We start from the raw sequence: 57,671 nt of genomic DNA, 5'->3' as shown, positions 1-57,671 counted from the left end.
CGGCGTGCTTTTTCTCGACGAGTTCCCCGAGTTTCCACGTACAGCGCTGGAGGTGCTTAGACAGCCGTTGGAGGAACGCAGCGTAACGATTGGCCGCGCCCGCGCCGTATTCCGCTTCCCAGCCCATGTGATGCTGGCTGCTTCGATGAATCCTTGTCCTTGCGGTTTTGCCGGTTCCATAACGGGTACCTGCCGCTGCTCCCCTAGACGCTTAGAGCAATACCGCGGCAAGATCTCGGGACCGCTGCTCGATCGCATCGACCTTCAGGTCGACGTCCCCCGTGCTCCGCTAGCAGAATGGACGGGCAATTCTCTCAGTTCAGCGGACATGCATGATCACGTGATGCGTGCGCATGAGAAGCAGGCAGAACGCTATGCCGGACTAGCGATTCGTTTCAACAGCGAGCTATCCGGTTCTTATTTGAAGCGCTATTGTTCGATTACTGCCGAAGCCGCATCGACGCTGCAGCAAGCCTATGACAAGCTTGGCTTAAGCATTCGTGCCCATGACCGGCTGCTTAAGCTGGCACGCACGATCGCAGATGTGGAGAACAGCGGAGCGATTGAGCTGGCCCACATTGCCGAGGCCATACGCTATCGCACGCTGGATCGAAGATGGGATACGGAAGCATTATAGCTAGGTATGAATAGAAGCCCCTTGGTTTAACTCGCTCCCACGAGTGACAAAGCAAGGGGCTTCTTTGCAGCGCTCAGTTGTACGCGCTTTCATAAAGCGGTCAATCAAAATGCCGCCTCATATATGACAATCTCCGGTTCGGGGTCATCATCTTCGCGGAACGTAACCGCCACCGCGTCAAATCGTACCAGGACGTCCGACTTCGCGTGCTGATGCAAATAAACTTGCGCCGTAGCGCGAACTTGCTGCTGCTTGCGTCTGTCGAACGCTTCTGCAGCCGTTCCAAAGCGGCGGCTCTGTCGGCTCCGCACCTCAACAAACACCCAATACGCTCCATGGCGGGCGACAATGTCGATTTCTCCCGTTCTACAGCGCCAGTTCGTGTGGATGATACGGTACCCCAATTCTTTAAGCCGTTCTTGAGCAAAGCGCTCTGCCTTCGCTCCCCTCGCCCGCCGATTGCTTCCAGTGTGTGAGCGAGGAGTGCCTGCGGATGGAGCGGCAGACTTACAAGGTGGCAGCGATGCTTTGCTTACACTTGGCTTGTTCGCTTCAGCTTCATTCATGCTTCATCCATCCCTTCTCGGCACGTTGATCTGTTCGGTACATGAATGTCAGTACTTCTGCCACCAAGTGATATAGCTCCGAAGGGATTTGCTGGTCGATGTCCAGCTTGGACAATACTTCAACCAATGAGGCGTCCTCTTGCACTGGAACCCCGCTTTCACGCGCCTTATCGAGGATGCGTTCCGCGAGTTGTCCTTGACCTTTCGCAACGAGGATCGGCGCATCGCTTTGCTGAGGATCATAGGACAGCGCGACCGCCTTTTTCCGCTGATACGGCCCTGTCTGTTGAGTCGATTCCCCAGGGTCTCTCATATCCGCATATCTACTCCTTTATATGGCTTTGCTGCATAATCGTCTATATCGACGAGCTCCTTTACGGAATTCGTATCCAACGTCTCGCGCTCCGGCAGTGAAAGCGTGCGGAAGGCCGACAATTGGAAGCCGATTCCTTCTATTGCTGCCTCGAGCTCGGCGCGGAAGCCGCCTATCCATTCGCCCAGCCGTTCATCGGCATGATGGATATTGAGCGCGACCGCATTATCCACGACTTGGACATCGACGAGGGTCCGTCCGATGACTCGCATGTTCAAGTCGAACCAGAGGCGGCAGTTGTCGGCATCCAACTCACCGCGGCGGCTCTGCCGCGATTGGATGTGGACGGCAGCCGTCTGCTTGCCGTCCGGTGTGAACAACGGCACGAACAAGGTGATGTGCGAGAACGGCGCCTGCCGGTCTGAAGCGAGGAGCAGCTGCTGGCCCGTGACATGCTGCACGAGCTGCTGCGCCGCCTCGCGTACGGCAGGCGGCAGGTTGTCGCTCTGGAGAAGCTGAAGCAGCGTGCTCTTCAGCGACTCCGCTGGCGCCGCCGGTTGGGCAGCGTCCGGATGCGGGGGCATGGCCGCAGCGGGCTCGTGTCCCGCATGCGCGCCAACTGCCCGGCTAGTGACGGCTTGGCTCTCTTGGGACAGGCGCTGCGCCTGCGGCTGATTCGCGTTCAGCGCTTCTTGCGCCTGCTGACCGCGAGCACCTGTGCCTGCCGCGTCATCAGTCACGGAGAATGGCGGCGAAGAAGATGCACCGCCAGCCAACGGCACCGTACTAGCGCTCACACTGCCGGCAGCCGTTGAAGTCGCAGCCGCTTGGCCTGCAGCTACGGATGCCCCACTGCCCGCTGTTGTTGGTGCCTGGTTCGACGCGACGTTCGCCCCCGCTTGTCCATGGCTCACCGTCGCTGTGCCTGCCGAATTGGACCCGCTATTGGCCTGATTCGTAGCGGCTGCTTGCGGTTCCTTGCCGCTCTGCGTCAAGTCCAAGATGGCGGCGCGGTGCAGCTGTTGCTCATGCGATACGCCGAGCAGGCTAAGCATGCGGCCAATCCACGCACCGCCTGCAAGCGATGCAGGCGCTGCTTGGGCTGAGCCGCTTGCGCCTTGCTCTGCCGCGCCAGCCATTGCGGACGCTGCATTGCCTGCGGCCGCCGCTTGGCTGCCATTCAGGCTGGCGCCCGCACCAGCGGCGGCGCTTGCGTTCACGCTGCCGCCCATGGCCGCCTGGGCGTGGCTGCCGCTTGCGCCCGAAGCGGCCCCCGCTGGGGCTCCCCCAGTGTCAGGGAGCCCCTCCGCGCGCGGCAGCTCCGCCAGAAGCGCGCGCACAAGCGCTTGCGCTTCCCGCAGCGGTGCCGCCCATCCGGCGCCGCGCACAGCTTCGGCCGCATAGCGGCCAACAGATGAGGCGGTGCCAGTTCCCAGCGCCTCATCCCCTGCTCGCTCAAATAACGCGAGCAGGTCGGTTAGCGGCTTGCCGAACAGCGCCTGCTGCAAGCCGCGCACCGAATCGGCAGTCAGCGGCAGTTGGCGCCGAATCGCCACCCCTGTCGCCTGCATCCACTCTTCCGCCGTGACATTCGGCGGCTTTAGCGACAATGCTTGTGCCAGCTTGGTGGTCAGCTCCTTCGTCATCGGAATGCCTGCCTTCTGCAAATCATGCAGCAAACGGCGTGCCCATGTTTCATTCGGCAGCCCCGCTTCCTTGAGCGCTTCCTCGATGGAGGGAAGCGCGGACATCGTCGGTCCGTCTGCCGGCTTCATTATCACCATGCCGTCGGCTTGCTGTCCCTGCACCTGCATCCACGTCGTCTGTCCCGGCTGCATCGGAGTTTCCAATACGGCACGTACCGGTACGCCGTTAATATTTACGACCGCATCACGTCCATTCTCGGACACACTTGCGATCGTTCCCCGTACGACTTGTCCTGATTTCAATTCCAGAGTGCGCTTATCGCCGGGTCTCGCCTCCCCGACCAACCCGCGCACCATTTGTGAAATATTCAATGATCCACCCTCCGTTCATTCCGACAGCTATATTACTATATCGGCACACGTCGAATAGAATTTGAGGCGCCGATTAAGGATACACCTCGTTAGAACAGCGTCAATTGTTCCTCCTCAGGAAACAAAGAGCTCAGGAACGATTGGCGGTGCATCGGCGTCGGCCCAAGAGTGAGAAGCTGTTCACGGTGCAGCTTAGTACCGTAACCTTTATGTACGGCCATGCCGTAACCTGGATACAGCGCATCCCACTCATTAATGCAGAGCCGATCCCGCGTCACCTTCGCAACGATAGACGCTGCCGCAATCGACTGACTGTTCGCATCTCCCTTAATGATGGATTCTTGCCGGATGGGACAATCCACCTTCTCCGCGTCGATAAGGAGTACTTCCGGTTGAACATGGAGCTGTTCCACTGCCAGTTTCATCGCTAGCCGCGCGGCCTGCTTAATATTTATTCGATCGATCGTATTCGCGTCGACGCGGGCGACTGACCACGCGACAGCCTGATTAATAATCGCATCATATAACTCGTCACGTTTCTTCTCCGATAGCTTTTTAGAATCATTAATGCCTTCAATAATCAGCGCCTCCGGTAAAATGACGGCTGACGCGACGACATCACCGAATAGACATCCGCGTCCAACCTCGTCAATGCCCGCAATATGGCAAATCCCTTCTCCCCAATACCGGCGCTCCCATGCCGTCAAATCGACAGACTCCGCCGACTTGTCTTCAACCTTTTTCTTCCCCATGGCAAAATCCCCTCTCCGGTATACCTTGCGCCATCCCGTCCTTACTCTTATTCATACCACACATCCAACCCTTAGGAACAACAAAAAAATAGCGCCGCACGCCATAATGGCGTACGGCGCTACCCGATTCCCTAGAACATTATTCCACCATGAAAGAATACGGCTCTTCCAGCGTAATACGGCCCATCTTCCCAGCTCTCAGTTCGCGTAAAATAATGCCCGAAGCCTTCTCCAGGTCAATTCTTCCGCCACCCATCAAGCATCCGCGTTTGCGACCGATATCCTCCATGATGTTCAGGATCTCATCCGGATTGTCCATATCGACAGGAGGCTGCTCTAAGCTATAGCGCTCCGCCAGCCGATCCCAGTACTGAGATGCCAAATATTTAAGCGCGTAGAACGCGATATCTTCCACATTCAATATTTCTTCCCGAATTGCTCCCGTAGCTGCAAGGCGATAACCGACCTCTTGATCCTCGAACTTCGGCCACAAAATTCCCGGTGTATCCAGAAGTTCCATCTCCGTGCCGACTCGAATCCACTGCTGTCCTTTCGTGACGCCGGGACGATCTCCCGTTGCAGCGACACTACGTCCTGCAAGCTTGTTAATCAACGTCGACTTGCCCACATTCGGGATGCCGACAATAAGCGCCCGTACCGGTCTCGGCTTCATGCCTTTGGCAATTTGGCGTTGAATCTTCTCTTCCAGCAGCTTGCGCGCTTCCACCGGAATTTGGGATACGTTACTGCCTGTCGACGCATCGACGGCAATCGCAGCATGCCCTTCGCAACGGAATAACTTCAACCATCGCGCATTCATATCCGGATCAGCGAGATCAGACTTATTCATCACAATAAGCCGCGGCTTATTGTGTAAAATATCGTTAATCATTGGATTGCGGCTTGACATCGGCAGACGCGCATCCAATAGTTCGATGGCTACATCTATCAGCTTTAACTTTTCCTGGATTTGTCGACGAGCTTTCGTCATATGACCGGGAAACCATTGGATTGACATCGCTATCCACCTCCTATTTCAGCCTGAGCTCGATTAATGATGTTGAATCAGCTTTACATGTGAGATCGGCCAGAATATAACATCCGCACGACCAATGACGTCGGATAACGGAATAAATCCGAGCATACGACTATCCGTACTGTTACTACGGTGGTCACCCATAACAAAAATTTGACCTTCCGGCACTTTATTTTGCTGTATCAAATCATTCGGAAAATTACGGTCATTGTACAATTCATCGTTCTTATGAGCTTGATCCAACGCCTCTTGTATGTAAGGCTCCTCCACCTTTTGTCCGTTGACGAACAGATCATCCCCGCGATACTCTATCGTATCTCCGGCAACGCCAATAACCCGTTTAATTAAATCCCGGTTTTCTTGCGGCACATGAAAGACGACGACTTCACCGCGTTTAGGTTCTCTAAATTCATACAATATCTTGTTAACAATAAGACGCTCACCTGTCCAGAAGTTCGGCTCCATGGAAGGACCGTCAACGATAAACGGAGCAAACAGCAGCCATCGCACGATAACAACGAGGATAACGGCTATTGCAATCGCTTTGATCCATTCCAACAGTTCACTCTTCGAGCGTACCATCTTCTCTTTTGGCTCTTCCGGCGCATTCGGTTGCATCATTTGATCGTTTTGATCCATCGACTGTGCCCCGCTTTCTCCTAGGATGCGTATCCGAAGTTCGCGTCATGCGAATTCCGCATAATCGAACAGGGTACAAATAGCAAAAGGGGGCTTGCAGGTTAAGCAAGCCCCCGGTTGTTCCTTAACGGATTTCTTTAATTCTCGCTGCTTTACCGCGAAGACTGCGAAGATAATAAAGCTTCGCACGACGCACTTTACCACGGCGAGCCACTTCGATTTTATCGATTTTCGGAGTATGAATCGGGAACGTACGCTCAACACCTACACCGTAGGATATTTTACGAACCGTAAACGTTTCACTGATTCCGCCACCACGACGCTTAATAACAACACCTTCGAACAACTGGATACGCTCGCGAGATCCCTCGATAACTTTTACAAATACTTTCAAAGTATCGCCGGGACGAAAGCTTGGAATATCCTTGCGAAGCTGTTCTTGCGTAATCGCTTGTACGATATTCATCTAGGACTCCCTCCTTCCACACAGGTGTTCATACATCTCAGGACGCGAATGCGCGTCAGCCTCATCGTATGTAGAGGACCACCGTATTCCAAACAACAAAGGTTATTTTAGCATATGCCCTAACGGATTACAAGCGGATATCGGAGGAAAGACCACTTTCTTTTCAATCTTGTGATCTTATCCTTCTTCTCCTACCTCATCGAATTCCAGCTAATCACTGCTACTGACACTCCCAGCGAACAGAATGACTTTTTTCACATGCTCATCCCAATCATATAATTCATCATAAAATTCAGTTGCATCAACTAACCCTCCAATACTGTATCTCTTCATAAAAACACCTCATGATTTTGATTATGTACGTCCTTCCCATCAATCATTATATTTCATATGAAAAAGGACTTCACCATTCGTGGCAACTACATAAAACCACTCCCACAAACGATGAAGCCCACTAATTACTTTTATTATTGAATAGCATCACGCCAATAATCATATGCATGTACGGCGTTTCCTATATAGGAAGAATGGTCCTGCAGCAGTTCGGGCAGTTTTTCCAGTTGTCTTTGCATTTCCTCGGCCCCTAGCTCGTGGAACGAAATATGCTTACCCTCAAAGTTCTCCTTCATTTCCACTGTGACGACAAGCTGCTTGCCTAGACGGTCAGACATCTTCATCTCCTCCTTCACGACAGCGGCAATCCCGTTCGATCCCTCTGCTGTATTGCGGAATGCCATCAAAGACACATGATCCATCAGACCTATCATATACTCGCTAATCGTCATGTCCGGTCGATCCGGCACATACGTCCGGTCGAGCCATACGGCCAAATCGACGCTCGTCAACAAGTCTGAATTCCGCTTCGTTTCCCGTACGAACATGTCCATATTGGCCGTCCACTGCTTCAACACGTCATCCTTGCGGCTTTGCCAATCCGGCAGCACATACGGCTCCACATCCAGATGAATGCCGTGGAATCGCTCATCCGGCTCCACCGAGCGGTTATACTGCTTAACATAGTTCACCAGCCGCAGGATGCGCGGCTCATTCTCGCTAAGCGCCCATATAGGATGTCCGCCCATCGCGTGCATCTCAATACCTGCTTCATGGGCTTTCTTCACAAATGAACGGTAAGCATCGTACGACTGCTCCAAATCAAGGCGGACATAGAGCAGATTGATTCCTTGTTCTTTCGCAAAGGAGATAATCTCGTCCGGTTGCTCGATGGCAAGCTCCGCACGCCACACATAAGTGGCGACAACCGGCCCATTGCGCTCGATTGGTGGCGGGACAGGAACCCAATCAGGGTCCGGAACCGGATCTGGATTCGGATCAGGGTCTGGTTCAGGCGGTAAATCCGCATCCCACTCCTCCATGCTTTGCCAATACCGGTAATCATGAATCGACGTCCCTGCAAAGGAAGGGTGGGTTCCGAGCCTCTGCGTCACTTCTTGCAATGCCTTTTTCATTGCCGTCGTCCCTTTATCATAAAAAGTGGTATGCTTCTCCTCCATCGGCTTGGCGTTCACGCCGATGAGCAGCTTGGCTTGATGCCTATCACCCACCTCCATCTCGTGTTTGACCAGTTCCAAAATGCCATTATCACCTTCCAGTTCATGACGATAAGCCATTAACGTGATGTGGTCGAACCTTTTAATCATCCACTCTGCAAGCGAACCCTCGGGCATATCGGCGGCGACAATCGAATCGAACCAGACCGGCATATCTGCACTTATTTCAACGTTTACCTCTTCTTTTGCTGTCTGGAGAAAGTACTCCATATTTCCCATCCACGAAGTGACTAGAGCTTCCCGCTCCGTCTCCCACTCCGGCAAAACATACGGCTCGATATCTAAATGAATTCCTCGAATTCGTTCCTCCGGCGATGCGTTGCCGTTATACAACTTAACCCACTGGATTAGCTTCATCATTCTGTCCCGGCGCGATTCAAGCGCCCATGCGGGATGTCCAGCAAGCGCATGAACCTCGATGCCGGATGCAGCGGCTTCCCGTATAAATTCACGGTAAGATGATTGTGGGATGTCCATATCAACATGCAAATATAACAAATTCACCTCGTTCTGCTTCACAAAAGACAACAATTGATTCGACTCGTTCTCGATTCGATCAGCTTGCCAAATCCAGATTGCTTTCCTGGGCTCTTCTGGCTTAGAAAAACCAACCATGAATACGGCGGCGAGCGTCAGCAACAGAAGGCCGGCACGCGTAGCAAGTCTGTCCATCCTATCCCTCCGTTCTTTTCTGACAATCATGCAGTTTGAGCAATGGACCGAATAATAAAACGACTTATTTTCTTGGCAGCAACAAGAAAATCACCTGCACCCTTCGACAACATTTCGACAGGAATGAACAAGTGACTTCATTATAATTGCGGCAGATACGTAAATATATGTGAAAATGGACCTGTTTTATTTTCTTTCACTATTCACACGCATACAAGCATGATAATAGCAGTCATTGGCTACAAATCGTCATCTATATCTTTTTCGCAATATAAGGTTATTGATTTATGCTCCCGATGAACATATAGTCCCAAAACACGCGAACACAATTTGCATGCCCACTCTTAGTTCATAAAATTTGATTGTATCTATTGACTTTTACTTCACACATCGGATACTCCGAGACTGTTTTGGTCTAAAATTATCTCTTATACATGAGTAAATTGTCATTAATTCACCTCTCTCTAGGCTACATTCCTATCCTTAACAAGCCCTTTGCATCACCCTCCCCACAACTCAGAACGAGATGCTTGTTCTAACGATATTATGTAAGAAACGCACTGCATAAGAAAACCACACTTTAAAGGGAAGAAATCCTTGAAATAAGAACTTATGTTCTGTATAATCGAAGTATAGAACGTTTGTTCTCTATCCAATGAAAAATTGAACTACAAGTAGAGTTTAAAGGAGGACTTATAATGACGGCTTGGCAATCGATCGATACTTTGGAGGATTTGAAGCGTAAATTTCATACGGAATCCTCATGTGTTTCCTTCGTATTTCATATGAAATGGCCGCATGGCTTCGTCTGCCCACGCTGTCAACACACCAATGCCTACGTCATTCAAACGCGTCGGCTTCCTCTATACGAGTGCCGTGCCTGCCGCCATCAGACCTCACTGACCGCTGGTACGGTCATGGAAGGCAGCCGCACAGCCCTGTGGAAATGGCTTACGGCATTCTGGCTTGTCTCCCGCTCTGACAGGGGCATCAATGCTGTCTACCTCAGCTCGATCATCGGGGTCACTTACAAGACCGCCTGGTTGATGCTGCACAAAATCCGAGCTGCGATCAGCATGTCCGACGTTGACCGGCCGCTCGCAGGCAAAGTTCAAGGCATTGTCGCCTTTCATGGCACCTCATATCATTCAATGCTTGAGCTTCATCCTCGGGAATCCCCCCTTGTTATTGCCACATCCGTAACGCCGGACGATCAGTTGGATGAGCTTAAGATGAAGCTTGTGAAGAAGGCTCACCTTTCCGACAAATATCTGCTTCGTTCTGGCTGTGATCGTTTTGTCGCTCTTCATGTAACAGCGACTGCTTTCGAGCCGTCTATTATCCAACAGCCTTATCGTGCTCGCCGTGACAGTCGCTTATATCGAACATTCAAGCGAGCACGACGCTGGATGAACGACACGTTTCACGGGATCGGGGCAACTTATCTTCAAAGATACTTGGATGAATTTTGCTTTCGTTACAATGCAACTGCTCAACGCGCATCGGCATGGGAGCGTCTTGTGTGCATCTGCATGTCTTTTTGTCCTGCCTCATCATCTCCGTCGTATGCCCTATATAACTCTATTCATTGCGCTGCCTCACCAACCGCAGCATGACCGAAAGGCTTGCAGCGATGCCACCTGCCTTATACACACTCATTTAGTTCTTTAGCTGTAGTTTATATAGCGCCTTATTTCTCATGCGCCGTGCTTCATAATGTAGCTTATGTTCTGCTTACGTTATGCTTCAAGATGTCCTTATGTTCTACGAGCTTTCTATTCATGGCGTACCTTTTACGTTCAGACCTTTTGATCTATTTGCGTTGTGCTTACTGTTGTGCTTGTGTTCTTATTTATGTTGTATCTTTTGTTCGGGCACTTTCCATTGCGTATTATTTCAGTTACTCCACTTTAAAACTCCTTGATCTTAGTCGTAGTTGTACCCGGAACCTGCGACTGTAGCTATGTCTGAGTCAAGGGGAGAGTGCCCTTAAGGACTTGAATACATAGAACCTCTCTCCTCCCCCTCTGGAAGCGCGGCCATGTTGATGCGGCTTTTAATCAAGCCTTTCACGGCAATTCTTCTCGTAACATAAAAAAAGCTTCCCGACGGGAAGCTTACGGTTGCTGTATGCCGTGACCTAGTCTGAACTCCTCAATTCGCTCGTACATGGGGGTCTTACCCATTTGCGTGCGGTACAGCACGAAGTGGTCTGCCATCCAATCATACTCAGGCAGCGGCGCATGACCAGCGTTCAGCGACATGGGAGTCATCCCGCGGTATTTGCGGGCCAATGTAATGTGCGGCCAATATGGCCGGTCCTCGGGCACGAATCCAAGCGGCGCAGTCGCAGCTACGACAAGCTCATACAGGCGCTTGAGCTGGCCGATCTCTCCGCCGACTCCTGCCCATAGAACACGAGGTGCTTCGTGCGCCCCGAACGTCCCCACTTCTTGCAATTCGAGCCGAAACGTCTCCGACGATTGCGCTACACTCTGAAGTCCCTGCACGAGACGCTCCTTCACATCAGGGGATACCGCTCCCAGAAACTGTACCGTAATATGCAAATCGAGCGGATGGACCCATTTGTGAAACGCCCACTGTCTTTTCGCCCCTTCGGACCATTGTACGACGGTGTCCGCAGCAGACGCCGGCAGTGGTATCGCAACGAACAAACGCTGCTTGTCATCCGTCTGACTTTCATGATGACGAGATGGATGGGATTGCATCCTATGTTCCCCCTCACTTCATTTCATTTTTATGTGTCGCTTTGAACGATGTCGGATTGAACCCGGTACTATTTTTGAACAAACGAGAAAAATAATATACATCCAGACCGACTGCCTCAGCAATTTCCGTCACACTTAAATGGCTCGTCAAGAGCAGCTTCTTCGCCCGCTCCACCTTCATCCGGTTCATATATTGTACTGGCGATTCCCCTATATGCTCACGGAAGAACGTGATGAAGTAATTCGGGTGCAAATGCAGCCGATCCGCGAGCTGCTGCACACTTAGCCGTTCGGTAAGATGGCCGTTCATATACTGCAGCACCAGGTTCAGCTTGTCCATCGCTTGGGAGGAAGGCAGAATGATGGACTCCGGTCCTGCTTCCCCCAAATATAGGCTGAGCAGCTCCATTAGTAGCGCCTGCTTGCGCAGCACGGCAGTCCAATCTCCGTCATAATGCTCTTTCTTCAAGCGTTGAAATCTTTCAACAGCCTCCTCGAAGACGGAAGGCGACATCGTGACGACATGAGGAATACGCATAAATTGAAATAAATGCCGCTCTCCAATGAGCGTCGTAAAGTGGCACCAATATTTCTCATACGTATGGGAGCTAATCGCAGCGTACGATTGGTTCACTCCCGCTGGCATAATGACCATTTGCCTTGGCCCCGGGTAATACGTGCTCCCTGCAATCTCAATGCGCCCTTCCCCATCACAGATGAGATACATGCGGTTAAAGGAGGGCACGAAATTGCTCTCGCACCAATCTTCCCTGCATTTCGTATAGTAAGCGTCCGTCACATGAACCTGCACGTTTGCCAAATATCGCTGCAGCAGCTCCATTTTCCCCATCGGCATGCGCTCCGTTCGACCTTAATTTTGTACAAAAAGCCGTTAATTCTCTCTATCTGCATTATACCCGCTTCCGTGTAAAATAGGAAAAAACTGCAGTTAAAGGAGAGATGAGGATGACGACGATGGATGAAAGACGCAAGCGGACGGAATGGTTTACGAATGACCGCTTCGGCATGTTCATACATTGGGGGCTTTATGCGATTCCCGCACGCGGTGAATGGGTGCGCAGCTTCGAACAGATATCGGTAGAGGGTTATGAACAGTACTTCAACACCTTTAATCCTGAAAATTACGACCCAAAAGCCTGGGCGAAAGCCGCCAAGCAAGCCGGGATGAAATATGCAGTCATGACGACGAAGCATCATGACGGGTTCTGCCTGTTCGACAGCGCTATGACGGATTACAAAGCGACTAATACCCCAGCCGGACGCGACCTGATTCGGGAATATGTCGACGCCTTCCGAGCCAAAGGGTTGAAGGTTGGCTTCTACTACTCTATCATCGACTGGCACCATCCGGATTACCCGGCCTATGGCGACCGCCAGCACCCGATGCGCAGTAACGAGGAGTTCAAGAACCGGGAAACAGATTTCAATCGCTACTTGGATTACATGCATGGACAGGTCAAAGAGCTGTTGACGAATTACGGGACGATCGACGTGCTCTGGTTCGATTTCTCTTATGACGATATGACCGGCGAGAAATGGCGCGCATCGGAGCTTGTGACGATGATTCGCGATTTGCAGCCAAACGTTATCATCGACAACCGCTTGGGCGGCAACATCAAAGCGAGTGAGCCTGAAATATATGCAGGTGATTTCGCCTCGCCCGAGCAAATCTTACCGCCACAAGGAATCGTGAACAAAAACGGCGATTCGATTCCTTGGGAAGCGTGCATTACGCTAAATCGCCATTGGGGTTATCATGCCTATGACCATGATTACAAATCACCACAGCAAGTTATACGCGGACTGGTCGAATGCGTCAGCAAGAACGGGAACTTGCTTCTGAACGTCGGACCGAATGCGAAAGGGGAATTCCCACGGGAATCCCTTGCCGTGCTATCGGAAGTCGGATCCTGGATGCATGGAAATCAAGACAGCATCTACGGCTCTGGCGCGAGTGAATTGCCGAAGCCGGAGTGGGGGCGTTACACGCAGCAAGGCAATAAGCTGTACGCCCACATTCTCGACCGCGGCGTCGGACCAATTGCGCTGAAAGGATTGAATGGACGCGTCAAACAGGCCAGATTGCTTGCAGACGGTTCAGAGGTAAATATACAGACACCGTAGAATGCGCATGACTATGCAGATTATTTGTTCATCAACTTTCCGACGGCCCAACTGCCAGATGAAAACGATACCGTGGTGGAATTAGAGCTGATTACAGACTAACCGCGATGAAGACAAAGAAGAGGGATGCCTTCCTGGCCGCCCTCCTTTTTTGCATTGGTTCATATTTTCTGGGAATCAACATGGACGATTTGATTTCCCCGAAGAACTCCAGCGTCTCAAAATAGTTATGGCTCTGAAAAACGCCAACATCCTAATAGATACGCAAATGGCTCCTACATTGTACTCATAGTACATTATGTAGGAGTGTATTCGTTCTTCTATACTACAGCTATTCACTCTTCAACCGCCGCAGCAGCTTCTGCTCCTCATCGCTCAACTCGATGCTGTCGAGCAGATCGGACCGTCGTTCCAGTGTCCGTTTTAACGCTTGCTCTCGGCGCCACACCTCGATGTTGGCATGATGGCCGCTTATGAGCACATCCGGCACCTTCCAGCCGCGAAATTCAGCAGGGCGCGTATAATGCGGATATTCAAGCAGTCCTGTGCTGAATGAATCCGTCACGGCCGACGACTCATTGCCGAGCACTCCAGGCAGCAGCCGAGCGACGGAATCGATAACGACCATGGCTGGCAGTTCGCCCCCCGTCAGCACATAGTCGCCAATTGACAGTTCATCCGTCACGAGATGCTCGCGAATACGCTCGTCATAGCCCTCGTAGTGGCCGCAAATAAAAATAAGGTGTGATTCCTCTGCCAACTCCTCGGCTTTCGTCTGCGTAAAGCGTTCACCTTGCGGACACATCAAAATAATGCGCGGCGGCTTCGCTGTAGACGAATCTCTTTCCGCGTGATCGATATTTTGCTCGCTTCTCACTAAGCCTTCCGTCTCCGCCTTGGCGATAACATCTTCGACTGCCGCAAAAATAGGATCAGGCTTCAGAACCATACCGCCCCCACCACCGTATGGATAATCATCTACGGTCGAATGCTTGTTGGTGGAATAGTCACGAAAATTGACCGTATTCAGCGTTACGAGTCCCTTCTCCCGGGCTTTACCCAGTATACTCGCGTTAAATACGCCTTCGCACATTTCCGGGAATAGCGTTAATACATCGATACGCATTTAAATAAGTCCCTCCATGAGGTGGACGGTAACAACTTTGCCTTCGATGTCGACGTTAAGCAGCACATCATCAATTACCGGAATAAGAATAGGCTTGCCTTTCGACGGCTTCACGACCCAGACATCATTCGCTCCCGGGGCCAAAATCTCGTCGATGACACCTAATTCTTCGCCTTCATCCGTCACGACGCGGCAACCGATGATTTCATGATAATAATATTCGTCCTCCGGCAGTTCTACGAGCTGCGCTTCCGACACTTTCAGCATCCAGCCTTTATATTTCTCTACATCGTTGATGTCGTCGAATTGTTTCAGTTTCACGATGTACATGTTCTTATGTAAACGCGACCGTTCCACCGTAACCGAAAGGGTGCTCTGCGTCTCTGGATGCTGCAAAATCAATTCGCTTCCCTGGGCAAAGCGCACATCCGGAAAGTCGGTCTGCGGAAATACTTTCACTTCTCCGCGAATGCCGTGCGTATTCACGACTTTGCCGACATTATATAACTTTTCAGCCATGTCGTATCGAATCCTCCTGCTATTTACGGGTATGCTTCCTAGTGTAACACAAACGGTTATTCACATACGAAAAAGGGCTAGGATTTCATCCTAACCCGTTTCGTCATGTTAAGAAATAATGTCCACGGCAACTCGTTTCGGAACCTTTACGGCTGCCGATGTGACGACCGTGCGAAGCGCCTTGGCTATACGACCTTGCTTTCCGATAACCTTCCCGACATCATCGGGATGGACGTAAAGCTCATATACTATGATGTGGTCTTTCTCCACGACGTCCACACGGACCTCCTCCGGATGATCGACCAAAGCGCGTGCAATAACTAACACCAACTCTTCCATTCGCGACCCTCCGAACGGTTAGATTACTTCTGATATTTCAGCTCATGGAACTTCTTCATGACGCCTGCTTGACTAAGCAAGTTGCGAACCGTGTCAGAAGCTTGAGCACCTGTTTGCAGCCATTTCAACGCTTTTTCTTCGTCGATATTAACTACTGCAGGTTGAGCTACCGGATTGTAGTAACCGATTTCTTCGATGAAACGACCATCACGCGGAGAGCGGGAATCGGATACAACGACACGATAGAACGGTGCTTTATGAGCACCCATTCGTTTCAAACGGATACGTACTGCCACGACATTCACCTCCTTAACGGAATTCGAGTAAAGCATTATGCATTAGCGGAAAGGAAATTTCATTCCCTTTCCGGCTTTGCCCTTCAAATTTTTCATCATTTTCGGACCTTTCGGTCCCATCATATCGGAGAACTGCTTCATCACCCGACGCATCTCGTCAAACTGCTTGATGAGGCGGTTCACGTCAGCGAGCGCTGTTCCGCTGCCGGCTGCAATCCGCTTGCGGCGGCTGTGATTGATGAGGTCGGGATCCTGGCGCTCAGCGTTCGTCATCGAACGGACAATCGCTTCGATGCGACCCATCTGACGCTCATCCACCTTCAGATTCGCGGTCTGCTTCATCTTGTTCATACCTGGAATCATATCCAAAATCTGATCAATTGGACCGAGTTTCTTGACCTGCTGCATCTGCTCCAGAAAATCATCGAACGTAAAGGCGGCGTTCCGCATCTTCAGTTCCATTTCCTTCGCTTTGTCCGAATCGATATTCGCCTGGGCCTTCTCGATAAGTGACAGCATGTCCCCCATCCCGAGAATACGGGAAGCCATCCGTTCCGGATGGAACGGTTCAAGCGCATCCAGCTTCTCGCCCAATGTCGCAAACTTGATTGGGCATCCGGTAACAGCTTTTACCGAGAGCGCCGCACCGCCGCGCGTATCGCCGTCGAGCTTCGTCAGCACGACCCCCGTCAACGCGAGCTGCTGATTGAAGCTTTCCGCTACGTTTACCGCATCTTGCCCTGTCATTGCATCGACGACGAGCAATACTTCATCCGGCTTAACGGTCTCGTGAATCTGCTTCAGCTCATCCATCAGCGCTTCATCGATATGTAGACGGCCGGCGGTATCGATGATCACATAATCGAGATTATTCTCCTTCGCATGATCCATCGCCTGGCGTGCAATCTCTACCGGGCTAACTTGATCACCCAAGGAAAATACGGGCACATTAATCTGGTTGCCGAGCACTTGCAGCTGCTGAATCGCAGCTGGACGGTAAATGTCGGCAGCCACGAGCAGCGGCTTATGGTTCTGCTTCTGCAGAAGCTTCGCCAGCTTACCCGACGTCGTCGTCTTACCGGCACCTTGCAAGCCTGCCATCATAATAACCGTTGGCGGCTTATTCGCTTTCGCCAGCTTCGCGGCAGTGCCCCCCATCAACTCCGTCAACTCTTTGTTAACGATGTCGATAATGACCATGCCTGGCGTAAAGCTCTTCATGACGTCTTGGCCGACAGACTTCTCTTTTACTTTGCTAATAAATTCTTTAACAACTTTGAAGTTGACGTCTGCCTCCAATAACGCAAGGCGCACCTCGCGCATCGCTTCGTTGACGTCTTCCTCCGCTACTTTGCCTTTGCCGCGCAGCTTGCTGAATACGTTCTGCAATCGGCTTGTCAATCCTTCAAATGCCATTGTTATTCACCCCGTTCCCTTAATCCAACGCCTGCAGTTCACGGACAATCATCTGCAGTTCCGCGCGCTGCGGGTCGGGTATGCCCTTCATATCGTTCAATGCGTCATGCAGCGATTCCATTAGCTTCGTACGTTGTTCAAACTTCGCGAGCAGCCCTAGCTTGCTCTCATACGCATCGAGCGTCTGCTCCGCCCGCTTAATATGTTCATACACCGCTTGTCGGCTTATTCCGAATTCGGCTGCAATCTCGCCTAAGGAAAAATCATCTTGAAAGTAACATTTCAGGAACGTCTGCTGTTTCTCTGTGAGCAACGGTTCGTAGAAGTCAAACAGCATATTGACGCGGTTCGTCTTCGCTAATACCTGTTCCTCGTTCATACGGGCCACTCCTTTCGTCAAGGAAAAACACTTTACAGCCCATCGACGTTCCTTATCATATCTAAATCTGAACACCATGTCAAGGGGGAAACCTTAACATCACCCAAAAAAAATTATGCAAGCAAGATGAGCTTATACACACAGCCGAAATGGAGCGCTGCTCCAGTTAGCACAGACACGTGCCATATGGCGTGATGATACGGAAGCCGCTCCCACACAAAAAACCAAACTAAGCAGCAGCCCGAGCCCATGCGTTATCGCGTTCATCCTTTCTTCCATTAATGCAAGCTGAGTCGTGCGTCCACTATCTGATGGTGCCATGCCATTTCCTCCTTGCCGCTTTGACTCCGCTCCGGGACATATGCCCACGGAACGGAGTACATTATATGCACACGGGCGCGGAGGTGCGATTGCTGCATGTTCGATAACAAAACACCAATAAAAAAGCCTCTTCTGCCGGGAGCCAGCCGTAGAAGAGGGCGAAAAAAAATATATTGATGCGAAGCAACGCACTGCCGCATCCAACAATTCTTTGTTGTAGAACAAAAGCGTACCGTAGTTCAGTATTGGCAATCCTCACATCCGGTTCTTTCTCAAGCAGTTCAACTCGATTGAGCACACACTGCTTCAGCTTCTATCTGTGTTGCCTACCGCAATGTCTTTTTCATTAAATCGTAGCCCTTCCATGGTTGAAATCCTAATTTCGCATAAAAATCAACGAGCTCCGTCCAATCAATGACCAGATTCTTCATTCCGCGCGCTCGCAGCTCTGATACCCCCGCTTCAACGAGAGCAAGGCCATATCCCTTTCCCCGATAGCGGCTGTCTACGCCAAGAGGTCCGATTCCACCAAGCGGCTCTTGGAAGAGCGGAGCCCAGTACGTATTTTGCGCGATCAAAGCCGACTGCTCATCGTTCACGCGGCAGAAGCCTATCATCTCCCGCTCTGCAAACAATCCGACAAATTCTCTGCCTGTTCCGCCCCGCTCCCAATAACAGAGTGCTTCATAGTACCACCGTCCAGGAAAGCATCTGCGGAAGAAACGCAGCATTTCCACTTGATCCTGCAGTTCAAGCCCTTTGATGTAAGCGCCTTCGGAAAACGACGGAGCAACAGGTGGACCTTCCTCTGCGGATGCCAGCAAATCATATACCTCATACAGAAACTCGTATCCTCTCCGCTCGAACCAAGGACGAGCCGATGAGAGCGTTTTCGGCACGCCAGGAAAATAATGCCACGGATCGCGGCCCATATATACGATCTCTACTCCGGCATCCTGCAGTGCCTCTTCAGCCAGGGTAAGCAATCGGCTGCCTATGCCTTCGCCCCTCCTGTCGGAACGCACGACAAGCGCTTGAATCCAACCTGCGCCTTCCCCCAACTGCATCTCTCGCTCTTGCTCTTGCCATTTCTTCGCAATGACAAAGCCAAGCAGTGTACCGTCATCATCCTGTGCCAGCCAAGAACCCGGGTAGTAAACGTTCGCATCTTGAAAGCTATTCTGCCGCAGCAGCGCCTCTCGCATTGGAAAGAGGCCGCCCAGTTCCCTGTTCCATAACTCGCACATCGGAACGATCCACTTGGCTTCCAATGGAATAACATTCACGATTAACTCCCCCTAATAAACTGAAAGTTTCATCCTTACATAACAAAGATGTATCATCAAGTTACTAAAATTTAATTACAGAATTATTATAGTTTTTATAAAATATTATTTCAATATCTTTTCCGCAAAATAATCGACTACATGCATGACCTGGATACGGTCGTTCGCTTTTTCCCGCTCTACGCCGACCTTCATCTGCAGCAGACAGCCCGGATTGCTCGTTAAAATAATCGAAGCCTTCGTGTCCCGCACCGCTTCCATTCTTGAATCTACAATATCGTTCGCCATTTGCGGCTGCACCAGGTTGTAGATACCCGCCGATCCGCAGCACACTTCGCCCCCTTCCAGCTCTACGAAGTTCGTGTCAGGGATGAGACGCAGCAATTGGCGCGGCCCCTCGCCAGCCCTCATCACGTTGCGCAGGTGGCACGAATCTTGGTATGTCACCGTTACGGTGTCGTCACGTGTTGTTTCCGGTTGTGCTGCTGTTTTCGATTGTACTGCTGCCTCCGGCAGTTGATTCCAGCGCTGCGAACGCAGCAGCAGTTCGCTGATGTCTTTCACTTGAACGGCAAACTCTCGGGCAGGCCCCACCCACTCCGCTTCATCCGCAAGCAAATGATCATACTCGACAAGCATGGCCCCGCAGCCTCCGGCGTTGGAAGCAATGTAGTCCACCTTCGCATCCCCGAACACCTTTACATTTTGCTTGGCAAACTCTCGGGCCGTGTCCCGGTCGCCGCTATGAGAGAACAGCGCGCCACAGCAGGACTGCTCCTTCGGGATGACGACATCATAACCAGATTCAGTCAACAGGCGGACGGTATTCACATTTGTTTCCGTAAAAAGAACGTCCATAATGCACCCGCGAAATAATCCTACCGTCCCGATTCGCTCACCTTTGGCTTCAAAACGATGGCCGCCGACCCGCTTTACGACACCGCGGCTGTCCGCATGCGGCATAATCCGCTCCATCGTCTGCATATGCGCCGGCAGCCAACGCAGCAGATTCCCTTTATTGGCAAGACGCTGCAGGCCGGAGCGTTGATAAGCATGCAGTATCGTGCTCATCAGCCGCAGACGGCGATGACGCTTAAATATCGGCTTCGCAAACTTATGAAGGCCGCGCAGCGGAATCGCCCCGGCAGGTTCAGCATGCTCGAATAGAGCATCCTTCGTCTGCTCCAGCAATTGGCCGTATTTCACATCGGAAGGGCATACCGGTTCGCATGCGCGGCACCCCAAGCATAGATCCATTTGCTGCTTGAACGCTTCGTCCGGCTCCATCAGTCCATCCGCCACCGCCTTCATCAGAGCGATACGACCGCGTGGAGAAGCCGCTTCGAGACCCGTCTGATGAAATGTCGGACAAGCCGGCTGGCAAAATCCGCAGCGCATGCAGTTCATCAACTGCTCATAATCAAGCGTATTAACCAGTTGCTGCTTCAAGGCTCCTTTTCGCTGATCGTCTTGCTCTCTGCTGTTCATCGGGTAATCACCAGCCTTTTGCGTGCTGATTTGGCGAATATTTTGCCTGGATTCATAATGCCGTTCGGATCGAATGCCTGCTTGATGCCTTTCATCAAGGCGATGCCAGCCTCACCGACCTTCCACTCCAAATAAGGCGCTTTAACCGTGCCGACGCCATGCTCTCCGGTTATCGTTCCTCCAAGCCTGATGGCTTCTTCGAAAATATCGGCGAACGCTTGCTCGACCCGATGAATTTCCTCGGTATTTCTCGCATCCGTTGTGCAGGTCGGGTGCAAATTCCCGTCCCCCGCGTGGCCGAACGTGCAAATGTTCAACTCATACTGCGCCGCAATCCGGTTAATGGCCAACACCATGTCCGCGATACGGGAACGAGGCACGGTCGCATCCTCCAAAATCGTCGTCGGTCGAATGCGTGCCAATGTCGACAGCGCGCTGCGTCTTGCCTTCATCAGCTGCTCCGCTTCGCGTTCATCCCGAGCCGTTTCAATACGGGCTGCCCCTTCCTCCCCGCAGATCGATACGATGGCGTCCATGTCCTTCTGAACGCTGGCGCTCTCCTGTCCGTCCTGCTCAATGAGCAGCACCGCTTGCATATCTATCGGGAGGCCGATATGATTGTACTCCTCCACGACGCGGATCGTCGGCTGATCCATAAATTCGAGCGTCGCCGGAATGATGCCCGCTCCCACAATGCGCGAGACGGAACGCGCAGCTGCATATATATCTTGAAAAGCAACCAGCATCGTCTGTCTCACCCGCGGCGCAGGAATGAGCTTCACCGTTGCTTCCGTAATAATGGCGAGCGTTCCTTCCGAGCCGACAAGCAGCTTCGTCAAATCATAGCCGGCAACGTCCTTATACAGCTTGCCGCCCGTTGTGATGACCTCACCGGAAGGCAGGACGGCCTCCAGTCCGATAACGTAATCCTTCGTCGTGCCGTATTTCAAACCGCGAAGCCCTCCCGCTCCTTCCATAATGTTGCCGCCCAATGTCGAAATGACCATACTGCTCGGGTCCGGCGGATAGAATAAGCCCCTCTTCTCCACTTCGCGATGGAATTGCTTCGTGTTCAGTCCAGGTTGGACGGTAGCTGTCAAATTATCCGTATCTAGCTCAAGCAGCTTGTTCATTCGGGTCATTGCCACGACAATTCCACCTGATACGGGTACAGTACCGCCGCATAAGTTGCTGGCTGCTCCCCGCGGGACAATCGGAATACGATGCTTATTCGCTAATCGAAGAATATGCTGAACTTCACTCGTCGAATCGGGATAAACTACCGCGTCCGGCAGCGACTGGAGCATCGGTGTCGCATCATACGAATGCGTGACGAGCGCCTCCTTATCATCGCGGTAACGCTCTGGCCCAAGTAGCTGCAGCAGATCTTGCCGCACTTCGTTCACTATCATCGAATTTCCCCTCCTGTTGTTTCTGTTCATAAATTTGTTGAACTGTTCAGGTGATCTGATGACTTTTGGCATATTATAACTTATGATAGAAGAGGATGTATACTACCATTTTAAAATTTTTTTTCATAATGTATAGATAAGTCCGATATTTCATATCAGGAGGCCGTCATTGATGAACGGAATTCAATATAAAAAGGGAGCGGAGCTCGTAACGGATCATCTGCTCGACCAATTAAAAAACGGAAGCTACTCGCCCGGAGATCGTCTTCCTTCCGTCGAAGCGCTCTCCAAGCAGTACCAAGTCGGGCGTTCAACGATACGCGAAGCGCTCAGCGCGCTGAAAGCGATGGGCTGGATCGACATTCGTCATGGCGGCGGCACGTTCGTGCGCGAACAGCCGCAAGCACCGTCCGACCTGCTTCAAGGCTGGCTATCTGAGATCAACTCATTGAAATCGCTGATCGAGGTGCGGAAAATGATCGAGGTCGGTTCTGCGGGACTAGCCGCTAAACGGCGGACGGACGGGGACTTGGCTGCGTTGGCAGATTGCCTTCAACAGATGGAGGCGCATCTGGAGGACGAAGCGGCGAGCCAGCAGGCCGATCTGATGTTCCACGTGCATTTAGCGCAAGCGAGTCATAATGAAATATTAATTCCGATGCTGCAGCTGTTTCACCAGCAGTGCGCCCGGCATATGGGCAACACCCGGCGGATGTGGCTCTTCGGCGAACGTTCCTCCACGCTGCAGCTGTTGCAAGAACACAGACTTATCTATGAAGCTATACTGCACCAGAATGAAGCGCTTGCTTCCCGGCGCATGCTGGAACATTTGACCAAAATAGAATTACTATTAGAAAAAAATGATTAGCACTCTACCTATTGCATGGTATAATGTGAAAATATTACTATGAGTGTGCGTTCAAAAAGGTCACTTTTTTGCTTTTTTAGCCACCTCTACGATGCAATGGGGTGTAGTGTTTGAATCGTTCATTCTACTCGTTATTGTCAAGCCGATCGTTTGCCAACCTTGCGGGGTCCTTGTATATGATGACATTGATTGCCGCTGTCTACCAACTTACAGGATCGGCCGCCTTTGCCGGAGCGGTCTCATTCGTTCGTTCCTTGGCCATTCTGTCCAGCAGCTTCACACTGCCGTTCTGGTATCGGAAGATGACGGTTGCCTATGTCACCCGTTTGTTCCTGTTTCTTCAGTGTGCGGCGTCTGCACTCATCGCCTTCTCGTTGACGCCGCTCTCTTCTGCTCTGCCGGCATCCGCATTTCTCGGTTATGCGTTCTGCGGTATCGTGCTGATCGGTTATGTGGAGGGCTGCGCATCCGCGTCGGCTAATGCGCTTTATCCCCGCTTGGTGGAAGAGGACAAGCGTGTGCAAGCGAACAGTCTCGTATCGACCAGCATGCAGATGCTGTCGCTGCTCGGCTGGACGATGGGAGGCATCCTCGTCGCGCAGCTCGGTCATTCGCTCGTGCTGCAGCTGTCCTCGGGACTCCTGCTTCTAGGCTGTCTCTTTATTGTTCGCCTGGCTCATGACCAACATGACACGCCAAAAGAGAAAGGCTCCCGCTCCATGCTGGCAGGCTGGACCTTTCTATTTACCCATCCCCGGCTGCGCATCATTACATGGATGGATATCATAGAAGGCATTGCAGGCGGCATCTGGATTGGAGGCGTCACGTTAGTGTTCGCCCAGGAAGTGCTGCTGAAGGATGAAGCTTGGTGGGGCTATATTAATGCCGCTTACTATGCAGGCACCATTATCGGCGGATTGATTACGCTCAAGCTGTCCGCTCTCATTCATCGCCATCTGGTTGGCACGATCATTGTCGGCTCATTTGGAGTGAGCCTGTTCGCCTACGGTTATGCGTTCAATACGCAAGCATTTATCGCCTTGGCCATTGTGCTGCTGATGGGCCCTTTTTATCAACTCCGTGATATCGCCCAGCGGACCTATGTCCAACAGTACACGCCACTAGCTGAGCAGCCGAACGTGTTTGCGGCGCAAAGCACGATATCATACGTTCTGTTCGGCGTGTCAGTGCTGTTTGCCGGAACCGTGTCAGATATGTGGGGACCGCAATCCGTTTATATTGTGGGAGGAACGATGTATTTACTCTCTGCTTTTACCGGATTCATTTTAAGGAAGAAGCACGCAGCGGCGCTGACTCAAGATACTGGTTCGTTCTCATCCTGAGGGAATCGCACGGAACCGGTATGGCGCGTTTTGCCCATCTTTTCCCCTGAACGTCCGTTTTGTGGTACACTAATCTATATTCCATTCTTCAATGAATAAGGGAGAACACCATGTATCCGGACATCCAACAGTTCAAAGCTGAATTTTTCAAAGCGTTGGCACACCCTTTGAGAATAAAAATATTGGAGGTTCTGTGCGACGGCGATAAAACCGTGAACGAAATCCAGTCGCTCCTCGGCATCGAGGGTTCGGCCGTCTCACAGCAATTGGCCGTCCTACGCGGCAAGAACGTCGTGTTCGGCGTCAAGGACGGAACTTCGGTCATTTATTCTCTGCGCGATCCGATGATCAAGGATCTTCTCCAGGTGGCGAAGCGCATTTTCGACAATCACCTTGTCAACGCCATCTCCATGTTGGAGAACATCAAGAAGCAGGAATCTTCATAAAAGAGAGGGATTCGGGTAACGGACTCGAGTTTCCTCTCTTTTCCCTTTATAAGCACCCTACACGACACGACAACCGCTTTGACAGAATGGTCAGATGAATATATGATTCTTTATATATTCAAATAATCAGATATTCAGAAATGGTGGGAAAAGTGCATGAAACCGTTGTTGCGCGGCCGTTATGCCGGGTATAACGCGCAAGCTTTGAAGAAAGATATCATATCCGGAAGTATCGTAGGTATCGTCGCCATTCCATTAGGGATGGCGTTTGCCATTGCATCGGGTGTCAAGCCGGAGTACGGGCTCTATACGACAATTGTCGCCGGCTTGCTCATTTCGCTGTTCGGCGGATCCCGATTCCAAATCGGAGGTCCGACCGGAGCATTCATACCCATATTGTTCGCTATCGTCCTACAGTACGGGTATGATAATCTGCTCATTGCCGGCTTCATGGCCGGAGTCATGCTCGTCCTCATGGGGCTGTTCCGATTGGGAGCCGTCATCCGCTTCATTCCCCGTCCGGTGACGATCGGGTTTACGGCCGGCATAGCGGTCATCATCTTTACGGGGCAGATTGCCGACTTTCTAGGCCTGCACGTGGAGAAGCAGGACGGCTTTATCTCCGACATGCGTGAGCTTGTAGTGCACTTGCCGGCATTGAATCTTTACAGCGTGCTGACAGCATTTCTTTGTCTTTCCGTTCTCCTGCTCACGCCTAAATGGCTGCCCAAAATTCCTGGCTCGTTAGTCGGCCTGCTCGTCTCCAGTCTGGCTGCAGCGTGGTTCTTCCCTGGCCAAGTGGCCACAATCGGCTCCACATTCGGTGCCATTCCGAGCGGACTGCCCGAATTCCGGCTGCCAGCAATCAGCTGGGACCGTATCGTCCAGCTGATTCAACCAGCCTTCGTCATTGCGATGCTCGGCGGCATTGAATCGCTGTTGTCCGCTGTCGTCGCCGACGGCATGACGGGAGACCGGCACCAGAGCAACCGGGAACTCGTAGGGCAAGGCATCGCCAACATGGTAACCCCGTTGTTCGGAGGAATTCCGGCTACCGGAGCCATCGCCAGAACCGCAACCAACATTCGGAACGGGGCGGTCTCTCCCGTCTCCGGTGTCGTTCACGCTATCGTGGTACTGCTTGTGCTGCTCTTTTTCGCGCCATATGCTTCCAATATTCCTTTAGCCGCCATGGCTCCCATACTGATGGTTGTCGCTTGGAACATGAGCGAACGCAAAACATTTCTGCACATTTTGAAGACACGGACCGCCGATTCTCTTATTCTGTCCGTTACTTTTTTGCTAACTGTGTTCGCCAATTTGACCGTGGCCGTTCAAGCAGGCCTCGTGTTGGCGGTTGTCCTATTTGTAAAACGGATGAGCGAAGGCGTCAAGGTAGCCAAGGTGCTGCCCGATCCGGCAGACCGGAAAGCGAAGGTGTCCTCCCGCATCGTAAAGGACGGGCGCCATTGCCCGCAAATCAGCATGTTTACTGTAGAGGGACCGCTGTTTTTCGGAGCCGCACATTCATTCGAACAGTCGCTGAAGGACCAATTCGGGGAGATGCCGCTCGTGTTGATTCTTCGCTTGGGACGCGTACCATATATGGATACGACGGCAGAGTCGAATTTGTCTGCTCTCGTAAGCCGAGTCCAGCGCCAAGGAGGAACGGTGCTCGTTACGGGCATCCATGAGCAGCCGCGGAATGTGATGAACAAGACGGGACTCGCAGCCCGTATCGAAGCAGAGCACTTCTTCGAACGGACGGGTGCCGCCATTGACTTCGCCTTGACCCGCATTAGCGCAGCCCGTTGCCAAGGCTGCAGGCACTTCGCGTTCCGGGAATGCGATGCGCTGTCCGCTGTGCGTGCGGTGCCCGAACCGAAGCTTGCTGCTCCGAAGACAGACACCGTCCAAGCTTGAATCGAATAAGTTACAGGTCTGTTTCGCCTATGCGGGTGGGCAGACCTTTTTTTGTACAATAAATGCAGGCCTGGTCTTCCGATTGGAAGCCAGGCCTGTATATGTGAAGCATGAGACACATTAAGGAGAACTCAGCAACATTTCACCATTTGAGCAGCTTAATTACTTATTCCCACAGCGGCTCAGTGGCTCAGTGGCTCAATTGTTCAACGCAGGTTCGCCTTCTCGTCCGACTTTGACGCCTGTTTTCTCTCGATAAGCTCGAATGTGGAGCTGCCACAGCTGGAGCAGCCCCGCCGTTTCAACTGTTCAATCGTGTCGAAATCCCCGTCCTGGCCGACCAACACAGCTTCCCCGCACTGCCTGCAGCGGTATATGCGCTGCGTGCGGTTCACTTCGCCGGTATAAAGCGCCCCTTCATAACGATCTGTATGCCCTGGAGTCGTATGCTCCGTCGTCTTCAGCACGATCATTTGCCCGCGGTTGCCAATCATTTGCGCCCCCTCATAATCATTAAAATGTGGGGTAATCTCTTTCATCATCATGCCCATACGCACAAGCTCCTGCTGCATGGCCAACGTAAATCCAGGCGATTTGTGAGCGAACGACAAAAACACTGGTAAGCCTTTTCTCCGCTTGAGCGCGCTAATGCCTCTGGACAAAAACAGGCTCATCCCCTGCATCGTATACGGCGGATCCGTGAAGAAGCAATCGAAGCGGCCTTGCAGTTCTTCCTGCAAAGGCTGCCGCAAATCAGCATGGTGGCATGAAATGGGCAGGTCTTCCCGCTCGGCAATGTCACGTATATATTGCAAAAACCGCTCATCTACATCAACGACGTGGATCGCCGTCTTCGGACTGCTTCTGCCCGGGAACAGCCGCTTCAACAGAAAGCCAAGCGCCACGCTGACCAGATCGTCATCGCCGACGCACAGCACCTGCTTGCCGATGAGCGAATGCTCCCGCAAACAGAGCACGGCCCGCTTCAGACTCGTCTCCAACGTGCACTTAGATTGGTCGATCTGGACATTTGCTTGCGGTCGTGCTTGGAACAGATCGTTCCATTCCATCAAAAGCTCGGCGAGTTCAGATTTCCATGCCATTCCGTCCGCCATCAACTTGTGGTACAGTTCTTTATCGAGACCGAAATATCCCCATTCCTGTTCCACATAATCATTTCCTGCAAATGTGCAATGCACGCCCCGATCCTGCTTGAGCGCCCCCGCCTTGATAAGCTCCTTCTTAATTGCGGTCGCCACTGGAACGGGAAGCATCGTCTTCCGCGCCATCTCCTTCGTCGAAATACCGGGTCGTAAATAGCACTCGATCAACAATTGTTCAATAACGCGCGGCCCTTCTTCCAGACGCACATTTGCGCTTGCCATTTCGATCACATTTTTCATTCGTATCACTCTTTCTTCATAATGTAGATTGCTCTGGGGCGTCCACTCTGAGGAACGCCTACTAAGTCAGCACAAAAAGGGCAGAAAATGAACATTAACGTCCATCTTCTGCCCTGTTAGGGGATCGACTGTTTACCGCTGTAAGCCGGAGCGGCAGGAAACAAATCTGCGCATATCCGGCACACGATAATCCCGAGCAAAAACGGTGCAGATATCCCTGTCTAGAAACGCATCGCATCATTTCTGCAAGATGAATAGAGCATGTATAAATACAGCACATATACTTGCTTATTCATAAAAAAAACCGTGCTTAAGAGCACGGCTGATCACAGTCGGTTGAATTCAAAAGGATGGCCATTGTTCTTAACAATTGGAGCAATTCCGTTCACGCATGACAAATAAACCACCTTAAAGGCGATAATTTTGCCATATTGAAGAAATACACTCTATCCAATTTGATTAGTTAAGAACAACTACCGACATCAAGAACTCCCCTATTGTTAAAGTTAATGCCATTATACATAGAACAAATCTGAACATCAAGCTTGATTGACAAGGCGTCGACTCTTCATAATGAACGAACGTTCCGATGGTGCAGTGGCACGTTCAGGCTGAAGCTGATTCGCTTTTTCCGCCCCTTTGCTTCATTCTCCCCTTCCATCAGAAAATCGATATCGAAGCCTTTGAAGCCTTCATCGGTGAGTGACCGCGTATAGAGGTAGATTTTATAGCCATAAGGAATGTTGGGTTTCATTTTAGCTTTAGCACTTTACAGAACTTAAACTTTCCATATTGGTCAGGAAAGCACGCCCAAGGACGACACAGAACGCTGTCAGGTTTTAACTGCCATCGTAAACCGGCACTTAGTAGCTTTGGTTCTATACGAAAAACGGAATGTAACTTTATCCTTAATAATATCCTTCCTGACTTTATGGGAGAATGGGCAAAGGGCCATTGAACAGAAGCCTTATATCCTGCTCTTTATCAAAGAAATAAATAACACTTCCGTTCATACTCCAATCCTACAAATGTTCCTCGTATGAGGGTAATGGATTGCGGCTGATCTGAATGAAGGGGAGAGTGAGTCAAAGGCCCGAACGGGCATACCATCTCAGAAAGAGGGGATCTACACGATGAAGGAAGATATTTTTATTTTACACCGCGAATTGTTACAAAATATAAAAAGGCGCCCCTCTAAGGGACGCCTCGTAAATGCCGGCTGCCTCGTCAACAGCTTATTCGGCATCCTTCTGCTCTTGTTCTTGAATGAGTCCAGCAAACAAAGCATGAACGAATTGCTCGGAATCGAATTCCTGTAAATCTTCCATCTTCTCTCCGAGACCGACGAACTTCACCGGCATATTCAACTCCTGACGAATCGCGATAACGATGCCGCCTTTTGCCGTGCCATCCAGCTTCGTCAGCACCAACCCAGTGACACCGCTCTTCTCGCCGAACAGCTTCGCTTGGCTGAGCGCGTTCTGACCTGTCGTTGCATCAAGCACCATCAGCACCTCATGCGGGGCATCTGGAACTTCACGCTGAATGACACGGAAGATCTTGTTCAGCTCTTCCATCAAATTCGACTTATTTTGCAAACGCCCGGCCGTATCACACAGCAGAACATCTACACCGCGCTGCTTCGCCGCCTGCACGGCATCAAACATAACAGCCGCTGGATCAGAACCAGCCTGCTGCTTAATGACATCTACACCGACGCGTTGTCCCCATACTTCCAACTGCTCAATGGCACCCGCACGGAACGTATCCCCCGCGGCAAGCAGGACAGATTTCCCCTGCTGCTTGAACCGATGGGCAAGCTTGCCGATCGTTGTTGTCTTACCGACGCCGTTGACACCGACGAACAATATGACTGTCATGCCGTCCGAATTCATGTTTAGCTTATTAGACTCGTCGCCACGCAGCAACCCCACCAGCTTCTCTGACAGGACCGGCTGCAGTTCAGCCGCTTCTTCAATCTTTCGCTTCTTCACTTCGTCTCGTAGCTCGTCGATCAAGTTCATCACGGTCGTTACGCCGACGTCAGCACCGATAAGTATTTCTTCCAATTCTTCGTAGAACGCTTCGTCAATCTTTTTGCGGCGGGTAATCAGCTCGGCTACCTTTTCCACAAAGCCTTTACGCGACTTCTCCAAGCCTTCTTTGAAAATATTCGTTACGGATTCGGTCTTTGCCGCAATGCTTTCCTTCAGCTTTTTAAAAAAACTCATGCGCTCCTCCGCTCCTTATGCAATAATTGCTTCATCATCTTCCAGTCTGACGGATACGAGTTTCGATACGCCGCCTTCCTCCATCGTAACGCCGTATAACACGTCCGCTTCCTCCATCGTGCCTTTGCGGTGCGTGACGACGATAAACTGCGTCTGCTCGGAAAATTCCCGCAAATATTGTGCGAAACGGGTCACATTCGCTTCATCCAGAGCCGCTTCTACCTCGTCCAACACACAGAACGGCACTGGCTTGACGTGCAGAATGGCGAACAAGAGCGCCATGGCTGTAAGGGCGCGTTCCCCTCCCGACAGCAACTGTAGATTCTGCAGCTTCTTGCCAGGCGGCTGCGCGACAATGTCGATGCCCGTCTCCAATATGTTCTCGGGTTCAATCAAGACGAGATCTGCCCGACCGCCGCCGAACAGCTTCGAAAATACGACGACGAATTGCTTGCGTATCTCGTCAAAGGTCGCTTTGAACCGCTTCGACATCTCTTCGTCCATTTCGCGAATGACCTCATATAGTGTCGTCTTCGCTTCGATCAGATCATCCTTCTGTTTGCTCAAATATTGATAGCGTTCGTTCACGCGTTCGAACTCTTCAATCGCGCCCAGGTTGACCTCGCCAAGAGCGGAAATTTGCCGTTTCAAGTCGCGGACCTCTTGCTGCGCCGCTTCAATGTTGTCCGGCACTGCATAGCGATGCTTCGCCAGTTCGAAGCTGATTTCATACTCATCGCTCAGCTTGCGCAACAGATTATCGAGTTCGACATCCAGACGGTTCGCTTGAATCTCCGTCTGGCGCATTGCCTCTTCCACTTGCTTTAATTCCGTACGCTGCTCTTTCGTATCGCTTTCCGCAAGTTCAAGCCGCTGGACGGATTGGGCACGATCAGCACGCTTGAATTCGATCTGCTTCCCAGTTTCCTGCTTTTTAACCCCGAAGTGGTTCAGATCCTCGGTCTGCTTCATCGTTTCGCGCTCGACCGTTTCCAGATCGATTTGAACTTGAATGAGCCCTTGCGTCAACTGCGTATATTCTTGCTCATACGCAGTCGCTTCCTGCTCTGCGCGCTTTAATTGCTCTTGTAAGGAGAACATTTCTTGGTCCAGCTTCCCTTGCCGGACCTTCATGTCCGTCAGCTGCGTCTGCAGCTCTTCCTTCACGGACTCATTCGCCTTGCGCGCTGATTCCGCAGATTCAATGGAGACGTGCAGACGATCCTCATCGATCTTCAGCTCAGCGAGGCGTATTTCCGCCGTCCGGCGTCCCGCATCCAACGTAGCCATCTCTTCCGTTGCGTGTGCAAGCTCTTGGCCTTCCATTTCAAGCGTCTCCGCCAGCTGACGCTCTTCCTTCTCCAGTTGAGCCAGATCGCTTGCCAGCTGCTGTTCGCTTAGACGTTTGCTCTCGCCCTGCTCCCGAAGGTCATCGAGACGTTTGACTCCGCTTGTCGTGCGCTGCTTCAATTCTGTAATGGACTCGGTCAGCTTGACGAGCTGCTTATCCGTCTCTGTAATCTCGGCATCCAGCTGTTCAATCTGGCGCTTCCTTCCGAGTAGATTGGCGCTCTTCTTGTTCAAGCTGCCGCCTGTCATCGAGCCGCCCGCATTCACCACGTCCCCTTCGCGGGTGACGACGCGGTAACGGTACTGCAGCTTCGCGGCGATGCGGTTCGCATCCTCAAGCGTCTCCGCAATGACGACGTTGCCCAGCAGGCTGCCTACAATGTTGGCATAGGCCTTGTCCGTCTTGACCAAGTCCGCCGCTACGCCAATCATGCCATCCAATCCGTCTACGATACGGCGATCCGTATCGTGAATCGAACGGCTGCGGATGACGTCAAGCGGCAGGAACGTAGCTCGCCCCAGTTGACGCTGCTTCAAAAATGTAATCGCAGTGCGGGACACCACTTCGTTCTCCATGACGATGTGCTGTAATGCCGCACCGAGCGCTGTCTCGATTGCCGTCTCCAGCTCTTCCGGAACGCGAATGAGCTCTGCCACAGCCCCATGAACGCCCTGCAGTCCATTCGGGCGGCGTGCCGCCTTCAGCACCTCGCGCACTCCGAGCATGAAGCCGTCAAAGTCATTCTGCAGTTCCTTCATCGTATCGCGACGGGAAACTAAGGCGTCGGCTTTCTGCTGCCACTTCCGCGCAGCCAGCTGCGTCTCGTCAAGCAGCACTTCATCCTTCTTCAACTGCTCGCTTTCCTGCAGATAACGATTGCGGATATATGCCAAATCATCCGCCAGCGTCTCACTTCGACGCTTCGTATCGTCCATACGCTTGCATAGATCCTTCTGTTCCTGCTCGCGCTTGTTCCGCCCCTGCTTCATCTTATCGAGACGTTTCTGCAGCGATTCCTTCTGCTGATCGTAATAACGAATATCGTTGCGCTGCTGCGCCATTTGATTCATGATTTCAAGCAGCTCGCCCTTTAAGCTTTCTTCCGCGTCTGAGCTCGTCCCGCCCACGACACCGACCAGCTTCGCTTCTTCCGCATGAATATGGCGCCGGATCTCGGCAAGCTCCGTCTCTACCGCGGTCAGCTTCTCCCGCACGGCATGCACTTCCAACTGCTTGGCACGCATCCGTTCGGACGTCGTCGAGAGCGTCGACTTCATCTGCTGCTCATTGGCCGTCAGATTGCGCTTGCGTTCACGCAGCACTTCCCCTTGACCTTCACATTTCTCGTACTCCTCACTATAGTGAAGCAAGGTTGTCTGCAAACGTTCGAGCTCTTCTTCCAGCTTACGCAGCTCCACGCGGTGCACTTCCAGCTTCGCGTCATGCTCGCTCACCACCGTCGAGAGCGCCAGCTCCCGTTCCTTCAGCACAGCCAGCTTGTCGTTCGCTTGCTGCCAAGACAGATGCAGCTGCTCGATTTGATGGACGTAGACGGCAATTTCTTTTGTCTTCAACCATTCCCGCAGCTGCTTATAATGACGCGCTTTCTCGGATTGCTCCTTCAACGGCCCGATCTGATCCTCAAGCTCAACGACCAGATCGTGAATACGAAGCAAATTTTGCTCCGTTTCATCCAGCTTCTTCTTCGCATCCCGTTTGCGGGATTTATATTTCACGATACCGGAAGCTTCTTCAAAAATGCCGCGGCGGTCCTCCGAGCGTGTGCTCAAAATTTCTTCTATCCGCCCCTGTCCGATAATGGAATACGCTTCTTTCCCTATCCCCGTATCCATGAACAGTTCCGTTATATCTTTCAATCGGCACGCCTGTTTGTTGATAAAATATTCACTATCTCCACTGCGATGAACACGTCGGGTAACCGTAACTTCATTAAAATCGAGCGGCAGTGCCTGATCGCTGTTATCCAGCGTCAATGACACTTCCCCTACGTTTACCGCTTTACGCGCATCGCTGCCCGCAAAGATGATGTCCTCCATCTTTCCGCCCCGGAGGGATTTGGCGCTCTGCTCGCCCAGCACCCAACGGATGGCGTCAGAGATGTTGCTCTTTCCGCTGCCGTTCGGACCAACGACACCGGTAATTCCCTGAACGAACTCCAATTCCGTCCGATCCGCGAACGATTTAAAGCCCGCCAGTTCTAACCGTTTTAAGAACATCGTTCTTCAATCACCTCAACGTTTATTGTACCATATCGCTATTCCGGTTCGACGCTCTCTTTTGCTATCGGTCTTGTTGCTTAACGTAACTTCGGACAAAGAAAGAGCAAAAACCAGCCTGTACACGGAATGCCTTCCGCTTCGTCCCGCGCGCTGTTCTTTGCTCTTTCTGCGAAACCGGCCGACGACGAAGCGCCGGCCTTTACAGTACGTTATAATTTCGGAATGATTAAGTGCTCAAGTGCCTGCGCCGCCGCCTGTTGTTCGGCTTCTTTCTTTGAACGGCCAATACCGCGACCCAGACATTCTTCTCCCATGACAACTTCGGATACGAACTCCCGCTCATGTGCCGGCCCACGTTCCTCCACGATACGATACTCAAGCGCGCCTAAATTGTGATGCTGCGTCAACTCCTGCAGCTGCGTCTTATAATCATTCGTCTGCAGCTTGCCGTCGAGCGTGATCTGAGGGAAGATATGGCGGCGCAAAAACTCTCGAGCCGCCTCTAACCCTTGATCCAAATATAGCGCACCGATAAACGACTCAAAGACATCGGCCAACAACGCAGGACGTGTTCGCCCACCAGTCAGTTCTTCTCCCTTGCCAAGCAGCACATACTTGCCAAAGTGCAATTGATTGGCAAATTTGACGAGAGAAGGCTCACACACGATGGAGGCCCGCATCTTTGTCAATTCTCCTTCGGGCCGTGTCGGACATTGATGAAACAAAAATTCTGACACCGTCAGCTCCAACACAGCATCGCCCAAAAATTCAAGGCGTTCATTGTCTTGGTGCTGACCGAAGCGATGTTCGTTTACATAGGAAGCATGGGTAAACGCCTGTTTTAACAGCTGCCTGTTACGAAAATGAATGTTCAGTTTCTGCTGTAACTGCTTCAATTCTACACTCAACAGTCTGACTCCTTATGCTTCGAATTTCTTCAAGAGAATCGTAGCGTTGTGTCCTCCGAATCCGAATGAGTTCGACATGGCTACCTGCACATCCGCTTGACGCGGCACATTCGGCACGTAATCCAGGTCGCATTCAGGATCTTGATTCTCCAAGTTAATCGTTGGCGGAATGATACCATGCGTCAGTGCCAAGCTGCAAATGACCGCTTCCACACCGCCGGCTGCGCCAAGCAAATGTCCTGTCATCGATTTCGTCGAACTTACCGCTACCTTATAAGCATGTTCCCCTAATGCGCTTTTAATCGCCGTCGTTTCCGATTTGTCTCCAACCGGCGTGGACGTGCCGTGCGCATTAATATAATCAATTTGTTCCGGCTTCATTTCCGCATCGCGAATGGCGCGTGTCATACACAGCGCTGCCCCTGTCGGATCCGGCTCAGTCATATGATGTGCGTCAGCACCCATGCCGTAGCCTGCCATTTCCGCATAAATACGCGCACCGCGCTGCAACGCATGCTCCAGCGATTCGAGAATGAGAACGCCGGCGCCTTCACCCATTATGAACCCGTCTCGATCGACATCGAAAGGACGGCTCGCGCGTTCAGGCTCGTCATTGCGCGTAGACATCGCCCGCATGGAACAGAATCCAGCCATCCCGATTGGACGAATCGTTGCTTCTGCGCCGCCGCAAATCATAACGTCAGCGTCGCCGCGCTGAATAATCTTGTAAGCGTCGCCGATGGAATGCGTCCCTGTCGCACAAGCGGACACTGCCGCCGTGTTCGGTCCGCGCGCGCCCACTTTCATGGACACCTGACCGGAAGCCATGTTCGCGATCATCATCGGAATGAAGAAAGGACTGACGCGTTTTACGCCTTTTTCCATCAAAATCGTATGCTGCTCTTCCCAAGTTCCCAGACCGCCAATACCTGAGCCGACAATAACGCCGACACGATCCGGATCAGTCTGTTCCTTCACATTCAGCTTTGCATCCTCCAAAGCGTTCTTGCTGGCCGCGACGGCAAATTGGACAAAACGGTCCATTCGGCGCGCTTCCTTCTTCTCCATGTACGCTTCTGGATTAAAGTCTTTCACGGATGCGGCAATTTGCGTCGGATAATCCGTCACATCAAATGCCTCGACTCGGGATACACCTGACTTGCCTTCCAGCAAGCTGTTCCAAAATGTTTCAAGGTCCGAACCGAGAGCGGTTACGACGCCCATGCCGGTCACCACAACCCTGTGCTTCAAAATGAAATCACCTCTATTATATACAGTTCCGTGCTTCTATTTATTGTACGCGCCTGCGACGCATTAACATACATAATCTAATAATGAGGAGAAGTCCCGCTAATGAAGAACGGGACTCTTACAAGCTTACTTATGAGATTGTATGTAATTCACTACTTCTCCAACTGAAGTAATTTTCTCTGCGTCTTCATCAGAGATTTCCATATCAAACTCATCTTCTAATTCCATCACCAATTCCACAACATCGAGGGAATCAGCGCCAAGATCATCCTTAAAAGATGCTTCAAGCGTTACTTCCGCTTCATCTACGCCAAGGCGCTCAATGATGATGCGTTTTACACGCTCCAACACTTCTGCTGACATCCGGTTCACCTCCTCTTTGGTATTATACGAGAAATCGTTTTAAATTGCCATATTAAAACGGCTAACAAAAAAATGCTTAAAGTCCATGTTTTCATAGACTGGAAAGCCCTACATGTACATGCCTCCATCGACATGAATTGTCTGTCCGGTCATATATTCAGCATCCTCCGAAGCAAGGAAGCGCACCGTCTTGGCGATATGCTCCGGCTGACCTAGGCGGGCGAGCGGAATTTGCGCAAGCAGCTGCTGTCTATACTCCTCGGGCAGTGCGTCTGTCATATCGGTTTCAATGAAACCGGGAGCGACACAATTGACCGTAATGCCGCGGGAAGCGAGTTCACGCGCGGATGCCTTCGTGAGGCCGATGACGCCGGCTTTCGCCGCAACATAGTTCGCTTGTCCTGGATTGCCGATTACGCCTACAACGGAAGAAATATTAATGATGCGTCCCGAGCGCTGTTTCATCATCGGGCGAGTGACCGATTTAATGCAATTGAACACGCCTTTTAGGTTCGTTTCAATGACTTGGTCGAACTCTTCTTCTTTCATACGCATAATTAAATTATCTCTTGTAATGCCGGCATTATTCACCAGAATATCAATTCGTCCCATCTGTTCCAAGGTCGTCTTGACAAGCTGCTCAGCTTCTTCCGCTTTGCCTACGTTCGCTTTGACGGTTAGCGCCTTGCGCCCTAGCGCTTCAATGGCCGCTGCCGTATCGTTAGCCGCAGCTTCGCTTCCGGCATAATTCACGACGACGTCTGCCCCGGCTTCCGCCAGACTGAGTGCGATAGCACGTCCGATACCGCGCGAAGCTCCTGTTACGAGAGCAACTTTGCCTTCCAAGCTGGACATCGATATTTCCCTCCCTTGACAGGTTCCGGGCGCACGCCGCAGCGGGCTGCGCCCGATTGTTGTTTTTGCTAGCTACAAAGCTTTATCAACTAAGATTCGTAAGCTTCGATAGCTTCCAGGCTGTTAATCGAAATAACGCGTACGGATCTGTCAATTTTTTTCACAAGTCCTGCCAAAACCGTACCCGCACCGATTTCAACAAACGTATCGACACCCTGTTCGATCATGTAACGAACGCTATCCTCCCACAGTACAGGTGAGAATACCTGCTCGACAAGCAATTGCCGAATGCGTTCTCCTTGCTGCTCAGGACGGGCGGACACATTGGCGACAACAGGGATGTGAGCGTCCTGCATAGTCACATCACGCAGTGCCTCCCCTAGACGTTCTGCTGCGGGCTTCATCAACGTCGAATGGAATGGGCCGCTCACTTCGAGCGGAATGACGCGTTTGGCGCCCGCTTCTTTCCCTCGCTCCACCAGCGCTTGAACTCCGGCATTCGAACCGGATACGACGATTTGCCCCGGACAGTTGACATTTGCCATCTCGACAGGCGCAGTATCGGCAGTAATGTCGTCACAGAGCGCACCTAATCGTTCGCGCTCGGCACCAAGCACGGCTGCCATTGCTCCCTGTCCGCTCGGTACAGCCTGTTCCATGAATTGACCACGCTGGCGCACGATAGCAACGGCATCCTCATACCGGAGCACGCCGGCAATGACGAGTGCGCTATATTCTCCCAGACTGTGCCCTGCCACGTAATCCGGTTGAATTCCTTTAGCTGCGAACGCCTTGTATAGCGCGTAGCTTGTCGTCAAAAGAGCTGGCTGCGTATTGGCCGTCTGCTTCAAATCGCTATCTGGGCCGTCGAACACCATCTCGCTAAGCGGGAAGCCAAGCACACGTTCAGCCGTGTCGAACGCCGCGCGAGAAGCCGGTACAGCGTCATATACATCCTTACCCATCCCGACAGCTTGCGATCCTTGCCCTGGAAAGATGAATGCCATTTTCCCCATGTTGTCCACTCCTTCTTACCACTCTATAACCGAAGCGCTCCAAGTCAAGCCGCCGCCGAAGCCGACAAGAAGAATCGTGTCTCCCTCGCGGACTCGTCCTTCCTCGACCGCCTCTGCCAGCGCGAGCGGAATCGATGCTGCCGATGTGTTGGCATAACGCGGCAAATTAATCATGCACTTCTCTTCCGGCAAGTTCAAGCGCTCAAGCGCAGCATGGATAATGCGCGTATTCGCCTGATGCGGGACGAGAAGATCGATATCTTCTTTGGTCTTGCCAGCCTTGGCAAGCGCCTCTTCCGCCGCGCTTCCCATAATGCGCACGGCAAACTTGAATACTTCACGACCGTTCATGTAAATATAATGGCGCTTGTTCTGAACCGTTTCACTTGAAGCCGGCATGCGCGATCCGCCTGCTTCCAGCTTCAGCAGCTCGCCACCGCCACCATCCGCGCCAAGCACGAACGACTTGAACCCGCGTCCTTCCGGGACAGGCCCTAATACAGCGGCACCCGCACCGTCGCCGAACAGGATGCACGTATTGCGATCCGTGTAATCCGTAATCCGGGATAAGCATTCCGCACCGATGACTAGTGCATACTTGTATATGCCCATCGCGATAAAGTTGCTCGCATTAGCCAGTCCATATACGAAGCCCGAGCAAGCCGCGGACAAATCAAAGGCAGCGGCACGCTTGGCACCAAGGCGCTCCTGAACAAGGCAGGCCGTCGAGGGGAACGTCGTATCCGGTGTTACGGTAGTCACCACAATCAAATCTAGCTGTTCAGCTGTAATACCGGCTGCTTTAAGTGCCTGTTCGGCAGCATGAAATGCCAAATCCGACGTCGCTTCATGCTCCGCGGCAATGCGCCGCTCTTTAATTCCCGTACGGGACACGATCCATTCATCACTCGTCTCGACCATCTTCTCCATATCACTGTTGGTCAACACGCGTTCGGGTACATATTTCCCAGTACCGATAATGCCAACCGAACGCAAACTCATTACGCATCACTCACTTTCCACTATTGCTTCCTCCGACTCCCATGGAAATCGTTTGGATTAATTCGTTCTGCAGCGCCATCCGCGCTTGGCGAATGGCATTTTCAATCGCGCGCGAATCCGAAGAACCGTGCGCCTTAATGACCAAGCCATTCAATCCGAGCAGCGGAGCTCCTCCGTGCTCTTTGTAATCCATAATCTTGCGCAGACGCTTCAAGCCCGGCATCAGGATAGCCGCTGCAAGCTTCGTGTACCAAGAACGGGTAAATTCCTGCTTCAGCACACTGAACAACGAACCCGCCGTGCCTTCCAGCGATTTCAGCATGACGTTGCCGACAAATCCGTCACAAACGAGCACGTCACAGTTGCTCTCCAGCACATCCCTGGCCTCGACGTTGCCGACAAAGTGAATCGGCAATTCAGCAAGCTGCGGGTAGACGAGCTTCGTTAGTTCATTTCCCTTCATCGCTTCCGTTCCGACGTTAAGCAGCCCGACACGCGGGTTCACAATGCCGTGCGCCTTCTCCCGGTAAATGCTGCCCATAAGCGCGTATTGCGCGAGATGCTCCGGCTTCGCATCCATGTTGGCCCCTAAATCCAGCGCAAGCACCCCGCGGCCGTCCATCGTCGGAATCATCGGCGCCAAGGCAGGCCGTTCCACACCGTTCATACGTCCGACGACTAAGAGGCCAGTCGTCATTAAGGCACCCGTATTGCCGGCAGAAATCATGCAGTCGGCCTCGCCTTCGCGCACCATTCGACCGGCAACGACCATGGAGGCTTCCTTCTTGCGCCTTACCGCCTTCACAGGCTCGTCATCTGCATTAATCGTATCCGCAGCGTGCACGATGCGGACATTGGACAGCTGGGTTGCCATCAACGGCGACAGCTTCCCTTCGTCCCCGACCAGCAGCAATTCAATGTCGGGCCACTCTTTCGCCGCCGCGAGGGCGCCTTCCACATTGCACTTCGGTGCATGGTCTCCGCCCATGGCATCAATGGCGATTCTCATGCTCGTCTCCTCCTTCGCTACCGTTTATCGCACTGGCTGAGCGGTAAATGATAAAATGACCTTGGAATATCATTTCTTCTCCGACATAGCTGAATACTTCGACCTTCGCTTTGCTTCGACTTCCTGAGATGGAACGCACGTAAGCTTTGGCAATGCACTTTTCCCCCAGCTTAACCGAACGGACAAATCGAATGTCTGCCGAAGCCGTAAGCGCAATCTCGTCATTAATGACAGCGACCGCAAGCGAATTGGCTTGCGCAAACAGATGATGTCCGCGGGCGATATGCGTTCTTGAGAACACGTGCTCTTCCCGAATTTCGAAGATGGAAATTCCGCTCCGATCCAACTGCAGGTCCACAATGTCGCCGATGACTTCGTGCAGCGGCAAGGATCGAACTTGATCGTAAGAACGTTCAGCCATCAACTTCAATCGTTCTCTCAGTTCAGGAATCCCCAATTCCATTCGATCCAGACGAATGGTTTGGATGCTCACCTTCAGCATGCGGGTTAATTCTTGATCTGTTACGAACGGGTTCTCTTCAATGATTTTGACCAACTGCTGTTGGCGTTTTCGTTTAGGTAAACGTTCGATGTCCCGCACCACCTTTGTTTCTTGCACCCTAATCTCGGTTCCGGTTAGCTTTCGCCACATGAAATCCGTTATGTATATCGTAAATCATTTTTCATGATTTGAACAATCTCTTTGAAACGCAGTTTAGAACCTGGTACTAAATGTAGTATATATAAAAACGCCGTTAAAAGAAAGGACCAGTTTTTGAAATAACAAAAAAAAGTAGCACCTCACTTGTGATGAAGCACTACCTTTTCCCGTATGGATATACGATTACTGTTTGATAATCTCTCTTGCTTTGTATGTTCCGCACACTTTGCATACATGGTGCGCCAATTTCAATTCACCGCACTGCTCGCACTTTACCATGCCAGGTACGGACAACTTGAAGTGCGTACGGCGCTTGTCACGACGTGTTTTGGACGTTCTTCTTTGAGGTACTGCCATGTTTACACCTCCTTACCCAAGTTACATGCACTTCTACTGTCAGCTGCTATTTCTTAAAGAAATCTTGTAACCCCGCGAGTCTCGGGTCGATACGCTCATTGCGACAATCGCACGATTGCTCGTTGCGGTTCGTGCCGCATGTCGGGCACAGCCCCTTGCACGTCTCGACACACAACGGTGCGTACGGCAAATTGATCACGAGCGCCTCTTCCACATAAGGCTGTAAGTCGATAAGGTCTGCTGTCACCGAAATGACATCGTCCTCCTCGCCTTCCGCAGGAAGATCAGTAGAGTCCGTCAGCTTAAATTGCTCATCAAACGGAATGACATAGGTTTCGGTAAATGTCGATAAGCAACGAGAACATACGAGTTCCAGTGTAGCGGTCAGTTGACCATGTACACCAACTCTTCCGTCGCCTTCCGCTTTCACCGTCAAGTCGACATCAACCGGCTTAGAAATGGAAACGTCATTGCGATTCCGCGCAATGTCATCAGCGACAAACGTCGATTGAACATGCGTTTCCTGTCCTTTTACGGCAACATCTCGGAACTGAAATTCCATATATCATCACTCCAAACAAACAAAATTAATTATAGCGATTAACGTCATGCTTTGTCAACCAAATTCGTTTGACAGTTTCTTAGGGACAGGTAAGCTCAGTTTCTATTGAAATTCGCTAATCCGTGGTATGATTTGATTGATATTGCGAACGGATTGCCGTGAAACACATCCCATTGAGATACCATATTACCGCATTCTGCGCCTGAAAGGAAGTGACGTGAATGAGAACGGTCGGAATTGTTGTGGAATACAACCCAATGCACAATGGTCATCTATATCATCTCCAACAATCCAAAAAATGTGCGAGCGCCGATGCAGTGGTCGCCGTCATGAGCGGTCATTTTCTGCAGCGCGGCGAACCGGCGCTGGCTGACAAATGGGCGCGCACGGAGATGGCGCTTGCCAACGGCGTCGATCTCGTACTGGAGCTGCCTGTCTCCTATTCCGTTCAGCCTGCGGAGTGGTTCGCCTATGGCTCTGTGGCGACGCTGCAGGCGACCGGGGTCATAGACGCGCTCTGCTTCGGCAGCGAGCAAGGCGACTTGCGCCCAATCGAACAAGCGGTCGCCGCGCTTGTGAAGGAGCCAATAGGCTTTGCCCGCCGCTTGCGGGAGGAACTGAAGTCGGGACGCAGCTACCCCGCTGCATACGCCTGCGCCGCAGGACGCGCGCTGATAGACGGCGCCACGGAAGACTCGAAGAAGGGCGCACCTCTGCATTCCGCGGAAGCCGCAATCGGCACCGATATGGACTGGATCGCACAGCCCAACAATTCGCTCGGTCTGCACTACATGCTCGCTTTACGCCGGCTTCAGAGCGACATCGAACCCTTCACGATCGGGAGACAGCAAGCCGGATACCACGATGCGAACGTATCCGATCACCCGATTGCGAGCGCTACAGCACTTCGACGCCTGTGGGCAGAGACGGGAAGTGTGCAAGCATGCGCCCCTTATATTCCGCAGCCAACGCTGCAAATATTGGAGCGGGACACGGCAGACGGCAGAGCTCCCATGGGGTGGGATCGGTTTGTGCGCGAGCTTCTATATCGGCTCCATATGCTGTCACCCGAAGCGCTGGCTCAGCATCTCGAGGTGACGGAAGGGTTGGAGCACCGTATCAAGCATGCGCTGCAGCACTTGAGGGAGCCGAGCGTCGAGTCGCTGCTGAATGAATTGAAGACGAAGCGGTATACACGTACAAAATTACAACGTACGCTTACCCATATTTTGCTTCATCACGACAAGTTTCACTTTGGACCGGATGCCATTGCTCAAGGCCCTTCTTACATCCGGGTACTTGGCTTTAGCGCTCAAGGCCAGATGCTGCTGAAGCGTATGAAAAAGAGAGCCGAGCTCCCCGTCGTCTTGAGCGTCAACCGCGAGAATGCCGGCCTCGGTGGGGTCTCCGGCTTACCAGCCGACACGCGCGCAACCGCCGTATACGCGAACGCCTTCGCCCCCTGGAATACGCGTGCCGCCTTTCGGGACTACTATGAGGCACCGCGCCGGATCTAACTGTGCGTAAGACAGGCGGTAGGCTTCTATGCCAACCGCCTGTCTTCTTAACCTGCCTATTACTCCGAACTGTTCGGTCATTTACAATTTGATTTCGACTTTGTTTTTGACTACTCCGTCGCTTCACTGGTCCGAGTTATTCGATGGCTTGAAGCGCATCTTGCAGCGTCCGGACAGGAACGAGCTTCATCTTCGTGTTCATCTTCTTCAGCTTCGCCTGCGCTTCCTCGTAGTTGCCTTCCGGCACCAAGAATAGCTCGGCTCGTTCCCGATCGGCCGCTACAACCTTATGGCGCACCCCACCGATAGGGCCGACATTGCCTTCCAGATCGATTGTTCCGGTTCCTGCAATGCGGTGGCCTTGGGTCAGATCGCCCGGCGACAGCCGGTTGATCAGTTCCAGCGTGAACATAAGTCCTGCAGAAGGACCTCCTATATCGCTTTCTTTAAATGTTACGGTTTTATTGCGGTCAGTTGGAACCGCATCCTTTTTCTCCCCGTAATAAAGACCAAGTCCGACTCGCTTCTTGCTTGGGTCATTGCCATCCTGGATTTCAACCAGCGTAGCATTTACGAGTTTGGTTTCTTTGCCGCGCTGTACCTTGACCTGCAATGTTTCCCCTGCCTTACGTCCCTGCAGCGCCTGCAGCAAATCAGCAAATTCATCGACCTTCACTCCGCCCACTTCCAAAATGCGGTCGTTCGTCTGCAATTCATTGTGGGCAAGCTTCGGATCATTGGAGACGACATAAACGCCTTGCGACTCCAATTTGTACGGTATGTTTAAGTGATTATAGGCTGCCAGCACCGCGCCAAGCTGGGAATTGCTCATATTGAACATCTGCTCGGTCGCATACTCCTGCTCGGTGCGCCCGCGAAGAGACTCCTCTTTTTTACCGAACTCGGCATTCGGATCGAACGCCTTCCACACTAACATAGCAATATTGGCATACGTCCGGCGCACGGTCGTCAACATGAACGTCCCTGCCTCGGCCTCGTCTCCTGCCTTTACGCTAACCATCGGCTTCACTTCTTCGGCGCTGCCCGGCGTAAATACGACATAAGGCGTTGGCATATATACCATGACATACACGAATAGGAGTCCGGCAAAGAACCACTTCCAGCCATGCATCCGGGGCCGTTGCGGCTTGTTGCCATGCTGCATCGTCTCTTCTCGCATCACTCCAACCTCCCTTGCTGCTTTCACCGTTACTCCATTCAAGCGACACGGCTTTGTACAAATCTGGTCTAATGCCCGTCCTTATGGCGTAAACATGATGAAGAAATCTAATTTCCTATCTTTTTGTGCATCCGTTCTTCTTAAGTCTTGACGTAACCCCGATTTCCTGAAGAGAGGTGAACATCATGTTCTCATTCCGCTCGTCCGTTACCCAACACCCGCTGTTTACGCTTGTCATGGGAGGCACAGCTGTTCTGCTCGTGCTCTGTATCGTTTCTTATCCCGATCAAGCATTTCAAGCCTCTCTGCAAGGCCTAAAAGTATGGTGGAATATTATATTTCCTGCACTGCTCCCATTTCTGGTATTATCCGAAATTCTTATCGCCTATGGATTCGTCCACGGGCTGGGCGTTCTCCTAGACCCGTTAATGCGTGTATTGTTCCGGCTTCCAGGTGTCGGCGGCTGGGCGTGGTCTGTCGGCTGGACCGCAGGTTATCCTGCCGGCGCGGAAGCCGTCATCCGGCTGCGCAAGCAACAAGCCCTCACTCGTCGTGAAGCAGAAAGACTGCTAGGATTATCTCATGCGAGCAGCCCGATCTTTATGATTGCTGTCGTCGGTGTTGGCTTCGTGCAGCAGGCGGAAGTGGGTCTCATTATTGCGATCGTGCATTGGGCGTCCGCTATCCTTGCCATGTTTATATTGCGGTCAACCGACGCTTTTCATCCCGAACCGAAGTCGGTTAGCGTTAGCGAGCTCCGTCGCTCCAAACGGCTGCCCTTCTATCGTCGCATGCTCGATGCAATGGAACTTGCGCACTGCCAGGATGGACGGCCCTTCGGCAAGCTGCTCGGTGACGCCGTCACCTCCGCCGTGCAGACGCTCATGATGATTGGCGGATATATGATGATTTTTTCCGTCATTATCCGTGTGCTGCGCATCGCAATTCCGCAGGAGCTCGGCAGCTTCATGCTGAATGGTCTGTTGGAGGTGAATTTGGGCGCCTATACGTTCGGCTCGGCTGCATTTCAATCGACGTTATTCCAGACAGCACTACTGGGTGCCGTCATCGCATGGAGCGGCGTAAGCGCTCATATGCAAGTCCACAGCCTAATGAAGGGTACTGACTTGCGTTACATGCGCTTCCTCGCTTCTCGTATTGTTCATGCAGTTGCCGCCTATCTGCTGACTTATGTATTATGGTGGCCTTTGCAAGCCTTGTTCCATGATTCGGATTCAGCGTTATCGGCGTTTGAAAACTTGCCAGACTTGTCCAATGCCGCGTCGAGTTCGAGCGCTGTGCCCGCATCATCTCTTATACACGAGAAGTTAACGTCTTTAGCCGCTTATACAGGCTGGTCACAATCACTCGTGCTCATTCCTGGGCTTGGCTTGCTGCTGCTCTGCTTCATAGCGGTCTCACGCATGCTGCGGTGGATTAGTAACCGTCGATAAGATCCGCGCCATCCTCATAGTCGTATTCAACCTCTTATACAAAATCTTTATACTTTAATCGCATCGCTGCTTCTACTTCTGAAGTTACCATTTCGCTTACATTTCCGCTAAAGCGCGCGATCTCCTTGACCATGCTGGAGCTTAAATACGAAAATTTCGGGTTCGTCATCATAAATATCGTTTCCACCCGAGGATTCAACTTCTGATTCGTGGACGCCATCTGCAGTTCATATTCGAAATCGGTCACAGAACGGATGCCGCGCACGATAACATGCCCCTGCTTGTCTTCCATATAGTTGACGAGCAAATCGCGAAAGCTGTCGATCTCTACATTCGGCATGTCGCGTGTTACCTGACGCAGCAGCTCTTTCCGCTCCTCTACGCTAAATAGCGGATTTTTGCTTAAGTTGTTCAATACAGCGACGATAAGCTTGTCGAACTGCTTCGACGCACGCTGAATAATATCTATATGCCCGAGCGTTACCGGATCGAAGCTTCCCGGATATACCGCAATTCGCGGTTGATGTGCGTACTCTATCATGTCTGTCATATGCTCACCTGCTCCTCCCTATAGCTACTTGTTCGTTGTTCCTTAATTTAGCAGAACCGCTTGCGATGCATCGACCGGAGCATCGTCCGATATTTTGTACATCGTCAGTGCGATTTCTCCATAATCAGCCAGCTTCCACACATATAGAGGACCGACTGACGAAGGATACTGATGTCTGGCATCATGTTCCACCACAATCGTTGCATCGCGCGCGATAAGGCCGCCGTTCCACATGCTCATAAGCAATTCGTCAGCATCCTTTAATCGATAGGGCGGATCTAGAAAAATCAATTGAAACTGGATGCCACGCTTCGTTAATGCTTTGATTGCGCGCCGCGCATCGTTGCGATACACTTCACACTGTTCCTTCATGCCCGCAACCTCCACATTATGCTGCACGACTTCAACCGCTCGCGGATCTTTATCGACAAAGATCGCCATTTCCGCTCCACGGCTAACCGCTTCAATACCCAATCCGCCTGTACCAGCGAATAAATCCAACGCATGTCCCCCGTCAAAATACGGACCGATCATACTGAACAACGCCTCTTTTACTTTATCAGTAGTCGGACGCGTTCCCATGCCCGGCACCGGCTTCAACGAACGGCCTCTTGCCGTTCCTGATATTACTCTCAATGACTTCACCCGTTCTTTGCTGTGCATTTCACTTTATTTACATGATGTGTGGTCATGTTTTCGACGTTTATCGTATCACATTTCCCCTCTTTTTGAAAAAGGAAAAGCATTTGCATATGGCTGCTTCCCAAATAAAAAACTCTTTCTGCACCGTTCCAGAAAGAGTTCCAAGCAAGGTATTTCCCTATGCGTGCAATTGCTTCAGCAATTGCTGCACTTCACTCAGCATGCTTTTGCGCGCAGCATCGTCTACCGTCGTGACGGATGCGGGAAATGAATGCGCCAATACCTTCATGCCGACAAATTCAAAAATACCGTAATCTGACGTCTTTTTCATCGCCTCATACATGCCGTTCTGGCGGTAATTTTCCTCTGAATTTCCATGCGTCGAAATGAGCAGCGCCGCTTTCCCGTTCAGCAGCTGTTCGATATTTCCTTGTTCCCCGTATTTATACGCAAACCCATAGCTGAACACCCGATCGATATATCCCTTCAATATTGCCGGCAGTCCGGCCCACCATACTGGATAGATGACGACGATATGCTCCGCCCACGTAATATGCTGCTGTTCCTCTGCAATATCGGCCGGCAGCCGGTTTTGTTGAAATGCAACAAAGTCATCCCCAGACAGAACCGGGTTGAATTTCAATTGATATAAATCCCGGACTCGCACTTCATGGCCTTGATGGGCAAGCTCGGATTGCACAGTCTCGAGAATAGCATGGTTGAAGCTGTTCGGATTCGGATGGGCGTATAAGATAAGATGGTTCATGATCAGTCTCCTTCTTCATTCAATTGGAATACGGCAAGCATGCCGCAAACAAAGTTAGGATGTCAATCCCGGGGAGGTTTTATTGAAGCAAACATAAAAATAAACCAACTTAACGAAAAAGCATGTATATTTTTCGCCAGACGGGCAATCATTAAAGTATCGACATCATTGTATGTCGTAGACAACCGCGGAGAAGACTTACGTTTCCCCATAAGCTCTTCGTCCGGTTTCTCCTCTCCCATGAGGGCGTCCCGAAAGGGGCGCCCAATTTATTTTTGTAAAACCCCCTTGTAAATCGAAATGCATCACTTCTTGCTAAACACAAAAATCATAATATTGGGACCAATAGAAGATATCAATCAGCATTCATTTCCCTAAATTTTTATGGTAAGGTAAAAAATGAATATTAGATTGATAAGGAGGAGATAAAATGGACATTAGAGCTGGTGATGTCTTTACTTGGGAAAGAACCTTTACGGAGGAAGAAACATTACAATTCGCGCATCTTTCAGGTGACCAAGGAAAGCATCATGTGGAGCGTGATGAAAAGGGGCGTTTAATGGTTCACGGTTTATTTACTGCAAGTATTGGAACTAAAATTGGTGGGGATTTAAATTACATCGCAAGAGAAATGGTTAGTGAATTTGTAAGACCTGTCTTTACCGGAGATACGATTACCTGTGAGATAACTCTCACAAGCGTTGAACAAATGGAAGGAATTAAAAAGGTAGCTCTAAAGTCAGTTTATCGTAATCAACATGGCAAAGAAGTGCTGATAGGAACGAGTCACGGAATAATACGAGACGAATTGAAAATTAAGTAGTTATCAACAGGTATCGACTCCCGATAACCCTCAACTTGGCTGCAAATCACTATCCACACTTGTTGTTAATGAGACCTCCATCGTTTCCTCACGTTAATATGCAGCAGTTGCGTAAGCTGATACATGGTCACTTGACCTGCGTACCTTAACGTTTCCGTCCAATCCGCCCAACTGCTTTCCCGTTCTCATCGACAATAAGGACGTATAAACGCTTGAATGTTCCTTTTAGCTCGAACAATTGCTGGATCGCTTCTTCTTTCGTCATCGGGCCCAGAATCCGTCTATTTTTGTAACAGACATAGTACTTCATTTCTCTTTCCTTGCCTGTTCATATCGTTATCATTTCACTCCATTATTTCACATGGCGGCCCGCATAGAAATGAAATACAAAAAAAAGCCCCGGATTGCTCCGGAGCTTTTTTTGTATTTCATAAGTGCTTTAATTGTCTATTTCCGTTTCGTTCCCTTTCTCTTGCTGCTTGCCTTGCTTCTTCTTCCGCGAGACGACTGAATTTCCCCATTGTACGCTTTTATGGCAAAAATTGTAGATCGTCTTTGACTCTTTAGTCATCAGCGGACCTAAAATTGCGAGAATGAGGACGTACATCACCGCAAAGGATTGTACGACCGGCAGCAATCCTCCCGCCTTGCCGATGTTCGCCATAATAATCGAGAATTCACCGCGTGAAGCAAGTGTAAACCCAATATTGGCAGATGCCCGCGTGGACATTCCTGCCGCACGGCCAGCCAACATACCGGAAATAATATTGCCGATAATCGTCAGAATAGCGGCAACGACAGCCATTCCGATCGCCCCGCCTAAGGACAAAGGATCGATGGTCAAACCGAAGCTGAAGAAAAACATGGCGCCGAAGAAATCACGGAAGTTCATCACATGATGCTCAATCCGTTTCACATGTGTGGACTCTGCCAGAACGAGCCCGACCAATAGCGCCCCGATCGCTTCCGCCACGTGCAGCGTTTCCGAAAAGCCTGCAATAAGAAATAAAGAGGCCAGCACAAGAAGCAAGAACAATTCGGAAGACTTGCCATTCAATACTTTGTCGATAGCAGGCACGATTTTCCTGCCCAAAATAATAAATAATAAAATGAAAGCGAGCGCGGACAAAGAAGTCAGCAGCACACCCGTGAACGAGGCAGCCCCGCTCAATACGAGTCCGGACAAGATGGACATATGAATCGCGATGAACAAATCATCAAACATAATCATGCCCATAATGATTTCGGTTTCCGGATTGGCAGTCCGCTTTAAATCAACCAGTACTTTGGCGACAATGGCCGTGGAAGAGCTGGTCATGATACCGCAAATGACGAGCGTTTCGGGAAGGGGCAAGCCCATGAGCCAGCCAAGCAGAAGCCCTGACACGAAGTTGATGGCAACATAAGAGATGCCGCCCACGACGATGGACTTGCCTGACTTGATGAGACGCCCGACCGAGAATTCCAGACCTAAGTAAAAGAGCAGAAAGAGTACGCCCATCCGGCCCATAAAATCAATAAAGACGGAGCTCTCAATGAAGCGGAAGTCAAAAATCCAAAAGTGAGGGGCATGCGGCCCCACAGCCATTCCGACGAGAATATAAAATGGGATAACCGAAAAACGGAGCTTGGTTGCGATGACACCAACAAGTCCGATTAACGCGATCGCAAGACCTACTTCAAATATTATCGTATCCATGTTTCCCCCTATTTCGAAGATTTAGACGCGAGTACTCTCGAGACGTTCGCCCCGAACCTTGTTACACGATAGGGAAAACTAAACCATGCAGCATGGCAGCTGCCTTACTAGCTCCCGAATGCTGTCCGTATTTATTCGTTTCCGCTCAGCAGCAATTGCTTGAGCAGCTTAAGATTCTGCCTTTCCCCGGCTACGACAAGCGTGGAATAGGCAGAAAACGTATAATCCGGCCCAGGATTAATCTGTTTTGCCTGCTCTTTTTCAATGACGGCGATAATGGTAGCCCCGGTTGTTTCGCGGACTTTCATCTCCCCGATCGTTTTGCCGACACATTTGGCATGGGATTCGATCTTGTACCATTCAATAATTAAATCGTCCAATGCCACTTCAACGGTTTCCAACGCCTTCGGCTTATAGGTCATTCCGCCGATGATTCCAGCAATCTGTCTGGCCTCGTCATCCTCGAGCGACACCATCGACACGCTTTCTTCCGAATCATGACGATCAAAATGATATATTTCCCTGCGTCCGTCATCATGGATAATAACGACAAACATATCTCCGTTACGGGATTCAATCTGGTATTTACGGCCGATTCCAGGCAGATCAGACTCACGTATATTCAATGCAATTACCTCCAACATGTCGTGATTTGCACAATGAGCTATTGTGAAATAAATAACTTTAATAATATAAAGCTTGAATGCTAAAACGCACGAAAATACTCGCATAGTAGAAATGAACAGGATCAATGACCCCAACGAAGCCCTCGCTTGTGTCGAATCGGAACATAAGTCCCGCAAGTGCGGCTATGAAGAGACGATCGAATTAATTAACGGGAACAAATCACGTACGTCGAGGTGAATTTGATGGGCATAAGAAATAAGCGCTTCATTAAGACTGAAAAACGGGTGTGAAAATGCAATAGTGGGAAGGAGACCTTTTTTATAAAAAACATGGAGAAGATAACGAACATCAACGCCATTTTATGGATCAAAAGATGTTTCAAGGCGGTAGTGCACCGGACAGTAGCCGTGTATCGGTGTTCGCTGAAATTTTTGACCAACTTCGAGGATCCGTTCATGAATGCGCGGTCTTCTTCCGCGACAAAAGGAGTGAAAGCGGAAAACAACAGCAGGAGTATAATAAACAAAAAGCTAATATGGCTTCGCCTACTCTGAATCAAATGGGTTGTTGCCATACGCGCACCTCCTGAAGTCATGTAGATTCCGGTAAATCGTAAGTTTTCCTATATGATATAGGTTATCATGTCCGACCGCACAGATCAAGGCAGATAAGCACACAGGATAGGCTGGTCCCCTACCGCTTCGCATTGAACATGGCATGACTGCGACAAAAAAGCCGCTGAATCATCAGCGGCCGAATCGCTTTATTACATTCGTTACCATCAATAAGGTTCCGCAAGGCAGTATTCTTCTTCCATATGCCGAATCCACTCTTCCAGTTCTTCTGACTGCTCAAACTTCCTTACCATGATGGAAGGGCCATTCGGCACGTCTCTTTGTAAAAGAATGGAACCACCTTGGGAGATGCGTTGTCTGGCGCTTGAATAAATGGAGTCGACAAGCTTCCAATCGCCTTGTTGATAAGCGCCACCAATTTGTGTGAGATTGATAGTGAAATGACTCATTTTCTACCCCTCCCTTAGATTGGTATGCCTTTCTTCCCATAGTATAACCCAAAACCCTACATTTCGTAACCGCATTTGTAGCCGTTCAGAAGCGGAACCATAACAATTTATACCGAAATGCAAGGGACAGGCCAGCCCGTTCCGCGGTCCGCTGCGAGGCTGTATTTTCCTCCATGCAATCCCACCAAGGTTGAATGCCGTGCCTGCGGTACCTTTGCAGCAGCAGCTGAACCAGGCCACTGGATAAACCTTGACGACGATGCGGCTCCAACGTCTCCACTCCGATATTGTGATAGCCGCCATACTGGACCGTACTGACTGCAATGCTTGCAATTTCTTGACGTTCTGTCAATGCTGCGCACCCGTAGCCCTTGGCCAAATATTGTTCCATCGTGCCCCAAAACGGCAACATATATTGGATCAAAAAGTCTGCATTCCCTATCTTTCCTACTGTCACGGAAGTAATGAATTCATGATTCATTTCTACGACATTGTAATGTGGCGGAATCGCAACCTTCTTTGTTCCCAGCGTCTCGCCCGCTATCAGCGGCTGATCCTTGTACACGAATTGCCAGTCCTGTTGAAGCTCTATGTTCCTCAGCGCTTGTTGAATCGACACATAGAACTCTTCTCTATCTGCGGACAGCTCAATCCAATGTATATCCTGCTTTTTAAGAAAAGGCATAATTTCATTTTCGATAAATGAGTCGAATGATCGGGCAATAAAGCCGGCTTCATCCCTTCCCGTCATATAAAAGCTGCCTAGTCCATAAGACCATACGAAAGCCAACTTCGGCTCCTCCGTGTCATCCACCCATACTTCGCCTGGATGATCGCCTGCCAGAATGCCGGCAAACATAACGTCGCTATCCGGATGCACCATCCGCTCTGCCAAGGACCGATCCCGTACTTGCAGGTGCTGCAGCTGCATATATTCACTTCCTTTTCCACGCTAAAATTTCGACGCTCGTCTGCGCCGCAAAAGTCCCGAAAGGGTATAATAGAGTTACAACTACGCATAAACCAATACGTTTCAGAGAGAGGTGCGTTGCATATGCCATCCATTCCTAAAATATTGATCGGATTAGGCATCGCGCTCATCGTTATCGGTGTGCTCTGGGCAGTTGTAAGCCGCTGGATTCCTCTCGGGAAGCTGCCTGGCGATATTATTGTCAAAAAGGAAAACTCAACCTTCTATTTTCCAATCGTCACGTGCATCATTGTTAGCCTCGTCGCATCTTTGTTGCTGTCTTTGTTCCGGAAATAACAGCAAATAAGGTCATTCCTCCGGCATACCCCTGGAATGATCTTATTTTATGGGCCGGCTGGCTCCGCGCTCTGCAGACAGCCTCTTCACAGCGCCCGCTAGGCCAAGTCTGCCGATGCTGGCCCCCCTCTGTCTTCTCCGAACCTTCCCAGAGCAGCCTGCCGCTCCGTCATAATCCCTGTGAAAACAGCGGCATACAGCTCGCCGATGACGGCGCTCGACTCATTGAACGCCTCCAATCCGTCTATCGTCAGTGCCCCGAAAGCGCCAAGCGGAATGCAAATTAAGGCGCGGTACGGACTTTTGGACTCGGGATTGCGCTCCCAATCTTCATCCTTCAGCACATCCGCGCTTTGCACAGTCATCTGCTTGCGGAAGGAACGTCCGACAACCGAACGATCGATATGCAGCTGCCGCGTATCGACGTAGTGCTTCGGAAATCCGGCGGAAGCCAAATGAAGCGTCACAAAAGGCTCCTCATACACCCAAATGCCGCAGCGGTGATGACCGCCGGGCGAGCATTTCATGTCCACTGCCAGCATATCGAGCATGCGCTGCAATAAGAAGGCCGATTCATGAAGCACGGTATACGGATCGTCCAACGCACGCAGCCCATTTAGCGTCTCTACGAACGGCTTGATGTTCCTAAGCGCCGATAAGGTCTGCTGCGAAGCGTGCTCGGTCTTAAGGCCGACCGTTTGCAGTTCATCCACCCTCACCTGTAAGCTCTGCAGCCGATCCTCGCGGTGAAGCACTTCGTGAACGACCTCGGTGAACTTTTTATTGATATATAACGTTTTTATAAAATAAAACACCAAGCCTGCCGCAATGACGACTGCGAACAGCTGATACGACCACGACGGCAGCTTATCAAGCATCGCTTTCATCAGAGATTCCATATTGCGCCCCCTCCTTCACTTGTCCTTGGAACAAGCTTATGACAGATATATGGCGAACATTCATTCTGCTTCTTTTTTATTTTAACTTCTGTCATTGTCCGATTCCGTTCGTGCAGGGAGTCATTGATCCATCCCTTCTAGTTAACGCTGCATACTATACTACAATTGGTAGAGGAGATGATTGTATGCAGTTAGCACAAACTAGAGGCAGCTACGATGCCGTGTTCAGTCTAGGCAGCAATTGTTACGCCGCCAATAAGCTCGCCATTCATCAATTAAGGCATTACAGCGGAGTATTGGACTGGATGGTTTCTCCGTCGCTGCCCGGCGTCAGCAAGCTTCTGCGGAACCGGTTCGCCGGATTTATGGAACTCCCTCATATGTCTGTCATCGGTACTCACGCAGGCGGACTCAATTTCCTAATCCGAGACAACGAATACAACATTATGTCGGCCCACGACTTTCCCGTTGCTTACAACCAGTTAGATCATTGGGCGAGCTATCCTTCATTTAAGGAAAAGGTAAACCGGCGCATACTTCGTTTTTTCGAAAAAATGGAATGCAGTCAACGGATTTTATTGCTGCGCTTGGGCGGAACTTATGAGGAAGCGCTTGAACTTCAGGACGAATTGCGCGCTATTGTGAAAAATCAATTTCATGTTCTCCTCGTCAATCATACTTCTAACTACGGCGTCTTAGAATGCCACTGGCCGCTTGAACACATCTGTGCCATTGAAGCACCTCTCGATGGAGAAGCGAACACTGATCTGTGGAATTATATATTCGCGGGAGTCCAGCATATCAGCTTCCCGTAATGCGAGGTATAGACTGACAAATTACAAAGAACCGCCCGATTCCCTTCCTGCAGGAAGTAATCGGACGGTTCTTCTAATGAACTTGAATTCAAGTTATCCATGTTGGTGTCGGACCGCAGGCCGCACAGGCACAGAGCGACGACGAGTCGTTCCAGCATGTACTGTCCATGTAATGATCTGTCCCGCAATGCTGACCGCCAAAATCGTATATAACATATCAGCAAGCGGCAAGTAGAACAAGGACACCAGCAATACCGCTATATCAAATAGAATAAACACCGTGCCAACGCTTAAGCTCGTCACGCGGCTCAAGAACAGCGCCAAAATATCGTCGCCGCCAGTTGCGCCTCCGTGGCGCAAGACGATCCCTGCGCCCAGACCGGTTAACACACCGGACACAACCGCTGCCAGCACCATGTTATCGCCAAAATTCATAACCCAAGGCGAATAGCGTTCGCACAGCTCGTACGTCAACGAGAATACGCCAGTAGCAATCGCCGTATTCATAATGAAGGTCCGCCCTTTAAAAAACCAGGCGGCGATACAAACCGGAATATCAAGCAGCAGCACGGTCAGCGCCGGAGACCAATCAAATGCGTACTTTCCAAGCAGCGCCAAACCGACAAATCCGCCCTCAGCCAAATGATTTTGAAAATTAATGTGATAATAACTGAAAGCCAACAGTATCGAGCCAAACAGCATCCAACTAATTTGACGTAATTGTTCGTTTCTCCTCATCTTCATTCCCTCTCGTCGTCCGTAAAGTAGTCCTTCGACCGACGGCGAGAAAGCGAGATGAGGAATTCATCCTTCGCAGCATCATTTTTCACGCTTCCTTCGCGGTCAGTCTTACCGTCAGGTGACTAGTTAACTATCGGCGAGAGGAAGCTAGATGTAAGAAAGATCATAACGTTTCCAGACTGTCCTTTGGGGAAGCATCCTTCGGGGACACATTGGTATCCTGATCCTTTCTTTTGTAATTTTTTGAATTCCTGTGTGCAGTTTGCACTTCTTGTTTGTATTATACCATAATGTATATTCCGGCTGAACCGGGCATATTCTTCATATTTCGCCCCCGTTCATGTTCTGCCGCCGTAAATGTGAATCCTATCGATTCTGCACCACGTTTCTGCATGACCCTCTTTGCTTTTCGTTGAAATACTCCCTCATTGATGTCATATGTGCCGATCGCAGATTCGGAATGCCTACATGGTGTATGTACCCGATCTGCCTGTATTTGAATCATTGTGCAAGCAGAAATAGAAGCCTTTCCTCCGTCGTACACAGTCGTCCCTCCGTTCGTTCACATATGTCTCATATTCACTGTGACCGCGATCACATTGTGATGTATATCACACTCGTACAATGAAGGTGTACTTCCCGTTTATGAATATGAATAAGCAAAAGTATAGAAGATAAAGAGATGTCGGCTGTGACACAAAAGAGAGGATGAGTATTATGTTACGTCCACGTACGATTGAATTGGTCAAAGCGACGGTGCCCGTCTTGGCAGAGCGAGGGCCCGATATTACGAAGCGCTTCTATGAATTAATGTTCGAGCGGCATCCCGAGCTCTTGAACATATTCAACCATGCCAACCAACGTCAAGGCCGCCAATCGCAAGCGCTGGCGAATGCCGTCTATGCTGCGGCGGCGAACATTGACCGGCTGGAGACCATTATTCCCGTCGTGAAGCAAATCGGGCACAAGCATCGCGCCCTCAACATCCGGCCGGAGCATTACCCCATCGTCGGCGAGCATCTGTTGATGGCTATTAAAGACGTGCTGGGCGATGCCGCTACCGACGACATCATTCAAGCATGGGCGGAAGCATACGGCGTCATTGCGGACGCGTTCATTGCGGTCGAGCAGGAGATGTATCAAGCGGCAGCGGACCAAGAAGGCGGCTGGGAAGGCTTCCGCAGCTTCATCGTCGACCGCAAAGTGAAGGAATCAGATGTCATCACTTCCTTCTACTTGAAGCCTGCTGATGGCGGAGTACTGTCTGCTTATTTGCCGGGCCAATACTTGACAGTACGCGTGAAGCCGGCGGGGCAGGACAACCTTCACCTGCGTCATTACAGCTTGTCCCATGCATCGGGCCAAGACACATACCGCATTAGCGTCAAGCGCGAAGACGGATTGGACAGTGGCACGGCCGGCGTCGTATCCTGCTATCTGCACAATGCCATGCAGGAAGGCGATACGTTGGAAGCTACCGCGCCGGCCGGCGAATTCACGCTGCGGACAGGAACATCGTCGCCGGTCGTGCTGCTCAGCGGCGGCGTGGGGCTCACGCCAATGATGAGCATGCTGCACACGCTGGCGAAGCACGAGCCAGAGCGGGACGTCTATTTCGTGCATGCAGCGCACAATCGTCGCATGCACGCGCTGCGCGAAGAAGTCCGCGCCGTGACGGAGGCGAACAGCCGCATCCGCAGCTTCGTCTGCTACGAGCGCTCTGAGGCGGGCGATACATGCGACCGCCAAGGG

57 protein-coding genes and 1 pseudogene (2 of these 58 only partly in view) are annotated in these 57,671 nt (G+C 51.2%); 13 read left to right on the top strand and 45 right to left on the bottom strand.

Annotated features, from left to right (window positions below; all coding sequences use genetic code 11):
• A protein-coding gene (locus LQV63_RS01740) for a YifB family Mg chelatase-like AAA ATPase (protein ID WP_233695438.1) crosses the window boundary here: on the top strand, positions 1–637 show its 3' end. Its footprint begins 917 nt before the window's first position; 637 of the gene's 1,554 nt are visible here — the last part of the coding sequence; its start codon lies beyond the left edge, outside the window; it ends in the stop codon at positions 635–637.
• Positions 638–741: 104 nt separating this feature from the next.
• On the opposite strand, the gene LQV63_RS01735 is transcribed toward LQV63_RS01740, so the two are convergent.
• The 8 genes from LQV63_RS01735 to LQV63_RS01700 form a co-directional block, all read right to left on the bottom strand.
• Positions 742–1,203, bottom strand: coding sequence for a YraN family protein (locus LQV63_RS01735; protein WP_019424970.1), 462 nt, complete (start codon positions 1,201–1,203; stop codon positions 742–744).
• Positions 1,196–1,516: an EscU/YscU/HrcU family type III secretion system export apparatus switch protein gene (locus tag LQV63_RS01730; RefSeq protein ID WP_233695437.1), complete on the bottom strand. Its 321-nt coding sequence runs from the start codon at positions 1,514–1,516 to the stop codon at positions 1,196–1,198. The genes LQV63_RS01735 and LQV63_RS01730 overlap by 8 nt, the downstream gene beginning before the upstream one ends.
• The gene (locus LQV63_RS01725) at positions 1,513–3,534 is read right to left on the bottom strand and encodes a DNA ligase (protein WP_233695436.1); all 2,022 of its coding nucleotides are present in this window, start codon (positions 3,532–3,534) and stop codon (positions 1,513–1,515) included. The genes LQV63_RS01730 and LQV63_RS01725 overlap by 4 nt, the downstream gene beginning before the upstream one ends.
• 89 nt (positions 3,535–3,623) lie before the next feature.
• A complete protein-coding gene (locus LQV63_RS01720) occupies positions 3,624–4,286 on the bottom strand; it encodes a ribonuclease HII (RefSeq protein WP_019424967.1) in 663 nt (220 codons plus the stop codon).
• 139 nt (positions 4,287–4,425) lie between these two features.
• Positions 4,426–5,304, bottom strand: coding sequence for a ribosome biogenesis GTPase YlqF (ylqF, locus tag LQV63_RS01715; protein WP_233695435.1), 879 nt, complete (start codon positions 5,302–5,304; stop codon positions 4,426–4,428).
• A 33-nt stretch (positions 5,305–5,337) separates the two neighbouring features.
• Positions 5,338–5,961: a signal peptidase I gene (gene lepB, locus LQV63_RS01710; protein WP_019424965.1), complete on the bottom strand. Its 624-nt coding sequence runs from the start codon at positions 5,959–5,961 to the stop codon at positions 5,338–5,340.
• 124 nt (positions 5,962–6,085) lie between these two features.
• On the bottom strand, positions 6,086–6,427 hold the full coding sequence (rplS, locus tag LQV63_RS01705; RefSeq protein ID WP_019424964.1) for a 50S ribosomal protein L19: 342 nt from the start codon (positions 6,425–6,427) through the stop codon (positions 6,086–6,088).
• Between the two features lie 467 nt (positions 6,428–6,894).
• Positions 6,895–8,670, bottom strand: coding sequence for a hypothetical protein (locus LQV63_RS01700; RefSeq protein ID WP_233695434.1), 1,776 nt, complete (start codon positions 8,668–8,670; stop codon positions 6,895–6,897).
• Positions 8,671–9,368: 698 nt separating this feature from the next.
• Between LQV63_RS01700 and LQV63_RS01695 the strand changes: the two genes are divergently transcribed.
• The gene (locus LQV63_RS01695; RefSeq protein ID WP_233695433.1) at positions 9,369–10,286 is read left to right on the top strand and encodes a transposase; all 918 of its coding nucleotides are present in this window, start codon (positions 9,369–9,371) and stop codon (positions 10,284–10,286) included.
• A 501-nt stretch (positions 10,287–10,787) separates the two neighbouring features.
• Here the strand turns inward: LQV63_RS01695 and thpR are convergent.
• The gene (thpR, locus tag LQV63_RS01690; RefSeq protein ID WP_233695432.1) at positions 10,788–11,399 is read right to left on the bottom strand and encodes an RNA 2',3'-cyclic phosphodiesterase; all 612 of its coding nucleotides are present in this window, start codon (positions 11,397–11,399) and stop codon (positions 10,788–10,790) included.
• A 13-nt stretch (positions 11,400–11,412) separates the two neighbouring features.
• Positions 11,413–12,249 (bottom strand): AraC family transcriptional regulator, encoded by an 837-nt coding sequence (locus LQV63_RS01685; RefSeq protein WP_019424959.1) that lies wholly within the window; start codon positions 12,247–12,249, stop codon positions 11,413–11,415.
• Positions 12,250–12,365: 116 nt separating this feature from the next.
• Here LQV63_RS01685 and LQV63_RS01680 point away from each other — a divergent pair.
• A pseudogene (locus LQV63_RS01680) lies at positions 12,366–13,646 on the top strand (alpha-L-fucosidase).
• Positions 13,647–13,875: 229 nt separating this feature from the next.
• On the opposite strand, the gene trmD reads toward LQV63_RS01680, so the two are convergent.
• The 10 genes from trmD to LQV63_RS01630 form a co-directional block, all read right to left on the bottom strand.
• On the bottom strand, positions 13,876–14,670 hold the full coding sequence (gene trmD, locus LQV63_RS01675; protein ID WP_233695431.1) for a tRNA (guanosine(37)-N1)-methyltransferase TrmD: 795 nt from the start codon (positions 14,668–14,670) through the stop codon (positions 13,876–13,878).
• The gene (rimM, locus tag LQV63_RS01670) at positions 14,671–15,189 is read right to left on the bottom strand and encodes a ribosome maturation factor RimM (protein WP_233695430.1); all 519 of its coding nucleotides are present in this window, start codon (positions 15,187–15,189) and stop codon (positions 14,671–14,673) included.
• Between the two features lie 108 nt (positions 15,190–15,297).
• Positions 15,298–15,528, bottom strand: a complete 231-nt coding sequence (locus tag LQV63_RS01665) for a KH domain-containing protein (RefSeq protein ID WP_019424955.1) — start codon at positions 15,526–15,528, stop codon at positions 15,298–15,300.
• A gap of 23 nt (positions 15,529–15,551) precedes the next feature.
• The gene (rpsP, locus tag LQV63_RS01660) at positions 15,552–15,824 is read right to left on the bottom strand and encodes a 30S ribosomal protein S16 (RefSeq protein WP_019424954.1); all 273 of its coding nucleotides are present in this window, start codon (positions 15,822–15,824) and stop codon (positions 15,552–15,554) included.
• A gap of 42 nt (positions 15,825–15,866) precedes the next feature.
• A complete protein-coding gene (gene ffh, locus LQV63_RS01655; RefSeq protein WP_019424953.1) occupies positions 15,867–17,240 on the bottom strand; it encodes a signal recognition particle protein in 1,374 nt (457 codons plus the stop codon).
• 19 nt (positions 17,241–17,259) lie between these two features.
• Positions 17,260–17,619 carry a putative DNA-binding protein gene (locus LQV63_RS01650; RefSeq protein ID WP_019424952.1) on the bottom strand — a complete coding sequence of 120 codons (360 nt, stop codon included), beginning with the start codon at positions 17,617–17,619 and terminating at the stop codon, positions 17,260–17,262.
• Between the two features lie 132 nt (positions 17,620–17,751).
• Positions 17,752–17,940, bottom strand: coding sequence for a hypothetical protein (locus LQV63_RS01645; RefSeq protein ID WP_233695429.1), 189 nt, complete (start codon positions 17,938–17,940; stop codon positions 17,752–17,754).
• Between the two features lie 326 nt (positions 17,941–18,266).
• Entirely contained in the window at positions 18,267–19,226 is a 960-nt protein-coding gene (locus LQV63_RS01640) for a GNAT family N-acetyltransferase (protein WP_233695428.1), read from the bottom strand.
• A gap of 105 nt (positions 19,227–19,331) precedes the next feature.
• On the bottom strand, positions 19,332–20,714 hold the full coding sequence (locus LQV63_RS01635) for a (Fe-S)-binding protein (protein WP_233695427.1): 1,383 nt from the start codon (positions 20,712–20,714) through the stop codon (positions 19,332–19,334).
• Positions 20,711–22,126, bottom strand: coding sequence for an FAD-binding oxidoreductase (locus LQV63_RS01630; RefSeq protein ID WP_233695426.1), 1,416 nt, complete (start codon positions 22,124–22,126; stop codon positions 20,711–20,713). Before LQV63_RS01630 ends, LQV63_RS01635 begins: the two co-directional genes overlap by 4 nt.
• 172 nt (positions 22,127–22,298) lie before the next feature.
• Here LQV63_RS01630 and LQV63_RS01625 point away from each other — a divergent pair, with 172 nt between their 5' ends.
• The 4 genes from LQV63_RS01625 to LQV63_RS01610 all read left to right on the top strand — a co-directional run bounded on the left by LQV63_RS01625 (position 22,299) and on the right by LQV63_RS01610 (position 26,706).
• Positions 22,299–22,994 (top strand): FadR/GntR family transcriptional regulator, encoded by a 696-nt coding sequence (locus tag LQV63_RS01625; protein WP_233695425.1) that lies wholly within the window; start codon positions 22,299–22,301, stop codon positions 22,992–22,994.
• A gap of 110 nt (positions 22,995–23,104) precedes the next feature.
• Entirely contained in the window at positions 23,105–24,337 is a 1,233-nt protein-coding gene (locus LQV63_RS01620) for an MFS transporter (RefSeq protein WP_267933832.1), read from the top strand.
• Positions 24,338–24,447: 110 nt separating this feature from the next.
• Entirely contained in the window at positions 24,448–24,783 is a 336-nt protein-coding gene (locus LQV63_RS01615) for an ArsR/SmtB family transcription factor (protein WP_019424946.1), read from the top strand.
• Between the two features lie 156 nt (positions 24,784–24,939).
• Positions 24,940–26,706 (top strand): SulP family inorganic anion transporter, encoded by a 1,767-nt coding sequence (locus LQV63_RS01610; protein WP_233695423.1) that lies wholly within the window; start codon positions 24,940–24,942, stop codon positions 26,704–26,706.
• 206 nt (positions 26,707–26,912) lie between these two features.
• Here the strand turns inward: LQV63_RS01610 and LQV63_RS01605 are convergent, their stop codons facing one another.
• The 14 genes from LQV63_RS01605 to LQV63_RS01540 all read right to left on the bottom strand — a co-directional run bounded on the left by LQV63_RS01605 (position 26,913) and on the right by LQV63_RS01540 (position 41,915).
• Positions 26,913–28,109: a bis-aminopropyl spermidine synthase family protein gene (locus tag LQV63_RS01605; protein ID WP_019424944.1), complete on the bottom strand. Its 1,197-nt coding sequence runs from the start codon at positions 28,107–28,109 to the stop codon at positions 26,913–26,915.
• 568 nt (positions 28,110–28,677) lie between these two features.
• Positions 28,678–28,863 carry a hypothetical protein gene (locus LQV63_RS01600; RefSeq protein ID WP_019424943.1) on the bottom strand — a complete coding sequence of 62 codons (186 nt, stop codon included), beginning with the start codon at positions 28,861–28,863 and terminating at the stop codon, positions 28,678–28,680.
• A 481-nt stretch (positions 28,864–29,344) separates the two neighbouring features.
• A complete protein-coding gene (gene ftsY, locus LQV63_RS01595) occupies positions 29,345–30,340 on the bottom strand; it encodes a signal recognition particle-docking protein FtsY (RefSeq protein ID WP_019424942.1) in 996 nt (331 codons plus the stop codon).
• 15 nt (positions 30,341–30,355) lie between these two features.
• On the bottom strand, positions 30,356–33,928 hold the full coding sequence (gene smc, locus LQV63_RS01590) for a chromosome segregation protein SMC (protein ID WP_019424941.1): 3,573 nt from the start codon (positions 33,926–33,928) through the stop codon (positions 30,356–30,358).
• Positions 33,929–34,140: 212 nt separating this feature from the next.
• A complete protein-coding gene (gene rnc / locus LQV63_RS01585; RefSeq protein WP_019424940.1) occupies positions 34,141–34,839 on the bottom strand; it encodes a ribonuclease III in 699 nt (232 codons plus the stop codon).
• A gap of 12 nt (positions 34,840–34,851) precedes the next feature.
• On the bottom strand, positions 34,852–36,090 hold the full coding sequence (gene fabF, locus LQV63_RS01580) for a beta-ketoacyl-ACP synthase II (RefSeq protein ID WP_233695422.1): 1,239 nt from the start codon (positions 36,088–36,090) through the stop codon (positions 34,852–34,854).
• A 126-nt stretch (positions 36,091–36,216) separates the two neighbouring features.
• On the bottom strand, positions 36,217–36,453 hold the full coding sequence (gene acpP / locus LQV63_RS01575; RefSeq protein ID WP_019424938.1) for an acyl carrier protein: 237 nt from the start codon (positions 36,451–36,453) through the stop codon (positions 36,217–36,219).
• 108 nt (positions 36,454–36,561) lie between these two features.
• Positions 36,562–37,308, bottom strand: coding sequence for a 3-oxoacyl-[acyl-carrier-protein] reductase (fabG, locus tag LQV63_RS01570; RefSeq protein ID WP_233695421.1), 747 nt, complete (start codon positions 37,306–37,308; stop codon positions 36,562–36,564).
• A gap of 89 nt (positions 37,309–37,397) precedes the next feature.
• On the bottom strand, positions 37,398–38,324 hold the full coding sequence (gene fabD / locus LQV63_RS01565) for an ACP S-malonyltransferase (protein WP_019424936.1): 927 nt from the start codon (positions 38,322–38,324) through the stop codon (positions 37,398–37,400).
• Between the two features lie 15 nt (positions 38,325–38,339).
• A complete protein-coding gene (locus tag LQV63_RS01560) occupies positions 38,340–39,326 on the bottom strand; it encodes a beta-ketoacyl-ACP synthase III (RefSeq protein WP_019424935.1) in 987 nt (328 codons plus the stop codon).
• 10 nt (positions 39,327–39,336) lie between these two features.
• On the bottom strand, positions 39,337–40,335 hold the full coding sequence (gene plsX / locus LQV63_RS01555) for a phosphate acyltransferase PlsX (protein ID WP_233695420.1): 999 nt from the start codon (positions 40,333–40,335) through the stop codon (positions 39,337–39,339).
• Complete coding sequence (gene fapR, locus LQV63_RS01550; protein WP_019424933.1) at positions 40,319–40,939, bottom strand: transcription factor FapR; 621 nt, start codon at positions 40,937–40,939, stop codon at positions 40,319–40,321. The genes plsX and fapR overlap by 17 nt, the downstream gene beginning before the upstream one ends.
• 240 nt (positions 40,940–41,179) lie before the next feature.
• On the bottom strand, positions 41,180–41,353 hold the full coding sequence (gene rpmF, locus LQV63_RS01545; protein WP_019424932.1) for a 50S ribosomal protein L32: 174 nt from the start codon (positions 41,351–41,353) through the stop codon (positions 41,180–41,182).
• A gap of 46 nt (positions 41,354–41,399) precedes the next feature.
• On the bottom strand, positions 41,400–41,915 hold the full coding sequence (locus tag LQV63_RS01540) for a YceD family protein (RefSeq protein ID WP_019424931.1): 516 nt from the start codon (positions 41,913–41,915) through the stop codon (positions 41,400–41,402).
• A gap of 221 nt (positions 41,916–42,136) precedes the next feature.
• Here LQV63_RS01540 and LQV63_RS01535 point away from each other — a divergent pair, with 221 nt between their 5' ends.
• Complete coding sequence (locus LQV63_RS01535) at positions 42,137–43,432, top strand: nucleotidyltransferase (protein ID WP_233695419.1); 1,296 nt, start codon at positions 42,137–42,139, stop codon at positions 43,430–43,432.
• Positions 43,433–43,568: 136 nt separating this feature from the next.
• Here the strand turns inward: LQV63_RS01535 and LQV63_RS01530 are convergent, their stop codons facing one another.
• Positions 43,569–44,612 (bottom strand): YlbL family protein, encoded by a 1,044-nt coding sequence (locus LQV63_RS01530; protein ID WP_233695418.1) that lies wholly within the window; start codon positions 44,610–44,612, stop codon positions 43,569–43,571.
• Between the two features lie 185 nt (positions 44,613–44,797).
• Here LQV63_RS01530 and LQV63_RS01525 point away from each other — a divergent pair, with 185 nt between their 5' ends.
• Entirely contained in the window at positions 44,798–46,066 is a 1,269-nt protein-coding gene (locus LQV63_RS01525; protein ID WP_233695417.1) for a nucleoside recognition domain-containing protein, read from the top strand.
• A gap of 34 nt (positions 46,067–46,100) precedes the next feature.
• On the opposite strand, the gene coaD is transcribed toward LQV63_RS01525, so the two are convergent.
• From coaD to LQV63_RS01510, 3 genes are all read right to left on the bottom strand, one after another.
• Positions 46,101–46,616 (bottom strand): pantetheine-phosphate adenylyltransferase, encoded by a 516-nt coding sequence (gene coaD / locus LQV63_RS01520; RefSeq protein WP_233695416.1) that lies wholly within the window; start codon positions 46,614–46,616, stop codon positions 46,101–46,103.
• 42 nt (positions 46,617–46,658) lie between these two features.
• Complete coding sequence (gene rsmD / locus LQV63_RS01515; protein WP_407672865.1) at positions 46,659–47,279, bottom strand: 16S rRNA (guanine(966)-N(2))-methyltransferase RsmD; 621 nt, start codon at positions 47,277–47,279, stop codon at positions 46,659–46,661.
• A gap of 157 nt (positions 47,280–47,436) precedes the next feature.
• Positions 47,437–48,024: an NAD(P)H-dependent oxidoreductase gene (locus LQV63_RS01510; RefSeq protein ID WP_233695414.1), complete on the bottom strand. Its 588-nt coding sequence runs from the start codon at positions 48,022–48,024 to the stop codon at positions 47,437–47,439.
• A 430-nt stretch (positions 48,025–48,454) separates the two neighbouring features.
• Between LQV63_RS01510 and LQV63_RS01505 the strand changes: the two genes are divergently transcribed.
• Positions 48,455–48,847 (top strand): MaoC/PaaZ C-terminal domain-containing protein, encoded by a 393-nt coding sequence (locus tag LQV63_RS01505; protein ID WP_233695413.1) that lies wholly within the window; start codon positions 48,455–48,457, stop codon positions 48,845–48,847.
• 145 nt (positions 48,848–48,992) lie between these two features.
• On the opposite strand, the gene LQV63_RS01500 is transcribed toward LQV63_RS01505, so the two are convergent.
• From LQV63_RS01500 to LQV63_RS01480, 5 genes are all read right to left on the bottom strand, one after another.
• Positions 48,993–49,157: a hypothetical protein gene (locus tag LQV63_RS01500; protein ID WP_019424922.1), complete on the bottom strand. Its 165-nt coding sequence runs from the start codon at positions 49,155–49,157 to the stop codon at positions 48,993–48,995.
• A gap of 129 nt (positions 49,158–49,286) precedes the next feature.
• The gene (locus LQV63_RS01495) at positions 49,287–50,546 is read right to left on the bottom strand and encodes a cation:proton antiporter (RefSeq protein WP_233695412.1); all 1,260 of its coding nucleotides are present in this window, start codon (positions 50,544–50,546) and stop codon (positions 49,287–49,289) included.
• Positions 50,547–50,677: 131 nt separating this feature from the next.
• On the bottom strand, positions 50,678–51,172 hold the full coding sequence (locus LQV63_RS01490; protein ID WP_019424920.1) for a cation:proton antiporter regulatory subunit: 495 nt from the start codon (positions 51,170–51,172) through the stop codon (positions 50,678–50,680).
• 782 nt (positions 51,173–51,954) lie between these two features.
• A complete protein-coding gene (locus LQV63_RS01485) occupies positions 51,955–52,197 on the bottom strand; it encodes a hypothetical protein (RefSeq protein WP_019424918.1) in 243 nt (80 codons plus the stop codon).
• Positions 52,198–52,282: 85 nt separating this feature from the next.
• A complete protein-coding gene (locus LQV63_RS01480; protein ID WP_233695411.1) occupies positions 52,283–53,128 on the bottom strand; it encodes a GNAT family N-acetyltransferase in 846 nt (281 codons plus the stop codon).
• A gap of 123 nt (positions 53,129–53,251) precedes the next feature.
• Between LQV63_RS01480 and LQV63_RS01475 the strand changes: the two genes are divergently transcribed.
• Positions 53,252–53,464, top strand: coding sequence for a DUF2905 domain-containing protein (locus LQV63_RS01475; protein ID WP_233695410.1), 213 nt, complete (start codon positions 53,252–53,254; stop codon positions 53,462–53,464).
• A gap of 98 nt (positions 53,465–53,562) precedes the next feature.
• On the opposite strand, the gene LQV63_RS01470 is transcribed toward LQV63_RS01475, so the two are convergent.
• Positions 53,563–54,363, bottom strand: coding sequence for a GAF domain-containing protein (locus tag LQV63_RS01470; RefSeq protein ID WP_019424915.1), 801 nt, complete (start codon positions 54,361–54,363; stop codon positions 53,563–53,565).
• A 185-nt stretch (positions 54,364–54,548) separates the two neighbouring features.
• Here LQV63_RS01470 and LQV63_RS01465 point away from each other — a divergent pair, with 185 nt between their 5' ends.
• Positions 54,549–55,178: a DUF1796 family putative cysteine peptidase gene (locus LQV63_RS01465; protein WP_233695409.1), complete on the top strand. Its 630-nt coding sequence runs from the start codon at positions 54,549–54,551 to the stop codon at positions 55,176–55,178.
• 93 nt (positions 55,179–55,271) lie between these two features.
• Here LQV63_RS01465 and LQV63_RS01460 read toward each other — a convergent pair whose 3' ends face one another.
• The gene (locus LQV63_RS01460) at positions 55,272–55,922 is read right to left on the bottom strand and encodes a YitT family protein (protein WP_233695408.1); all 651 of its coding nucleotides are present in this window, start codon (positions 55,920–55,922) and stop codon (positions 55,272–55,274) included.
• 714 nt (positions 55,923–56,636) lie between these two features.
• Here LQV63_RS01460 and hmpA point away from each other — a divergent pair.
• Positions 56,637–57,671 carry the 5' portion of an NO-inducible flavohemoprotein gene (gene hmpA, locus LQV63_RS01455; RefSeq protein ID WP_233695407.1) on the top strand. 186 nt of this gene lie beyond the right edge of the window, so only the first 1,035 of its 1,221 coding nucleotides appear in the window; the start codon lies at positions 56,637–56,639; the stop codon falls past the right edge of the window.

The organism is Paenibacillus profundus (assembly GCF_021369635.1).
Lineage (GTDB): Bacteria > Bacillota > Bacilli > Paenibacillales > Paenibacillaceae > Paenibacillus_B > Paenibacillus_B profundus.
The sequence above is the reverse complement of the archived record's forward strand: the minus strand, read 5'-3'. Positions and strand labels throughout refer to the sequence as shown.

Coding starts and splice junctions, on each gene's coding strand:
- LQV63_RS01540 (WP_019424931.1), bottom strand. CDS start 41,915: ATGGAATTTCAGTTCCGAGATGTTGCCGTAAAAGGACAGGAAACGCAT.
- LQV63_RS01645 (WP_233695429.1), bottom strand. CDS start 17,940: ATGGCACCATCAGATAGTGGACGCACGACTCAGCTTGCATTAATGGAA.
- LQV63_RS01685 (WP_019424959.1), bottom strand. CDS start 12,249: ATGGGGAAAATGGAGCTGCTGCAGCGATATTTGGCAAACGTGCAGGTT.
- LQV63_RS01475 (WP_233695410.1), top strand. CDS start 53,252: ATGCCATCCATTCCTAAAATATTGATCGGATTAGGCATCGCGCTCATC.
- rimM (WP_233695430.1), bottom strand. CDS start 15,189: ATGGCTGAAAAGTTATATAATGTCGGCAAAGTCGTGAATACGCACGGC.
- lepB (WP_019424965.1), bottom strand. CDS start 5,961: ATGGATCAAAACGATCAAATGATGCAACCGAATGCGCCGGAAGAGCCA.
- plsX (WP_233695420.1), bottom strand. CDS start 40,335: ATGAGAATCGCCATTGATGCCATGGGCGGAGACCATGCACCGAAGTGC.
- LQV63_RS01495 (WP_233695412.1), bottom strand. CDS start 50,546: ATGGATACGATAATATTTGAAGTAGGTCTTGCGATCGCGTTAATCGGA.
- LQV63_RS01695 (WP_233695433.1), top strand. CDS start 9,369: ATGACGGCTTGGCAATCGATCGATACTTTGGAGGATTTGAAGCGTAAA.
- fabG (WP_233695421.1), bottom strand. CDS start 37,308: ATGTCCAGCTTGGAAGGCAAAGTTGCTCTCGTAACAGGAGCTTCGCGC.
- ffh (WP_019424953.1), bottom strand. CDS start 17,240: ATGGCATTTGAAGGATTGACAAGCCGATTGCAGAACGTATTCAGCAAG.
- LQV63_RS01650 (WP_019424952.1), bottom strand. CDS start 17,619: ATGAACGAGGAACAGGTATTAGCGAAGACGAACCGCGTCAATATGCTG.
- LQV63_RS01735 (WP_019424970.1), bottom strand. CDS start 1,203: ATGAATGAAGCTGAAGCGAACAAGCCAAGTGTAAGCAAAGCATCGCTG.
- fabD (WP_019424936.1), bottom strand. CDS start 38,324: ATGGGGAAAATGGCATTCATCTTTCCAGGGCAAGGATCGCAAGCTGTC.
- ylqF (WP_233695435.1), bottom strand. CDS start 5,304: ATGTCAATCCAATGGTTTCCCGGTCATATGACGAAAGCTCGTCGACAA.
- LQV63_RS01470 (WP_019424915.1), bottom strand. CDS start 54,363: ATGGAATCTCTGATGAAAGCGATGCTTGATAAGCTGCCGTCGTGGTCG.
- LQV63_RS01665 (WP_019424955.1), bottom strand. CDS start 15,528: ATGGAAGAGTTGGTGTTAGTTATTGCACGCGCTTTGGTCGATCATCCG.
- LQV63_RS01730 (WP_233695437.1), bottom strand. CDS start 1,516: ATGAGAGACCCTGGGGAATCGACTCAACAGACAGGGCCGTATCAGCGG.
- ftsY (WP_019424942.1), bottom strand. CDS start 30,340: ATGAGTTTTTTTAAAAAGCTGAAGGAAAGCATTGCGGCAAAGACCGAA.
- rpmF (WP_019424932.1), bottom strand. CDS start 41,353: ATGGCAGTACCTCAAAGAAGAACGTCCAAAACACGTCGTGACAAGCGC.
- LQV63_RS01535 (WP_233695419.1), top strand. CDS start 42,137: ATGAGAACGGTCGGAATTGTTGTGGAATACAACCCAATGCACAATGGT.
- LQV63_RS01460 (WP_233695408.1), bottom strand. CDS start 55,922: ATGAAGATGAGGAGAAACGAACAATTACGTCAAATTAGTTGGATGCTG.
- trmD (WP_233695431.1), bottom strand. CDS start 14,670: ATGCGTATCGATGTATTAACGCTATTCCCGGAAATGTGCGAAGGCGTA.
- LQV63_RS01500 (WP_019424922.1), bottom strand. CDS start 49,157: ATGAAGTACTATGTCTGTTACAAAAATAGACGGATTCTGGGCCCGATG.
- LQV63_RS01485 (WP_019424918.1), bottom strand. CDS start 52,197: ATGAGTCATTTCACTATCAATCTCACACAAATTGGTGGCGCTTATCAA.
- LQV63_RS01600 (WP_019424943.1), bottom strand. CDS start 28,863: ATGAAACCCAACATTCCTTATGGCTATAAAATCTACCTCTATACGCGG.
- LQV63_RS01700 (WP_233695434.1), bottom strand. CDS start 8,670: ATGGACAGACTTGCTACGCGTGCCGGCCTTCTGTTGCTGACGCTCGCC.
- LQV63_RS01615 (WP_019424946.1), top strand. CDS start 24,448: ATGTATCCGGACATCCAACAGTTCAAAGCTGAATTTTTCAAAGCGTTG.
- LQV63_RS01610 (WP_233695423.1), top strand. CDS start 24,940: ATGAAACCGTTGTTGCGCGGCCGTTATGCCGGGTATAACGCGCAAGCT.
- LQV63_RS01510 (WP_233695414.1), bottom strand. CDS start 48,024: ATGAACCATCTTATCTTATACGCCCATCCGAATCCGAACAGCTTCAAC.
- rplS (WP_019424964.1), bottom strand. CDS start 6,427: ATGAATATCGTACAAGCGATTACGCAAGAACAGCTTCGCAAGGATATT.
- LQV63_RS01465 (WP_233695409.1), top strand. CDS start 54,549: ATGCAGTTAGCACAAACTAGAGGCAGCTACGATGCCGTGTTCAGTCTA.
- LQV63_RS01505 (WP_233695413.1), top strand. CDS start 48,455: ATGGACATTAGAGCTGGTGATGTCTTTACTTGGGAAAGAACCTTTACG.
- thpR (WP_233695432.1), bottom strand. CDS start 11,399: ATGCAATCCCATCCATCTCGTCATCATGAAAGTCAGACGGATGACAAG.
- acpP (WP_019424938.1), bottom strand. CDS start 36,453: ATGTCAGCAGAAGTGTTGGAGCGTGTAAAACGCATCATCATTGAGCGC.
- LQV63_RS01720 (WP_019424967.1), bottom strand. CDS start 4,286: ATGGGGAAGAAAAAGGTTGAAGACAAGTCGGCGGAGTCTGTCGATTTG.
- LQV63_RS01560 (WP_019424935.1), bottom strand. CDS start 39,326: ATGAGTTTGCGTTCGGTTGGCATTATCGGTACTGGGAAATATGTACCC.
- rsmD (WP_407672865.1), bottom strand. CDS start 47,279: ATGCACAGCAAAGAACGGGTGAAGTCATTGAGAGTAATATCAGGAACG.
- LQV63_RS01635 (WP_233695427.1), bottom strand. CDS start 20,714: ATGAACAGCAGAGAGCAAGACGATCAGCGAAAAGGAGCCTTGAAGCAG.
- LQV63_RS01480 (WP_233695411.1), bottom strand. CDS start 53,128: ATGCAGCTGCAGCACCTGCAAGTACGGGATCGGTCCTTGGCAGAGCGG.
- LQV63_RS01630 (WP_233695426.1), bottom strand. CDS start 22,126: ATGATAGTGAACGAAGTGCGGCAAGATCTGCTGCAGCTACTTGGGCCA.
- coaD (WP_233695416.1), bottom strand. CDS start 46,616: ATGACAGACATGATAGAGTACGCACATCAACCGCGAATTGCGGTATAT.
- LQV63_RS01525 (WP_233695417.1), top strand. CDS start 44,798: ATGTTCTCATTCCGCTCGTCCGTTACCCAACACCCGCTGTTTACGCTT.
- LQV63_RS01605 (WP_019424944.1), bottom strand. CDS start 28,109: ATGAAAAATGTGATCGAAATGGCAAGCGCAAATGTGCGTCTGGAAGAA.
- LQV63_RS01530 (WP_233695418.1), bottom strand. CDS start 44,612: ATGCGAGAAGAGACGATGCAGCATGGCAACAAGCCGCAACGGCCCCGG.
- smc (WP_019424941.1), bottom strand. CDS start 33,928: ATGTTCTTAAAACGGTTAGAACTGGCGGGCTTTAAATCGTTCGCGGAT.
- LQV63_RS01625 (WP_233695425.1), top strand. CDS start 22,299: ATGAACGGAATTCAATATAAAAAGGGAGCGGAGCTCGTAACGGATCAT.